This is a genomic window from Nocardia rosealba (assembly GCF_020216065.1).
GTDB lineage: Bacteria > Actinomycetota > Actinomycetes > Mycobacteriales > Mycobacteriaceae > Nocardia > Nocardia rosealba.
The window spans coordinates 341,165-397,215 of record NZ_JAIWNA010000004.1 but is presented as its reverse complement, the minus strand read 5'-3'; the positions used below and the strand labels follow the sequence as shown (position 1 = coordinate 397,215).

The following is a 56,051-nucleotide window of genomic DNA, read 5'->3' as shown; positions in this document are numbered from 1 at the left end:
GCGTCGACGATGTGCTTGCAACCCTCCACGCCCATCGCGCCACCCATGACGGTGGCGTCGGAGCAGTACGCGACGGTGCGAACACCGTCGACCTCGCCGATCGCGGCGAGCACACCGGAGCGGTCGCGGGGATGCAGCGGCAGTATCGTGCCGGGGTCGAAGAAGCGCTGGAGCCGACCGAGCGGGTCACGCGGGTCGGTGACCGAATCCTGAAACGCGGGAGCAATGATGGTCATCGCGTCCACTCCTACCTTCGTTGTCGAAAATCTCTCGGCCTCCGCCGGATCACGGCGGAGGGTCGAACCATTCAGTTGGCCGACCCCCCACCGGGAAATCCGTGCGTCAGGCCCGACCGAAGGCGAGCGCGACGTTGTGCCCACCGAAGCCGAAGGAGTTGTTGATCGCGTACTCGATTTCCTGGCGACGGGCTTCCCCGTGCACCACATCGAGATCGATCTCCGGATCCTGGTTGTCCAGGTTCAGCGTCGGCGGAACGATACCGTCCCGAATCGCGAGCACAGTGAGCACCGACTCGAGGGCGCCGACGGCGCCGATCGAGTGACCGAGTGCCGACTTCGGCGCGTACACCGAAGCGTGGTTACCCACCGCCAAGTTGATCGCGTTCGCCTCGGCGGTGTCGCCGATGGGAGTCGCGGTCGCGTGGGCGTTGATGTGGGTGATGTCGCGCTTGGTCAGACCGGCGGTCTGCATCGCGCGAGTCATCGCCCTGGCCGCACCGGTGCCCTCGGGATCGGGAGCGACCAGGTGGAAACCGTCGGAGGTGATGCCCGCACCCAGCAGACGCGCGTGGATGGTCGCACCGCGAGCCTTCGCGTGCTCCTCGGTCTCGATCGTCATGAGCGCGCCTGCCTCGCCGAAGACGAAACCGTCACGATCCTTGTCGAACGGACGCGAAGCACCCTTGGGGTCGTCGTTGCGCGTGCTCATCGCCCGCATCATGGAGAACGCCGCGATCGGCACCGAGTCGATGAAGCCCTCGACGCCACCGGTGACGACCATGTCGGCGTCACCCATCACGATCATCCGCCACGCGTTGGCGATGGCCTCCGAACCCGACGAGCACGCCGAGACCGGAGTGACCACTCCCGCCCTGGCCTTCAGCTCTAGACCGACGACCGCCGACGGACCGTTCGGCATGACCATCTGAACAGCCAGCGGCGAGATCTTGCGATAGCCGCCGTTCTTCAGCTTGTCGACCGAGTCGATCAACGCGTCGCCGCCACCGAGACCGGTACCGATCGCGACACCCAGGCGGTCGTGGTCGACCTCCGGGCTGCCCGCGTTCTTCCACACCTCGCGACCGAGCACGGTCGCCAGGCGCTCGACATACGCCATACGGCGGATCTCGACCCGGCTCAGGAGGGTGTCGGGGCTGACTTTCAGGTGACCGCCGATACGCACCGGCAGGTCGTATTCCTCGATGAAGGAATCCTCGAGAACGTCGATTCCGCTCTCACCGTTGAGGAGTCCCTTCCACGTCGCATCGACATCACCCGCGATCGACGTGGTCGCCGCCATGCTGGTGACGACGACGTTGGGGAAATTCCCGTTCAAGGTGGAAGGAGTGGTCACTGGTTCAGCCTCTACTCGGCGTCGAACTTGGCCTTGAGCTCCGCGGCGGCGTCGGAGTTCTCCGCCTCGAGCTTCTGGATGTAGGAGACAGCGTCACCCACGGTCTTCAGGCTGGCGAGATCCTCGTCGGGGATCTTGACGCCGTACTTGTCCTCGGTCTGCACAGCGATCTCGACCATGGACAGCGAGTCGATGTCCAGGTCGTCGACGAAGGACTTCTCGATGGTCACCTCGGAGGGTTCGATACCCGTAACCTCTTCGATGATCTTGCCGAGTTCTTCGACGATCTGTTCCTGGGTCAGAGCGGCCACTTTGGTGGCTCCCTTCTTGTTTCTCATTTGTAGGGTCTTGAACAGCCGACGCACTTCGTCGTGCGCGACCGCCGGGGGGAAAGCTAGCCCGCGGAGGTGAGTCCGGCCAACGCGGGGAGGTCTTCGGGAGTCTTGAGGGCGAGGTTGGGGGTGCCCTTCAGTTCCCGCTTGGCGATGCCGACCAGGGTGCCCGCCGGTGGCAGTTCGGCCACCGCCGAGACGCCCGCCGCACGGACGGTCTCGGTGCACAGGTCCCAGCGCACGGGTCGGGTGACCTGCGCGGCGAGCTTGTCGATCGCGTCGGCGCCCGAGGTGACCGGTTGTCCGTCGAAGTTCGACAGCAGGGTCCGGATCGGGTCGCTCGGCGAGATCTGGGCGATGGCATCGGCGACAGCTGCCTGTGCCGGGGCCATGAAAGCGGTGTGGAACGCACCGGCGACGGGCAATGCGCGGACCCGTGCCTTCTCCGGCGGGTTCGCGGCGAGCTCCGCCAGAGCTTCCAGGCGGCCCGCCGCGACGATCTGGCCGACCGCGTTGCGGTTGGCCGGGACGAGATCGAGTTCGGCGAGCCGTGCGAGCACGGTGGCTTCGTCGCCACCGAGCACCGCGGACATGCCGGTCGGTTCCTGCGCACACGCCTTGGCCATCTCCCGGCCGCGGATGGCGGCCAGGCCGACGGCCTCGTCCGGGGTGATGACGCCCGCGACAGCGGCCGCGGCGAATTCGCCGACCGAATGCCCGGCGACGATCGTATCCGCAGGAAGGGTTTCGGGGGCGATTTCGGCGAAGGCCAGCAGTGCGGCCGCGACCACGAGCGGCTGCGTCACCGAGGTGTCGACGATCTCCTCCGCCGTCGCGGTGGTGCCGAGACGGACCAGGTCGAGGCCGGCGGCCTTCGACCACAGCTCGAGGCGATCAGCCGCACCGGGGAGTGCGAGCCAGGGCGTGAGCATGCCGGGTGTCTGGGACCCCTGTCCAGGGGTGAACAACGCGATCACCCCCTAAGAAAACACTGTGACCCCCGCCGCACGAGATGTCGGCGCGAATGAAGGTTTGGAACGCGTTTTGTAGGGGTCCCACAAAATCCGAGGTGGGGCGTCCGGATCGACCGATTCACGAATCCCGTTACAGGGGGTCCTGCGCCATTGGGGTTGACGGGGTTTCCGTGACAGAAGTTGATGATTCGTTATGTGTTCGTGTCAAACGGCCCACTGTGGCCGCGATCCGGAGCACATACGCGTCGCGCGGATTGAGCGGATCACGTCCGGTCACCTCGCCGATTCGCTTGAGGCGATACCGGACAGTATTTGGATGGACGTACAGCTGACGCGCGCACGTTTCTACTGCTCCGCCACAATCCAGGTAGGCGTCCAATGTGTCGGACAACGAAGATCCGGCCGACGCCAACGGGACGACAACATACTCGTTCAGCGCCTCTATCGCAGCTCTATCGCCCAGCAGGGCCCGTTCCGGTAACAACTCCGAGGCGTGAACGGGCCTTGGCGCGCCCCGCCACCCGACAACGGCCTCCATTCCGGCCAGTGCCTCGATGGCGGAGGCGTGCGCGGCGCCGAGGGTGCGCATGGTCGGGCCGATCACCACCGGACCGTCGGAGAACACCTCGGCGAGCAGATCCGACAGGAACGGCGAACCGATCCCCGCGTCGCCCAGGTGTCCGCTGACCACCATCACCAGCCGCGCGCCCTGCACCACCGCGAGCGCGGCACGACCGTGCCTCGTCGCGATGGTGTGCACCGCACCGACCGTCGACACACCCTGGTCCTGCGGCGGGGTGCCGACGAGCACCGTTGCCGGTGCGGTGGCGTCCCAGTTCAACGTGGCGGCCCGGGAGAGCATGTCCGGGCCCGTGTCCCCGCGGACCACCGCGTCGACCACCAGCGCCTCGAGGCGGGTGTCCCAGGCGCCGCGCGATTCGGCCGCGCTGGCGTACACCGAGGCGGCCGCGAAACCGAGCTCACGCCCGTATCGCAGCACCGCCTCGGTGAGCGCGACCAGCTGGCGGTCGTTGCGGGCCAGGGCGGGCAGCCATTGTTCGAAGAAGTCCATGGCCACCCGGACCATGTCCACGGTCTGGCGCAGCGTGAGCCGCCGCGCCAGATCCTGCGGAATCACCTGGAAGGCGTCCAGGCTGAAGCGGATGTCGGATTCGGGATCCTGCAACCACTCCAGGAAGTTCACCACCGCGGTCTGCACCAGCATCTGGACGCCTGCCCGCTGAGCGGCGTCCAGATCGGCGAAGAACGGCAGCCGGTCCTGCATCGCGCCGACCGCCTCGGTCGACAGCCGGCCCGAGAACTGCTTGACCCGTCGCAGCAGCGTGTCGGGCAGCGGGTCACGGGTCTGCCGGTTCGGGGACAGCGCCCCGGTCGGCAGGTAGACCTCGTGCGTGCTTGTGCCCTCGGTGATCCGACGGGGCCGCGGCGGTTTGCGCTCCACAGTCCAATAGTCCGCTACGCCAGTTCCTCCGGTGCGTCCGCACTCGGCTTCGGCGCGGCGGACACATCGTCGATGCGGTATTTCGCGGCCGCTTCCACGGCCTTGGCCTTGTCGAAGGTGCCGTCTTTCACCAGGCCTTCGAGCACCGCGACGACGATCGACTCCGCGTCGACATTGAACACCCGGCGGGCGGCGGGACGGGTGTCGGAGAAGCCGAACCCGTCGGTGCCGAGGGTGATGTAGTCGCCGGGCACCCACTGCCGGATCTGATCGGGAACCGCGCGCATCCAGTCGGTGGCGGCCACCACCGGTCCACGCGCCGAGGCGAGCGCCTCGGTGACGTAGGCGACGCCGGGGTCGGCATCGGGGTGCTTGAGCGCGTGGATCTCCTTCTCGACGGCTTCCTTGCGCAACTCGCCGAACGAGGTCACCGACCACACGTCGGCCGCCACATCCCACTCCTGCGCCAGGATCTGCTGGGCGCGCAGACCGGCGGGCACGGTCACACCGGAGACCAGGATCTGGGCGCGCACCTCACCCTCCTCACCGCGCTGGTACAGATACAGGCCCTTGAGCAAGCCGGCCACATCGAGGTCGTCGGGCTCGGCCGGCTGCTGGTAGGGCTCGTTGTAGAGGGTGATGTAGTAGAAAATGTTCTCTCCGCCGAAGGTCCCGGTCTCCTGCGGATGGGTGCCCGGCAGCGTGCCCGGATCCGGGTTGCCGCCGCCGTACATGCGGCGCAGCCCGTCGCGCACGATGTGGGCGATCTCGAACGAGAACGCCGGATCGTAGGTGACCACGGCCGGGTTGGTCGAGGCGAGCAGCAGCGAATGCCCGTCGTTGTGCTGCAGACCCTCACCGGTGAGCGTGGTGCGCCCGGCCGTCGCCCCGAGGACGAAGCCGCGGGCCAGCTGGTCGGCCGCGGCCCACAGGCCGTCGCCGGTGCGCTGGAAACCGAACATCGAATAGAAGATGTAGAGCGGGATCATCGGCTCGCCGTGCGTGGCGTACGAAGTGCCCGCCGCCGTGAACGACGCCGTCGACCCGGCCTCGTTGATCCCCTCGTGCAGGATCTGGCCGACGTTGCTCTCCTTGTAGGCGAGCATCAGTTCCGCGTCGACGGAGGTGTAGAGCTGGCCGTTGCGGTTGTAGATCTTCAGCGACGGGAACCAGGAGTCCATGCCGAAGGTGCGCGCCTCGTCCGGGATGATCGGCACGATGCGCTTGCCGATCTCCTTGTCGCGCAACAGTTCCTTCATCAACCGGACCAGCGCCATCGTGGTCGCCACGTTCTGCTTGCCCGACCCCTTGCGCACCGAGCGGTAGGCCTCGTCGCCCGGCAGCGTCAACGGCTTTGCCGCACTTCGCCGTTCGGGCAGGTACCCGCCGAGCGCCTTGCGCCTGGCCTGCATGTACTGGATCTCCGGCGCGTCCTGGCCGGGGTGGTAGTACGGGGGCAGGTACGGGTCCTTCTCCAGTTCCGCGTCCGAGATCGGGATGCGCTGCAGATCGCGGAAGTCCTTGAGGTCCTGCAGCGTCAGCTTCTTCATCTGGTGGGTGGCGTTGCGGCCCTCGAAGTGCTTGCCGAGGGTGTAGCCCTTGATGGTCTTGGCCAGGATCACCGTCGGCTGGCCCTTGTGCGTCATCGCCGCCGCGTACGCCGCGTAGACCTTGCGGTAGTCGTGGCCGCCGCGCTTGAGGTTCCAAATCTCGTTGTCGGACATGTTCTGGACCAGCGCCTTGGTGCGCGGGTCGCGGCCGAAGAAGTGATCGCGCACGTAGGCGCCGTCATTGGCCTTGTAGGTCTGGAAATCGCCGTCGGGGGTGGTGTTCATCAGGTTCACCAGGGCACCGTCGCGGTCGGCGCCGAGCAGCGCGTCCCATTCCCGGCCCCAGACCACCTTGATGACGTTCCAGCCCGCGCCGCGGAAGAACGACTCGAGTTCCTGGATGATCTTGCCGTTACCGCGCACCGGTCCGTCGAGACGCTGCAGGTTGCAGTTGATCACGAACGTCAGGTTGTCGAGCGCCTCGTTGGCGGCCACCTGGATCAGGCCGCGCGACTCGGGTTCGTCCATCTCGCCGTCGCCGAGGAACGCCCACACGTGCTGGTCGGAGGTGTCCTTGATGCCGCGATCGTGCAGGTAGTGGTTGAACCTGGCCTGGTAGATCGCGTTCATCGGGCCGAGGCCCATCGAGACCGTCGGGAACTCCCAGAAGTCGGTCATCAGGCGCGGATGCGGGTAGGACGGCAGACCCTTGCCGAGGCCGCCGTGGCTGTATTCCTGCCGGAACCCGTCGAGCCGGTCGGTGCTCAGGCGACCCTCGAGGAACGCGCGCGCGTAGATTCCGGGCGAGGCGTGCCCCTGGATATAGATGTGGTCGCCGCCGCCGGGATGGTCCTTGCCACGGAAGAAGTGGTTGAAACCAACCTCGTAGAGCGCCGCCGACGAGGCATACGTCGAAATATGCCCGCCCACACCGATTCCGGGACGCTGCGCGCGATGCACCATGATCGCGGCGTTCCAGCGGATCCAGGCGCGGTAGCGACGCTCCACCTCCTCGTCGCCGGGAAACCACGGCTCGTTCTCGGTGGGGATCGTGTTGACATAGTCGGTCGAGGTGAGCGCGGGGATCGACACGCGACGCTCACCGGCGCGTTCGAGCAGCCGCAACATGAGATAACGCGCGCGGCCCGGGCCTTCCCGGTCGAGCATCTCGTCGAAGGATTCCAGCCATTCGCTGGTTTCCTCCGGATCGATATCGGGTAGATACGATGCCACGCCTTCGCGGATCACCCGCACGCGTTCCCCGGTGGGTTTGGCACCGGGCGCGGGGTCGTTCGGCGAATCGGAAGAAGCTGCAGAGTGGATCAGGTCGGTCAAATCTGCTCCTCGTACTGGGGGCTGAACTGCTTGTCGGCGTCGCGGTCCCCGGGCTTGCCCGCTTGGTGTGCGGAGCACCCGTCTCGAAAGGTTCGGGCGACCCCCATCCTTGCCGAAAGGGTCGCCCAGGTCATCATCTCAGCAGGAAATCCACTAGATTCGCGATGGACCTACCGGTCGGTGAAGTGAGAGGGAACGGGTTCGACGATGAGGGTGCCGCACGCGCGCAGACTCGGGCTGATCTGTGCATCGGTCGCGGTGATCGCCGGTTCGGTGATCGCCGGGTGCGCCCAGCAGGTCACCGGTAACCCGACCACCGATCCCGCCGAAGTCGCCGCCTACAAGACCGCGGCGGCCGCGTCCTCCTCGGCGGCCGCGTCCTCACGCGCGGCGGCCGCCCGGACCAAGGCCATCGAGGACAACTGCGGGCAGTTCCCCACCACCACCGGTGCGGGCGTCACCGCCTACAACGACTTCGTGAAGGCCCACGACGAGAACGCCCCCGACTACGCCGCCAAACGCGAGGCCGCGGCAGGCGCGCTCGACACCGCCGCGACGGCCGTCGAGTCCGGTGTGGCCGCCGCCGCGGGCGCCCTGCCGACCGAGCTGGCCGACAAGTTCACCGCCTATGTCGTCGCCGCGCGCGAGCTGTCCGCCGAGACACGCAAGATGACATACAGCTCTCCGGTGGGCGGTCTCAACGATGCGAGCCGTAAAATCAATCAGGCGCGTACCGAGGTACAACAGGCCTGCCCACGGCGCTGAATTCACGTCGCCGACACGCGGCGTACGGTACCGATTCATCCGATCGGCTTGCGCTGCGGCCGATAACCATGTTCGCTTGCACGTATCTTACTGTCGGCAGTTTAGGGAGGACACCACCGTGGTCGCCGCGGCGGACGCGCAGAACTACGCTCAGAAGCTTGGCATTTCTCACGGCTTGGTTGTTCAGGAATTGGGCTGGGACGAGGACACCGACGACGCATTGCGCGCCGAGATCGAGGAGATCACGGGCGGCGAGATGGTCGACGAAGACTCCGACGAGGTCGTCGACGCCGTCCTGCTGTGGTGGCGAGAAGGTGACGGCGATCTGGCCGACGAGCTGATGGATGCCATCAGCCCGCTGGCCGACGAAGGGTTCATCTGGGTCCTCACCCCCAAAACCGGTCAACCGGGCCATGTCGATCCGAGCGAGATCGCCGAAGCCGCACCCACGGCCGGCCTGACCCAGACATCAACCATCAGCCTCGGCAGCTGGACGGGCTCGCGCCTGGTTCAGCCGAAGGCACCGTCCAAACAGCGCTGAAACCGCCGTTCGCTAAGGTCTCAGCCGGACGAGAACGCTCGGCTGAGACCCGACACGACGACAGGAACTCCCCTATGCCGCTAGAGGTTGGCACTCTCGCGCCGGATTTCACGCTCAAAGACCAGAACAACCAGCCCGTCACCCTGTCGGACTACCGGGGCAAGAAGAACGTCCTGCTGGTGTTCTATCCGCTCGCCTTCACCGGCATCTGCCAGGGTGAGCTGTGCAAGGTGCGTGACGAGCTGCCCAAATTCCAGAACGACGACGCCGAGATCCTCGCGATCTCCGTCGGCCCACCACCCACCCACAAGATCTGGGCGGCCGAACAGGGCTATCTGTTCCCCCTGCTGTCCGATTTCTGGCCGCACGGCGCGGTCGCCCAGGCCTACGACGTCTTCAACGAGAAATCCGGCTACCCGAACCGCGGCACCTTCGTGATCGACAAGTCCGGATACATCACTTTCGCGGAGATGAACGGCCCCGGAGAGGCCCGTGACCAGGCGGCTTGGGAGAAAGCGCTGGCCGCGCTAGATTCATAACCCGACACCGCCGGTCCCACCGGCGATGCAGGGGCGTATAGCTCAGCGGTAGAGCACTGGTTTTACACACCAGCGGTCGGGGGTTCGATCCCCTCTGCGCCCACATCTTGTCGCACACCACCACGGTCAGGTGGGCAGCCCGATCTCCTCGGGTGTTTTGTCGGTGCGGATCCCGCGGAAGCTCGGATGCCGTAGCAGTCCGTCACCGCTGATCTCACGATATTCGATATCGGCGACGAAAACCGGTTCGACCCACCAGGCCGTCCGGGCGACCGGTGCCGGTGGTGGATCGTCGAGCGGTGTCGTCTCGCGGCGCACCTGGTCCAGGGCGGCGCGGATGCTGCGGCGGGAGGCGGCGGTGAAGCCCGTGCCGACGCCGCCGATGCAGCGCAGACGACCCTCCGGAGTGTGGGCGGCCAGGACAAGACCGCCGAAGGTCGCGGCGTTGGCGCCGTTGCCGGGAACCGCGCCGACGATCACGGCTTCTGTTGTGAGTCGGAGGACGACTTTCGTCCAGGCCGAGGAGCGGCGGCCCGGTTCGTAGATCGAATCGCCGTGCTTGCAGACGATCCCTTCCAACCCGGAGTCCGTCGCCACGCGCAACAGCTCCTCCGCGCTGGTGTCGGTCAGCGACCACATCGGTGGAACCCGCACGCGCACACCGTCGTCGAGTGTCAGGTCGGCCAGTTCGGCGCGGCGGGTGCGGTAGGAGTCCTCGAACAGCACCTCCTCGTCGACACCGAGCACGTCGAAGACGAGATAGTCGACGCGGACCTGCTCGATCAGCGCGGGTGTCGGCCGCTGGACGTGCATGCGCTGTTGCAACCGGGAGAACGAAGGTGCGCCGCGATCGTCCGGCGCGACGAGTTCGCCGTCGAGCAGCAGGGTGCGTCCATCGGTGATCTCGGTGAGCGCGGTGACGACCTCAGGGTAGGAGCCGGTGATGTCGCTCAGGTTCCGGCTCCACAAGCTGATCCCCGCCGGGGTGCAATGGGCGATCGCGCGCACACCGTCCCATTTCATTTCCGCGCACCAGCCGCCTGGCGGCTGCGGTGGCCGTCCGGGTTTGGCCAGCATCGGTGCCGGGACCGTGAACCCCACATGATCAGCCTATTCCCGGCGTAGTGCGGCTCCGCTCACGCGGCAGATCCTCGGCGCGTCCTACCAGGCCGAATCCCGTTATCGACCGGCCGGCAGGGCACGATGGGCGGCACGGAGGAGGAAGGCTGTCGCGATCGTCGCGCCCGCCAGTCCGGCCATGACGATTCTCGCGATCCAAGGCCCATAGTTGATCGCTGCCACACAACCGAGCGTCACTAGGACGCCGACGGCGAACAGCATTACAGCCGCCCCGCCGATCCCCGCGATCTTCCCACGCAATACCTGCTGAAAGGCGAACAGCAGGCCGAGGCCGACCAGCCCGGGAACGGCACCCACCACGCAGATCATCAGCAGATACGGCGAGTCGAGACCGGACACGATCACCCGCAACGAACAAGCCAGCAGCACCGCTGCGAGCACACACCCGGCCGCACCCGCAGCCCACATCGCTCGCCGCACCGCGGAATCGGCGACATTCGAGGTTCGGAGGTCATCGACCTGGCCCATCTGAAACCCCCACAAGCGACGGGGGCGTACCGAAGCCCCACACCCGACCGTACCGGCCTACGGTGAACCCGTGGAGGCACCGAGATGATCGAAATCCCCGAGGCTTTCGCGCACGAGACCATCGGACGCGAAGGTGAGCCGGGCCGCGCCTGGATCGCCGCGCTCCCCCAGCTGCTCGAGGATCTGCTGCAACGCTGGTCCTGCAGACCGGACGGGCCACTGATGCACGGAAATGTCGGGGTCGTGCTGCCCGTCGTCCACGCAGACCACCCGCCTGCGGTCATCAAGGTGTCCTTTCCCCACCCCGGCAACGACTTCGAGGCCGCCGCCTTCGACACCTGGAACGGCGCGGGCGCGGTGCGGCTGTTCGAACGCGACACCGCGCACTATGCGATGTTGCTGGAGCGTGCCCCGGGCGGATCGCTGTCGGAGGTAGCCGACTTCGACGAAGCCGTGACCGCACTGGGTGAATTGTCGTGGCGGCTGGCCGTCGAAGCCCCGCCGGCTCTGCCACGCCTGAGCCGCTTGGTCGCCGAATGGCCCGACGAAATAGCGGCTGCCGCACAAGAAGTAGGCAATCCGCTGCCTGGCCGCGTCATGAGTGCCGCCCTCGCCACTCTGCGAGAGCTCGGCCCGAACCAACCCGAAACGCTCGTCCACGGCGACCTCCACGACGCCAATGTCCTGCGCGGCGACCGCGAGCCCTGGCTGGCGATCGACCCCAAGGGTTACGTCGGTGACCGCGCCTACGACACGATCACCGTGATCCGCAGCTACCGTTTCGCTCCCCTGCTGTTCAGTGCCGACCCGGCGCGTGGCCTCCGTCGCGGCCTCGACATGTATTGCGAGGCAGCCCGGATCGACCGTGATCGGGCACGCCGATGGGCACAGGTGCGAGCGGTGCGAGCCGCGCTGTGGGGACGACAGCACGGTGAGCCGGACTGGGTGGTGCAGGTCACCGACCGGCTCGCCGAGATGCTCGTCTGATCTCGGCGCGGCCTTCGCAGCGTCGGCAGGTACTACACAGCCGTCTTAGCGACCGTCAGCGTGCACTGCCCGTTGTCGCAGGAACGGCGAAGTCGTCCCCGCGAGACGGTTTGAGCGAGGCCGATGGCCCAGCACATCGGGCAGCCACGCAGCGCGATGACGCCGACGGGTAGCAACAGCAGGCTGATCGCACCGATGAGAGGCAGCAGGGCGATCGAGCCGATCAGTGCGCCGAAGCCTAAGACCCCACGCGTCAGGTGGCGGGTCAGTGACGCGCTGGCGAAGTCGGGTTGGTCAGACATTCTTCCCTCCGGGAGGTGGATCAGGCGGGGCCTGGAGTGCTTGGCGCACCGAAGCGCGGGCACGGTGCAGGCGCGATTTCATCGCGGTGGTGCTGAGGCCTAGCGCGTCCGCGACGATGCGACCGCTGAGGCCCTGGATATCGCGCATGATCAGGACCTGGCGCTGGTCGTCGGGCAGGGTGGCGACGGCGGCCGCCACCCTCGCCGCTTCCAGGCGACGCAGCACTTCGTCCTCGGCGGAAGCTGTCACGGTGACTTCCGCCGGTGGATGCTGCGGCCTGATCCGCGCCCGCCGCAGGCATTCGTTGCGCACGATCCGGAACATCCACGACGCCAGCGCCCCCGACGCCCGCAGCATCCCGATCTTGCGATACAGGATGATGAGGGCTTCCTGAGCGGCATCCTCCGCGTCTTCCGGTGTGGCACAGAGGGTTCGGGCGAAGCGCTGGATGTTCGGGTAGGAACCCGACACCAGCGCGGCGATCGAATCCACGTCCCCGTCGCGGGCGGAGACGATCAGTTCCTCGGCCGGCCAGCGCGAGTCAGTCACGCCCGGCCCGTTTGCGGCGCAGGGCGTACACGCACGTGCACATCAACACCAGGCCGACGACGATTCCGGTTCCGACGATCACAACAACCTCCGTTTCGTCCCCGCACGGTGCGCGGACACCTATAAGAGGTGCGAGACGCGAAAAAGGATTCACGGCCGTTTCGCGGTGACAATCCACGCTCGCGAATCGAACAGCACGCCCTGATCGGTCTCGTGCGCGGCGAGCACCTCCCGCAGCCGTGCGCGGGTTCGCTCGCCTTCGGCCTGTTCGAGGCTTTCGAGATGGGCACGGAATCCGGTGAGCAAGTGCAGGTTGCTGTAGGCGGCCGCACCGTCGGCACCCAGGTACACCGGCTCGTGCACCTCACTGAAGCCGATATCGGTGAAACCCGCTGCGGTCAGGACGGATTCGGTGACCGAGGGGTCGGCCAGCGAGAACGGCCCCGGCCCGGGACGGGTCATCGACGCGACGAGATCACGGCGGAAGACCGTCACCCACTCGTTGCGCTCACCGCCCTGCCACACCATCATCACCAGCCGCCCACCAGGCCGCAACGCACGCCCGATATTGCGGAACGCCGCCACCGGATCGGCGAAGAACATCGCCCCGAACCGGCTGATACACAGATCGAAAGCCCCCGCCGCGAAGGGGTGGACCTCAGCATCGGCAACCTCGAACCCGACATTGCCCAGCCCTTCCTCCACGCTGATCCGCCGCGCCCGTTCGACCATCACCGCCGACACGTCGACCCCGAGCGCCTCCCCCTGCACAGCGTCCCGCGCCGCCTCCCGCGTGGTTCCGCCGGCGCCACAACCGATATCGAGCACCCGATCCCGCGCCCGCACCCCCGCCGCCGCCCGCAGATGCACATTGTGCAACCGCAACTCAGCGTCGTAATCGAACAGTTCCATCCCGACCTCCCTCGGCTGCCGAGCCGCGCGTCTTCCGGCCGACCATCCCATCTCACCACCGCCCACGTGCGTACGCTGGCCACCATATGGGCTAAGGCCGAAACGCACAGGGGGCATTCGATGAGCACCGACAACGAACTCGACCCGTCCCAGGTGGAGTTGGGCAGGTTCTATCCACAAGCCCTCGACCAGGTGTGGCGGACGCTCACCGAACCGGCGCTCATCGAGCGGTGACTGATGCCGGGCAGCACATGCAGCGGAACAATCTCGAACGAGGGTGGCGGCAGGTGTTGACGAAGCTGGGTGAGGTCGTCGGGGAATCGATGTGACAGTGGTGGCGGGAGCGGCGAGGATGGGGCGATGTCGACACGGGAGTTGATCGTCCTCGGGACGGCGGGGGCGGTGCCGACTCGTCGCCGCAATCACAACGGGTATCTGTTGCGGTGGGACGGGCGGGGCGTGCTGTTCGACCCGGGTGAGGGGACGCAGCGGCAGATGGCGCATGCGGGGGCTTCGGCTACCGAATTGCACTGGTTGTGTGTGACCCATTTCCATGGGGATCATTCGCTCGGCGTGCCGGGGATCGTGCAGCGGCTGGGGCGCGACGGTGTTCCCCACGATGTACACGCCGTGTTTCCGGCCGAGGGCATCGAGTACTGGGAGCGGCTGAAGTTCGCGACGAGCTATTACGGCTCGCCCACCCTCGTCGAACACCCGGTGAGCGGTGCGGGAGAAACATTGCAGGGCAACGGGTTCAGCCTGACCGCGCTACCTCTGTCGCACAGCATCCCCACCTACGGTTACCGCCTGGCCGAACCGGACGGACGCACATTCCTGCCGGAGAAATTGCGCGAACACGGCATCTCCGGTGCCGCCGTGCGAGAACTGTCGGGGCCGTTGCTCGAGGAGTGTTCGGCGCCGAGGCCGGGCCAGAAGGTCGCCTTCGTGATGGATACCCGCCTGTGCGACAACGTCTTCGAGTTGGCGGCCGATGTGGACATGCTCATCATCGAATCCACCTTCCTGGATTCGGAAACCGAGCAGGCGCACGAACGCGGGCATCTCACCGCCCGTCAGGCGGGCGAGGTCGCCCGTGCGTGTGGGGTGAGAACACTTGTGCTCACCCACTTCTCGGAGCGCTACACCGCGGCCGACGACCGAACGTTCCTGGAGCAGGCCGACTTTCCCGGCGCAGTCCTCGCCCACGACCTCGATCGCATCCCCCTTCCGGCCCGCCGCACTCTATGAACGGCCGATCCGGAAGGCGGCCGTGCCGGAAATCCCGTTGGCAGCGCGGGCACGGATCGGTATCGTCGCCGACGTGTACACAGGCACCGCGATGATGAAGCCCTGGTCGCTCCGCTGACGGCGGCGACCGGCATCCCATCTCCCTTCTGACGCCGCCGTCCCGGGTCATCCGCCGGGCGGTTTCTTCGTGCTGCCCGGCTCCTTTCTCGAGCCGCGGAGTTCTCTGTGCCTACTTCTCCTTCCCTGCCCGCTGGTGCGCATGCCCACATCCGGGCCGCATCCATCCACGTCACACTCGGTTCACGCCCGGTGCTGACCGACGTCTCCGTCACCGTCTCCGCACGTTCGCGCTTGGCGATCGTCGGCGAGAACGGGCGTGGCAAGACCACCTTGCTGCATGTTCTCGCCGGTCTGCTGAACCCTGACAGCGGTTCGGTCAGCCGGGTCGGCACCGTCGGAGTCGCCGAGCAGAACATCACTGTTCGCGCGGGCGAGACGGTCGGCGATCTGGTCGCCGAAACCATCGAACCGGCCCAGCGTGCCCTGCGCGATCTGGACGCCGCCACCCTGCTGCTCACCGAGGACGCGCCGGGCGCCGACGACGCCTACGCCGCGGCCCTGGATGCCGCGACAAGACTCGACGCCTGGGACACCGAACGACGCGTCGACATAGCCCTGGCCGCCTTGAACGCCTGCACCGACCGATCCCGCCCGCTGTCGACATTGTCTGTGGGACAACGCTATCGGGTCCGTCTGGCCTGCCTGCTCGGCGCGACCCACGACATCCTGCTCCTGGACGAACCGACGAACCACCTCGACCGCGCGGGACTCGACTTCCTCACCGACCGCCTGCGCGCCCACCCCGGCGGCCTGGTCGTCGTCAGCCACGACCGCGCCCTGTTGCGCGCGGTCGCCGAGGAGTTCCTCGATCTCGACCCGAGCCCCGACGGTCGCCCTCAGCTTTTCGCCGGTGGCTATGCCGGTTGGCAGGAGGGCAGACGCCGTGCTCGGGACCGCTGGGAACACGACTACGAAGAGCAGCTCGCCGAACGCGCACGACTGCGGGAGGCGGTGGACGGTGCCCGCGACCGGCTCAGCACCGGGTGGCGTCCGGACAAGGGCCACGGCAAGCATCAGCGTCAGTCCCGAGCCCCCGGCCTGGTCCAGATGCTGAAACGCCGTCAGTCGGACCTCGACGCCCACACCATCACCGTGCCGGAACCCCCACTGCGCCTGCGCTTTCCAGAGCTCTCCGTCCGTGGAACACCGGCGCTACGGTGCGAAGGCATCACCGTCCCCGGCCGCCTGAACGCACCGATCGACCTGATCCTCGAAGCAGGCGACCGCCTCCTGATCACCGGCCCCAACGGCGCGGGCAAATCCACCCTGCTCGCGGCGCTGGCCGGAACACTTGCCCCGGTCACAGGTGCTGTCCACCTCCACAGCACGGCGCGCGTCGCGCTTCTCGGACAGGAAGTACCCGAATGGGACCCCACCGCGACAGCCGGCGATATCTACGCCCGCCACACCCCGGACGGCGCCCGCTCCCTGACCAGCTTCGGGCTGCTGGAGAAACAAGCACACCGCACGCCCCTCGGTCGACTCTCACAGGGCCAGCAACGCCGCCTCCACCTCGCCATCGAATTGGCCGCCGACCCCACGGTCCTGCTCTGCGACGAACCGACGAACCACCTCTCGACGGCCTTGGTCGACGACCTGACCACCGCCCTCACGACCACCCCCATCACCGTCGTGGTTGCCACTCACGACCGTCAGATGCTCGCCGACCTGGCGGATTGGCCACGCCTGCGACTACCCGACGCGGCCGACGAGGTGGTGCCTGAGGACCCATCGCGTCGACGCGCGATACGGGTCGAGGCGCGATGACCCCTCACCGCCGCCGGCGACGACATCTCAGCGCGGCAGTTTCGTGGCGATGCCGTCGAGCAAGCACTCCAGCCCGAAACGGAACTGCCACTCGGCGGTGTCCTGGTTGGACCCGCCGACGAGATAGTCGACCAGGTGGGGATGGCGGCCGGTGGCGGTGAGTTCGGCCATGTAGGGGTGGTAGGCGCTGCGGACGTCGTCGTCGCTGGTCCAGCCGCGGCGCCCCATCAACTGATGTTGGGCGACCTCCGCGGCGGCCGCACCGTGAGTGAAAGCGGTGACGCCCGCGAGCATCGCCATTTTCGCGTCGACATCGGCATCGACAGCGTCCATGGAGGCGAGGACCTGCTCGGCGATATCGGCCATGCGCGGGGTGAGCACGCCGGGCAGGCGCGCGAAGATCTGCGCGAGCCAAGGGTGACGCAAAGTGATCTCGCGGACCTGCTCGGCATAGGCCCCCAACGTTTCCCGCCAGTTGCCCGCCGTGGCGGGCAGGGCGATGTCGGCGTGGACTGTGTCCACCATCAGTTCGAAGAGGTCGTCTTTGCCGGAGATGTAGCGGTAGGGCGCCATGGCGGTGACGCCTAGGTGCTCGGCGAGTTTGCGCATGGACAGGGCGTCGAGACCGTGCAGGTCGGCCATTTCGATGGCGGCGGACGCGAGGCGGTCATGGCTCAGCGGAGCGCGTTGCTCGGCGGGCGAGCGACCGAGTCGCTCCCAGATGGTCCCATCCGCTTTCGCCAAGGCTCACTCCTTCGTGGTCACGGTCCGGCTCACCCTAACAGCCTTGTGTACACCGCAATCTTGAGTCTACGTTGTACACACAGTCTACGACGTACACAGGAGTTGGGCATGTCGATCGAACCCGCCACCGCCCTGGAGAAGGGTCCGCCCGCCCGGATATTCGCCGCGATGAGCGGGCTTGTCATCGCCTTCCTCGTCGCCAATCTCGACTTCACCATCGTCGGCACCGCGCTGCCCGCCATCGCGGGTGAGCTCGGCGGGCTCGCGGATCTGTCGCTGGTGGTCACCTCGTTCGCGCTCACCACGGCGGTGACCACGCCGATCTGGGGCAAACTCGGCGACCTCTACGACCGTAAGAACGTCTTCATCGCCGCGTTCACGATCTTCCTGATCGGGTCGGCGTTGTGCGGGGCGGCCCGGAACATGCCGCAGCTCATCGGGTTTCGCGCGCTCCAGGGGCTGGGTGCGGGTGGGTTGCTCGTCGGCGGGATAGCGATCGTCGGCGTGCTGTTCCCGCCGCGACAGCGGGCGAAGGTGCAGGGGCTGATGGCGATCATCATGCCGCTCGCCATCGTGAGCGGACCGCTGATCGGTGGGTGGTGCGCCGACAGCATCGGGTGGCGGTGGGCGTTCTACCTGAACCTGCCGCTCGGCGCGGTGGCCTTGATCCTGCTGGTGACGCAGCTGCGGTTGCCGCCGAGCACCCGGGATTCCGTGCGCGTGGACGTGGTCGGGATGGTGGCGCTCAGCGTGTGCATCGTCGGCATCACCGTGCTCGCCTCGGCAGCCGGTCGCACGTGGGCGTTGGCCTCACTTCCGGTGCTGCTGCTGTCGCTGGCAACGGCTGTCGGTGCGGTGTTCTTTCTGCGCTGGGAGCGGCGGGCGAGCGATCCTGTGGTTCCGCCGCAGCTGTTCGGCGAACGTAATTTCACGATCGCCGTGGTGCTCGGATTCCTCAGCGGCCTGGTCATGTTCGGCGCGGTGACATTCCTGCCGCTCTATCAGCAGATCGCGCAGGGCCGTTCGGCCACCGGATCCGGGCTGCTGATGCTGCCACTGCTCGGCGGGATGCTGGTCGTGGCGCCCGTGGTAGGTGCGGCGGTATCGAAGAGCGGGCGGTTCCGCGTGTATCCGGTCGTCGGCGCGGCGGCGATGACCCTCGGCATGGCTGTCCTGGCGTCACTGGACGTCGACAGCGGATGGTTGCCGGTGGTCGCCGGAATGCTGGCGACGGGTGCGGGCATGGGGTGTTTCATGCAGCTCACCGTTGTCATCGCGCAGAACAGTGTCGGCCTCGACGACATCGGCGCGGCCGGTGCCACCGCCATGCTGGCCCGCAATCTCGGTAATTCCCTCGGCATTTCCCTGCTCGGCGCACTCTACGCACGACATCTGACCGGGCTGCCCGAGCTCGAGCACACCGATCTCACGACTCTGCCCGAACCGGTCCGGCACGCTCTGCGCGCCCCGGTCACCGCGAGCGTCATCGATGCCTTCCTGGCAGCGGGTCTGTGCGCTGCCCTCGCCTTCGTCCTCGCCTGCTTCCTCCGCGACGACCTCACCGATATGGAGCAACGATGAACCTCTCCCACCCCGATCTCGCCGGTATCGTCCTCACCCGCCACCAGGTCGACGACCTCGAACACCAGCAATCCGTGGCGGCACGACTCGCCGAACGCGACCTGCCACCCGGACTTGATGCCGTCACCGTTCTCCTCGACCTGCGCGGCACCGCCGTAATCACCCAGGAACTCTGGACGATCCCACCCGCCGCCACCACCGCGTTCCGCCCCCGCCACAGCCTGATCTTCGCCCCCGACGGCGCCACCGCCTGCACGGTCGTCACCACCTTCACCTTCCCGACCGAGCATGATGCCACCACCTGGACCGATCTCCTCGCCGAAGCACTCCGATCCCACCCCGTCGAAGGCCTCCTCTCCCAGCACCTCTCGACGCACGGCGATTCGGTCCTCAACTACTCCGACTGGACCGCCCCGGAAGCGCATCAGGCCTTCATCGAGAGCGCCCCGGACACAGCCGCTTGGCACCGAGTGAACAACTATCCCGGCCTCACCCACGGTCCCGGCGCACGCTGCCGCGTCTACTGTCCGACCGAGTTCTGATGGAAGACGCTGTGGGGCAAGGAGCTCGGAGGTCTCGGCACAGGCGCCGAAATTCCGAAAAGAAGTGGTGCTCAGCCGACGTGGCGGCGCAGCCAGGTGACTTCGGCGCCGGTGCAGTCGGTGCCCTGGCGGAAGGCTTCGAGGTCCTCGTCCCAGGCGGTGCCGAGGGCACGGTCGATTTCGGCGCCGAGGTCGAAGGTGCTCAGTTCGGTGGCGGCTTGGAGGAGGGCGCGTAATCGCATTTCGCCGAGCATCACGTCGCCGTTGGCGCCGGTGGAGCCGTGCCAGAGGCCGAGGGCGGGGACGAAACTGTAGCGTTCGCCGTCCACGCCTTCGCTGGGGTCCTCGGTGACTTCGAACCGCAGAACCGGCCAGGCACGCAATGATTGGGCTATCCGGGCGGCGGTTCCGACGGGGCCGATCCAGTCACCGCTGGCGCGCAGCTGTCCGTCGGCGGGCTGCGCCGTCCAGCGCAGTTTCGCCGGCGTGGAAAGCGCGGTGGACAGTGCCCATTCGATGTGCGGACACAACGCGGCGGGCGAGGAGTGGATGTAGACCACACCTGCCGTCGCGTCAGCGAACTGACTCGATGCGCGCACTACCAACACCTCCAGCCTCGACAAGGAGCGTCTTCCCCAACGGTCCGTCGGACTGGTGTGGTGCGAGTGTAGGCGAAGTGAGCGATGTTGCGGGTGTTACCTCACTGCGTGTTATGTGTCTCTGCGATCACGGAATCACTAAATTTCGGCCACGCGGTTCTTGCCCAGTCGCCGAAATTCTCGTCGCTCAAACCGATCGTGGCTACCCCTATTTCGGGGTCGACCCACAGGAACGTCCCGGACTGACCGAAGTGCCCGTAGGTGCGCGGCGAATTGGAATGACCGGTCCAGTGCGGGGTTTTCCCGTCACGTATTTCGAAGCCGAGACCCCAGTCGTTGGGCCGCTGGGAGCCGTATCCGGGCAGCACTCCGTCGCGGTCGGGGAATTGCACGGAGGTGGCCTCGTCGAGTGTTTGCCGAGATATCAATTCGGGTGTCAGCAACTCGGTGGCGAATAGTGTCAGGTCACGAAGGCTCGCGCGTCCCGCATGCCCCGCCGACCCTTCCAGAACAGCGTCGCGCATGCCGAGTGGTTCGAATACCGCCTCGTGCAGATAGTCCGGAAAGTGGATGCCCGTGCTTTCGGTGAGGAAATCGGCGAGCAGTTCGAATCCGGCACTCGAGTAGATGCGGCGGGCACCCGGTTTCGCGATCACCTCCGGTGTGGCGAAGGCCACACCGGAGGTATGAGCCAGCAGATGACGCACGGTCGATCCGGGCGGGCCCGCGGGCTGATCCAGTTCGATCGCGCCCTCCTCGACGGCGACCAGGGCCGCGTAGGCGACGAGGGGCTTGGTGACCGAAGCCAGCCGGAACACCCGGTCGAGTTCACCCGTGGTGTGGACCCCGTCGACGGTGACCACGGCAGCCGCGGCGTGCGCCACCGGCCACTGCTGAACCTGCTCCAACGAACGCATATCCGGCAGCGTAGCTACGATCGACGACACCATGAGTCCCGCACCATCAGTTCACGGCGACGTGGCGGCCGGTTTCGGCCCTGTCGCCGACGCTTTCCGCCGCAATTTCACCTCGCACGGCGAGATCGGCGCCGCCGTCGCCGTCTACGCGGGCAGCGAACCGCTGGTCGACCTGTGGGCGGGCCATCGCGACCGCGCCCGTGCGGTTCCCTGGGAGCGCGACACGATCGTCCCGGTGTTCTCGTCGTCGAAGGGCATGTCGGCGTTCACCATCGCCACCGCCGTCTCGCGCGGGCTGCTCGACTACGAAGCCCCGGTCGCGAAGTACTGGCCGGAGTTCGCCGCGCACGGCAAGGACCGGATCACCGTGCGCCAGCTGATCGACCATCAGGCCGGTCTGTCGGGCCTGGACCGGATCGTGAAGCTGAGCGAACTCGGTGACCGCGAGAGCCTGGCCGACCTGCTCGCCGCGCAGAAGCCGACGTGGGAACCGGGCACCCGGCACGGCTATCACGCGCTCACCCTCGGCCTGTACCAGAGCGAATTGCTGCGCCGCGTGGATCCGGCGGGCCGCAGTCTCGGTCGCTTCTTCGCCGAGGAGATCGCGGCACCGGTGGGCGCCGACCTGTTCATCGGGCTGCCCGAAGACGAGTCCCTCGACCGCGTCGCCCAGCTGTCGGCGACCAAGGGCCTCGACATCCTGCGCTACGAACTCGCCGACATCCCGCTGCGTATCGGCGCTGAGGTGTACGCCAAACGCGGGCATTCCTATGCGGCGCTGACCAATCCGCGCCCCGGCGCGCCCGCCCGTGCCACTCGTCGCGAGTTCCTCGGCATCGAATGGCCCGGTATGAACGGCGTCGGCAACGCCCGCGCGCTGGCCCGCGTCTACGGCGCGGCGGCCGGGCGCACCGGCGCACTCCCCCTCAGCGACGACGTCCTCGACCTGCTCGCCGCCCCGGCCGTCGACTCGGTCCCCGCCGCCGACCTCGTCCTGCACACCAAGAGCCGCTACCACCTGGGTTTCCGCAAATCACGCGGAAGTTTCCGCTTCGGCTCGGACAAACGCGCCTACGGCACAACCGGTCTCGGTGGCTCGTTCGGATTCGCCGACTCCACAACAGGTCTCGGCTTCGGCTACACCATGAATCGTCTCGGCATGGCCATCCTCGACGACGTCCGCAGCCGCAACCTCCGCACCGCTGTCCTCGACTGCGCCACACGCTGAACCTGGACAGACGATCACCACGCTCTGGTGGCGGCATCGGTCGAAAGCCGAACGCCGACAGAGCGTGGTGATCTCGAGCGCGGGCAGCCTCTAGTGGGCGGAGACCCCGTTGATCTCGTTGGGCGCGGCGGGGAGGGTGGCCGACTGGGTGATCTTGCCCTCGGCGAGGTCGACGCGGTGGACCTGCTTGGTTGCCGGTTCGGTGACGTAGGCGATGCCGTCACGGACGTAGAGCGTCGGGCGCGCGTCCTGCCATTCGAGCGGTTCCTGCCAGGCACCGGTCACCGGGATCGTGCGGGTGACCGCGCCCGCGACCGGGTCGATGACGTAGAGCTTGCCGTCGGTTCCGAGCACGAGCGCCTCACCCTGCGGGCCGCGGCCGAGCGAACGGAAGGAGTAGCTGGTGCCGATGTCGACCAGGCGCAGGCTGCCGTCGGCGGTGTTCACCAGCGAGATCTTGGTCGGCCGTTCGAGCTCGGCCTCCTTGTCCTGCTTGTAGTCACCGAGCACGATCGGGGAGACGTCACTGCCCGACATATTGCCGATGCGGCCGTAGGGAGTCGGGCTGGTCACCTTGGTGATCTTGCCGTCGCGGTAGACCACGGCACCGGTCTGGCAGCCGACCACCACGGTCTCGTTCTGGGCGGTGGCCTCACCGTGGACACCGGGGCAGTCCTCGTTGCGGGCGATCTCCTTGCGGTCCTTGTCGAGGGCGACCAGGCCCACCCGCGCATCCTCGGTCCCGAGGGTGACCAGCAGGTTCCCGTTGCTCAGTTCGACGGCGACACCGTGGTGGGCGGCGGCCGCCTTGTACACCTCGGTGGGCTTGCCGCTGTCGATCTTGTCGGTGTCGACGACGGTCACCTCACCGGTTCCGTCGGCGAACAGCACGGTCTTGCCCGCGTGCCGCACGACGTGGCCGGGCTTGCTCGCGGCGTACTCGGTGCCGGTGAATTCCGCCTTGTGGGCGTCGAACACCCGGAAGCTGTCCTTGACGGTCACCATCAGGTGGTCGTCGTCGCCCGCGGGGTTGAGCCGGTTGAAGCCGTCGAGCTTCACCTCGCCTTCCTGGGCGAGCGTCAGGCCGTCGAGGACGTAGATGCCGCCGTCGTAGGTGAGGGCGATCGGTTCGGCGCCCGGGGCGTGGTCGTGGGTTTCGACGTCGTCGCTGCCGCAACCGCTGAGCGCTACCACCGAGGCGAGCGCCCCGGACATGGCCACCATCGTGGTGGCCCGTGACCGACTGTGCATGTCGTGCTCCATCTCTTGTTGAATTACGTTGTCGGCCCGGATAAGCCGCGGGCGATGGCCTCGGTGTTGGCGCGCGCCATCTCGAGATAGGTCGCGGCGCCGCCGCCGGGTTCGGTGAGCGATTCGGTGTGCAGAGCGGCTACCTGCACCTGCAGGCCCGCATGCTCGGCCAGGACACGCGAAAGGCGGTCGGGCGCGGCCGAATCGGCGAAGATCGTGTGCACCCCGGCGGTGCGGATGGCAGTGGCGAGGTCGTCGAGGTCCGAGGCACTCGGGGACGCGAGGGTGGTGCCGCTGGGGATGACGGCGCCGATCACGGTGAACCCGAATCGCTGTGCGAGATAGCCGAAGACGTGGTGGTCGGTGACCAACTGCCTGCGTTCGGGCGGGATCGCCGCGAACCGGTCGGTCATCCATCGGTCCAGCTGGTCGAGTTCGCCGACGTAGCGGGCGGTGTTGGCGCGCACGGCCTCGGCGTCGATGCCGTCGACCCGCGCGATGACTTCGGCGCTGATCGCCTCGACGGCTTTGCGCACCCGCGCCGGGTCGGTCCAGAAATGCGGGTCGGGCTGACCGGCGGATTCGTCGGAGGTGTAGGTGATCGGGTCGGCCCGCTCGGCGACCGCCAGCGTCGGCACACCTGCCGACGCGGCCGCCTGCACGTGCCGGGCCACGCCTTCCTCGAGCCCGAGGCCGTTGTGCACGACCAGTGCGGATCGTTCGATATCGGCGGCCTGACGTGCGGAGATGCCGAACGAATGCGGATCGGTCCCCGCTTGCATCAGCACCGTCACCTCGGCGGTGTCGCCGACGACGGCCTTGGTCAGGTCACCGAGGATGTTGGTGGTCACCATGATTCCGCTGCGGTCGCCGCCCGTGCCGCACGCGGTGATCGACGCGAGCAACGCGATGACGACGAGTGCCAGTCCTGCGATGCGTGGAGCGCCCCGGAATCCAGCCCCCGGCGACACCCGTGACCGCGGAGATGCGCCGCGGCGACCGAGCACCGAACGGGATTCGCGTGCAGCGACCCTTCGGGCACCACTGCCCGACGTGGCGTGCGACCGAGTGGGCATGGGTTCGGCCCCGGCGAGCACGGTCTCCGAAAGGTGAGATCCGGCGGCACCGTCCGGCACAGCGTGGACGCGAACCCTTGCTTCGTAACTCACAGACCTGTCTCCACCAGCAGTGCGGGCGCGATGTCCACCGGGAAGGTGCGCGCGATACGGAGGTTGTCGTTGTAGGCGACCTCGTGGACGGTTCGGCCACGAATGTCGTTGACATAGGCGCGGTTCGGATCCACCTGGAGCACCGGCTCGCCCTCGACCGGGCCGGTCAGTGCGACACGTGCGGTCTCCGAACCGGTTTCGGGGTCGAGGCCGTGCAGCACACCGTCCCGGGTGAGGACGAGCACCGCGGACCCCTCACCGGCCGTGTTCACCGCGACCGCGTCGGCGATCGGGGTGTGCTTCCAGGTCTTCTTGCGGACGTCGAGGGTCCACACACCGGTGCGTCCGGCGAGCGCGGTCAACGTCGTGCTGCCGGGTCGATGGGTGAACGCGGTCGCCCGATCGGCGCCAGGTTCTGGATAGCCGACCTTCTCGGCGACGAACGCACCGTCGCGCTGGGCGACGATCAAAGCTCCGTCGGCACAACCGAATACGACTCCACGCCGGGTGACGGCCTGACCACGCGGCTGCGGGCACGAGCCGGGCAGTGGCTCACCAGCCGCACCGTCGCGCCCGCGCACATCCACTCGTCCCGCCCCGTCGGCGACGACCAGCTTCTCGCCGTACGGCAGCGCGATGCCGTCGATCCGGTGCGGCTCACGGACTTGCCCGTCACCGAGCGCCACCCGATCGAACACCAGCGTGGCACCGGAATCGAGCACCACCGTCGACACCGCCGGATCGCCGTATGCGGCGACAACTGCACCCGGCGCCGCGATGCTGCCGACTTCACGCACCGGGGCGCTGTAGTAGTGGCGGTGATCGGCGTGGTCGACGGTCCACCCTCCGCTGTCGACCACACGCACCGACCCACCGGCACTCAGGAATCCGAACCGACCGTCGCCGACCAGGGCCGAGCCCTCTGGTGCAGCGGTATTCTCGCGTCCGGCGAGTGTGGTGACCTGCTCGGTCAGCAGATCGATCACCCGGATGTCACCGGTGGCCGGATCGCTCACGACCAGCCGGGTCTGCGCCTCGCTCATCTCCTCTGCGCCGGCGACATACCCGTGCGGCGGCTCCTCGACGATCACCGGTTCGGTCGCGGCACACCCGGCCACCGACACCGCGGCCAACGCGGCGACACCGACCTTCCCGAACCGCTCCCGCAGCGCCGAGACGACCGCCGACACGAAGAACGACCCGACCGCGACGGCGGCGATCGTCGCCCCGGCCGCCGTACCCGCGTGCCACGAGACGACAAGCCCGGCAGCGGTCGAGAACCCGCCGATCAGCGCGGCGAGCACCATCACCACCGGAATCCGGTCCGACCAGTACACGGCGGCGGCGGGCGGCGCGATGAGCAGCCCGAACACCAGCAGCGTGCCGACCACGTGAAAGGAGGCGACGATGGCCAGGGTCACCAGACCGACGAGCGCGACGTGCGCAGCCTTCGGATGCAGCCCGAGCGTGTGCGCCTTGCGCGGATCGAAGGTCAGCGCGACGAAAGCCCGATGCCCGACCACCGCGACAACCAGCGCGAGCCCGACGGCGGCCACGAGGTACCACAGGTCGACAGTGCGCACCGCGAGCACATCACCGAACAGGAACCCCGTGAGGTCCACGGCGAACGACTGCGAACGCGACACGATGATCACACCGGCCGCGAGCATCCCGACGAACAACAGCCCGATCGCGGTATCGGCCGCGAACCGCTTACTCCGCGAGAGCACCGAGACGCCGAAAGCCATCGCAGTGCAACTGATCGCGGCACCCACGATCAGATTGCCGCCGAGCAGCGCCGCCACCGCGACACCGGGCAGCATGCCGTGCGCCATCGCGTCACCGAGAAAAGCCATGCCGCGCACCACCACCCACGTTCCGGCCAGGGCGCACACGCAGGACACCAGCAGCCCGCCCCACAGCGCCCGCTGCACGAATGCCACCTCGAACGGGGCGATCAGCCACTCCATGGCAACGGACGATATACTGAAAACGATTATCGTTTCAAACGAGGTGAGATGCAACACACAGCAGACCCGGCGATCCGCATCGAGGACGTCACCGCCGGCTACGGCCGCATGCCCGTGCTGTCACAGGTGACGGCGTCGATCCCGCGCGGACAGGTGACCGCGATCGTCGGACCCAACGGTTCGGGGAAATCGACGCTGCTCGGCGTCCTGGCGGGAACGGTGCCCGTCCGGTCGGGCACGGTGCACCGCGAGACGACCCGGCGACCCGCGTTCGTGGTGCAGCACACCGCGATTCCTGCGGCGCTGCCGATGACGGTGCGCGAGGCGGTGGCGATGGGACGCTGGGCGCATCGGGGATTGTGGCGGCGGCTCACGCGGGCCGACCGCGAGATCGTGCAGGCCTGCCTGGAGCGGATGGACCTCACGGCCCTGGCGACACGGCGCCTGGACACGCTCTCGGGCGGTCAGCGTCAGCGCACACTCCTGGCCCAGGCGTTGGCGCAAGAGTCCGATCTGGTCCTGCTCGACGAGCCGGCGACCGGACTGGACGACGCCGCGCGCGCCGAGATCTCGGGTGCGCTCACCGAGATCGCGGCCGGTGGGGTCACCGTGGTGCAGGCGACCCACGACCCGGCCGAAGCCGCACGCGCCGATCATTGCCTGCAGTTGCGCGACGGCAGGATCCTCGCCGGGGGTCCGCCCGGCGAGGTACTGGGAACCTTCGGCTACCAGTCGGCTTCGGTGTAGCGGATGATGCCGCGAATGTTCTTGCCGTCCAGCATGTCCCGGTAGCCCTGGTTGATCTCCTCGAGGGAGTAGCTGCGGGTGACCATGTCGTCGAGATTGAGCTGACCGGCCTTGTACAGCGACAGCAGCCGCGGCGCATCCTGGCGGGCGTTGCCGCCGCCGAAGATGCAGCCCTTCACCGTCTTCTGCAGCATCGAGAGCAGGAAGCTGTTCATCTTCACCTCGCCCGCGTCCATGCGGCCCATGGAGGTGACGACGAGCGTGCCCGCCTTGCCGGTGAGGATCAGACCTTCCTCGATGTAGTCGCCGTGCATCTCACCCATGGTGAGGATGACCTTCTCGGCCATCCGGCCCTCGGTGGCATCCATCAGCGGCATGATCGCGGCGGCCATGCTCTCGTAGGTGTGGGTGGCGCCGAACTTCTGCGCCTGCTCGCGCTTCCACGGATTCGGGTCGATGGCAACGACTTTCGACGCACCACTGAGCACCGCGCCCTGCAGCGCGCTCATCCCCACGCCGCCGATGCCCGCGATCACCACGGTCTCGCCCGGCTGGACCTGGGCCACATGGGTGGACGAGCCGAAGCCGGTGGGCACGCCGCACCCGACCAGGCAGGCCACCTCGAACGGAATGGTCGGGTCGATCTTGACCACCGAGGTGTGGTGCACCGTCATGTAGGGGGCGAAGGTGCCGAGCAGGCACATCGGGATGACGTTCTCGCCGCGCGCCTGGATGCGGTACGTGCCGTCCGAAATCGCCTGTCCCATCAGCAATCCCGCACCCAGGTCACACAGCGCCATATTCCCGGACACACATGACGGACAGCGTCCGCAGGCCGGGATGAACGAAAGGATGACGTGGTCGCCCACGGCCAGATCGCTCGGGCAGTTCGGCCCGAGCTTGGTGATCACACCCGCGCCCTCGTGGCCACCCATCACCGGGTAGCCGGGCATCGGCGTGGCACCGGTGACGATGTGGTGATCGGAGTGGCACATGCCCGCTGTTTCCATGCGGATCTGCACCTCCCCCGACACGGGGTCGCCGACCTCGATCTCCTCGACCGACCATTCCTGGTCGACGCCCCACAGGATCGCGCCCTTCGTCTTCATTACGATCGACCTCTCGCCAAGCAGTGCCTCGTTGTGACTGCTCCCACCCTACGAACTTTCGGCCGATTCTGGAACACGTTCTAGAAATCTGGTGAAGATTTCTCTATCCGCGCACGTCGTGGACGTGGTGCTCGAGGTCGTGCAGGAAGTATCGGCCCAGCGAGGCCACGGTGAACAGCGATCCGTCGCTGCGGGCACCGCGCCAGTCGAGCCGATCCGCGGGCACGGCAGCGAAGGCCGCGGCCACCTGCTCGGCATCGGCGGACAGCTCTTGCGCGACCGCCGCCGGGTCCTGCTCGTTGTAGCGGTCGGTGACGGCGGTGGCGTCCTGATCCCAGTTCTCGAATCGCGGGGCCGTCGCGCCGTCCCCGTCCAGCATCAGCGCGAGCCGGGTGTCGAAGATGCGGCAGACATCGCGCACGTGGGCGGCATATTCCAGGACCGACCAGGTCTGCGCGTCGGGCCGCACACGCACGTCGTCGCGGTCCAGCGCCGAGGCGATGTGGGCGGCAGCGGCCCGCGTCCGGTCGGGCACCTGCTCGAACGCGATCGACGCGGCGTCGTAACCGCACTCCGCGCAGGGCTTTTCGAGGACCCAGGTCCAGTCCTTGGTATCAGGCACGATCATGTCGCCAAGGCTATGGCGTCGCAATCTTGACGTCCATTGATATTCGGCCAATGATCGTCGAGATCCGGGCATCAGTCGATCAGCTTGCGCGCCTTCTCGAAGAGTTCCAGGGTCACCGCGTGCAAAAAGTCGCCCACTTGTTTGGGCGCCTTGCCCGCGAAGGCCCTGGCGTGGGTGCCTTCGAGCACGATGCCGAGCTTGAAGCAGGCCAGCACCTCGTACCAGGTGACGGCGCGCAGGTCGCGATCGGAGAATTCGGCGTAGTGCCGGATCATCTCCTCGGGCGTCGGCAGGCCGCCGACGGTGCCGAGGGTGCCCATCAGCCCGGCGCCGACGGTGCCGGGTTCGGGGCGGGTCGCCAGTTGCCAGCCGAGGTCGAGCAGGGGGTCGCCGATGGTCGACATCTCCCAGTCGACCATGGCCGCCACCTCGGGTCCGTCGTAGTCGAACATCATGTTGGCCAGGTGGCAGTCGCCGTGCATGATGCCCGGTGACGGGTCGGCGGGACGGTTGCGGTCGAGCCAGTCGCCGACCCGCTCCACGTCGGGGATCTGCGGGCCCGGGTAGCCCTCGTTGGCGGCGTAGGTGTCGAGTTCGCGCAGCCAGCGCGGCACCTGACGTTCGAGGAAGCCTTCGGGCCGGCCGTAGTCGGCCAGGCCGAGCGCCAGGTAGTCGACGGTGCCGAGGCGCGCGATGGCCTCGATCGCCGACAGCCCCATCCGCCTGCGGATCTCCGGGTCGTTCGCGTGCAGCTCGGGTAGTTCGGTCTGCGGATTGAAGCCGCGGATGGGTTCCATCAGGTAGAAGACCGCCCCGAGCACCGAGGGGTCGGTGCAGGCGGCGATCACCCGTGGGGCGCGGATCTCGGTGCCGTCCAGCGCGGTGAGCAGACGGGATTCGCGGGCGATCACCTCGTTGCTCTTGGCCCGCAGATGTTCGGGTCCACGACGCAGGACGTATTCGCGGCCGCCCCGGGTGAAGCGGATCATGATGTTCTGGGTGCCGCCGCCGATCGGGCTGACCTCCCCGATCGTGTCGCCGGGTAAGCCCTGCTCGTCCATCCAACGTCCGAGCGCCGCGAGATCCGGTTGCGAAACAGCCATGGCGCACATTCTGCCCCGAACCGCGTCCGGCGTAGGGTTTTGGCCACGATGCGCACGCTGTTGATCGATAACTACGACTCGTTCACCTACAACCTCTACCAGCTCATCAGTGAGGTCAACGGGAGCGAGCCCGTCGTCGTGCGCAACGACGAGGTGGGCAGCGTAGGCGAACTGGGCCTCGACCGATTCGACAATGTCGTGATCTCGCCGGGCCCGGGCCGTCCCGATCGGCCCAGGGACATGGGGATTTCGACGGCGGTGCTCGAGCAGGCCGAGTTGCCACTGCTCGGGGTGTGCCTCGGGCATCAGGGCATCGTGATCGGGGCGGGTGGACAGGTCGGTCGGGCCCCCGAGGCGCGCCACGGTTACCTCGATCGGGTCGCTCATGACGACCGGGACCTGTTCGCCGGGTTGCCGCAGGACTTCACGGTGGTGCGATACCACTCGCTGGCCGCGCTGCGCCCGCTGCCCGACGTGCTGGAGGTGACGGCGACGACGGGCGACGGTGTGGTGATGGGTGTGCGGCACCGCGAGCGGTCGCAGTGGGGTGTGCAGTTCCATCCGGAGTCGGTGTCCAGCGAGTTCGGGGCCGCGCTGTTGCGCAATTTCGCCGATCTCACCAAGGCTCGGACCCCGGCGGCCGCGCCGGTCGTCGTGCGTGGGCCCGAGGTACCGTCGGATCCGCCGACGAGACGGTTCGTGTTGCGGCACAGGGTGATCGAACGGGCGATCGATACCGAGGCGATCTTCCTGCGTTGCTACGGCGACTCGGCGACCGCGTTCTGGCTCGACAGCGAGCACGTCGAACCGGGCCTGGACCGGTTCTCCTTCCTCGGGGACGCGGCAGGACCGCACGCCGAGATCGTCGGATACCGGGTAGGCGACGGCGCCGTCACGGTGACGGATGGCGCGGGCACCCGAACCGTCGCGGGCACCGTACTCGACTACCTGGACCGCGAACTGCGCGCCAGGCACTGCGAAACACCGTTGCTGCCTTTCGATTTCGCGGGCGGTTATGTCGGTTATCTCGGCTACGAGGTGAAGGCCGATTGCGGGGCGCGGGCCGTGCACCGCTCCCCTACCCCGGACGCACAGTGGATTTTCGCCGACCGGTTGGTCGTGGTCGACCACGTGGCGGGCCGCACCCATCTACTCGCTCTCACCGATCCGGGTAGCGAAGCGGCGGGTGCGGATTGGCTCGGTACCACCGAGTCCGCCCTCGCCGACCTGCCGACCTGGAAGAATCCCGTCGACCTGCGTGTGCGCGCCGATCCCGACGCGGTCCAGGCGCATCTCGTGCGCGGCCGCGACCGCTATCTGGCCGATATCGCCGTGTGCCAGGAGCGGCTGCACGCGGGTGAGTCGTACGAGATCTGCCTGACCGACGCGGTGGCGGTCGCGGCGGGCGAGGACGACGGCCTGGCCTTCTACCGCCGCCTGCGCCGCTGCAATCCCGCTCCCTACGCCGCCTACCTGCGGTTCGACGGGCTCGAGGTGGCGTGCTCGTCGCCGGAACGGTTCCTCAAGGTCGACCGGGACCGGGTGGTGGAGAGCAAGCCGATCAAGGGCACCGCACCGCGTGGCCGGACACCCGCCGAGGACGCCCGGTTGCGTGACGCGCTGGCCGCCGACCCGAAGACGCGCGCCGAGAACCTGATGATCGTCGACCTGTTGCGCAACGATCTCGGGCGCGTGTGCGAGGTCGGTTCGGTGCACGTGCCCGCGCTCATGGTCACCGAAACCTATTCCACCCTGCACCAATTGGTATCGACCGTCCGCGGCACCCTGCGTCCCGGTGCGGGTGTGGTCGACTGCGTGCGCGCCTGTTTCCCGGGTGGGTCGATGACCGGGGCGCCGAAACTGCGCACCATGGAAATCCTCGACGAGCTGGAAACCCGGGCGCGCGGGATCTATTCGGGCACCATCGGCTTCCTCGGGCTCGGCGGAACCGCCGACCTCAATATCGTCATCCGCACCGCGGTGCGCCACGACGACGAGTGGACCATCGGCGCCGGCGGGGCGATCGTGCTCGATTCCGACGCCGAGGACGAGTACGCCGAGATGGTCCTCAAGGCCGCGGCGACCTTCCGCGCACTCTAGCGACGTCGGCGCTTCTCCGGTTCCGGTGGTGGTTCCTCGCCGCCGCGCCCGGTGAAGCGGCCGATCAGACCCACACCCGGCAGTTTCGCGAGGGCGCCGAACAGGTCCTCACCCAGCGAGATCATCGCCTCGAGGCGGGGCAGCAACCGGTCGTAGGTGGCGAACACGGGGTCGGCGAGGGCGAGCGTGCGGTCGAGACGGTCGATGGTGCTGTTGAGCCGGTCCACCGCGATCGACAGGTTCTCCACCAGATCCGGCAGCTGCGCGGCGAGTTGCGCCGAGGCCGGTGGCAGCCGTACCGCCGCGTCGAAGGCGTAACCCGCCGTCTGCTGCGCCGCGTCGATGGCCTGCCCCGCCGCCGACTGTGCCGCGCCGACCGCCGCCTGCGCCGCCGACAGCAGATCGGCGCCCGGCACCCTGCGCGCCTGCGGCGGCACCGGTGGTGGTTGCGGCGTGCGCCCCCGCTTCTTCGGGTTCGTCATGTCTCCACTGTGCCCCACGGTGGCCTCGTGCGCAGGGAGGAGCCGCCGTGTCCGTCAGTTCTGTCCGGCCAGCACGACCGGTCGGCCGAATCGCGGTTGCACCGGGCGGTTGGTGTGCGGGAACAGCGCGCGATAGTGCTCCACATCGGCGATCGCGACCGGCGCGGGTTCGCGCAGCACGATCCAGCGCACCCCTTCGGTACAGGGCGGCGTGGTGAGCGAACCCTCGTAGCGGAACTGGGCGAACCCGGTCGGCAGATACGCGCGCGGATCGATGCTCGTCACCGTCCTGGTGGCACCCATCCGATCCGGTGCCGCCGCGAGTACCGTCCCCAGCGGCGCCGAGTCCGGCTGCGCGCGCAACAGCACCGCGAGTACCGCGAGCCTGCCTGCCCGGTCCGCGTGCACGAAGTGCAGCTCCATCGCCGCTTCCGCCCCGTCGACGGTGTGCTCGCTCGGCAGGTGGAAATGGAACTGGGTCAACTCGAACGCGCTCCCGTCGACGACGATGCGGTTACCCGAGCCGGACGCCACGTTCGCCTGAATCGTGTGCCCGTTGTTCACCACCTGCACCGAGGACATCGGCCGGTACTCGATGTCGATGTGCTCGTCGGGATGCAGTTCCGTATGGGCGGGCAGATCGATCGGCGACTGCGCGTGCCCGCTGCGGCAGGTCACGAACCGGCTGTCCAGATCGGCCCAGTGGTCGGGCCCTTCCGCGTCGTAATCCCAGTGCACGTCAGTGTGCGCTGCCTGCCCCGACCCACCGCACCCCGCCACCGCGAGCAGCGCGAGCGCGGCAAGCGCTCCTCGTCGGGTGAGTAAGTGACCATTCGACATACCGACCAGCTCCTCGTCAGCTCGGCCGTCGGCACCGAACGCGGCGGCCGCCAAAATGTCCGCTTTGCACCGAATATCCCTATATCACAACGGATTTCGTTATCGAGCGGACCCCAACGCTAAACCTCTGAGGATGGGTGAAACCAGGCCCGGTCCTGCGAGATGGCTCACACTCACCGAGGTGGCCGGGGCGGCGCTCCGGCAAACCGTGTCGGACCTCCGTGGCATCATGCGAGGACCATGGAACTACGCAAGGGCGCGAATTCGCCGGTACCGACATCGCTTCTCGCCGTGGTTGTTTCATGGCGGGGAGCGCAGGCTGTCGACGCCCACGCACTCCTGGTCACCGAATCCGGCCTGGTCCGCACCGACCGCGATTTCGTCTTCTTCAACGCCCCTCGCCACGCCTCGCAGGCGGTCACGCTCGACCAGGAACCCGAACCGGGTACGGCTCGGCTGAGCGTCTCCCTGCCCCGCACCGAAGCCGATATCGCCCGCATCGTCGTCACGGCATCAGTGGACGACACCACCTTCGATCGCCTCGACGACCTCACTCTCACCGTGCACGCCGCCGACGGTCCGGTCGCCCGCTTCGCCGTCGACAGCATCGAGGACGTCCAGGCGATGATGTTCGGGGAGTTCTACCGGCGCGACGGTGGCTGGCGGTTCCGTGCGATCGGCCAGGGCTGGGCAGGCGGGCTGCGGGGGCTGGCCGTCGAATTCGGCGTCACGGTCGACGAACCGGCCTCCGTGGGCAGAGCCGACGAAGGCCGCACCGGCCGGACCGGTGCCGAACTGTCCGGCGCGCCCGCCCTGACCCGCCGCGTCATCGATACCCCGCCACCGCCACCGGCAGACCCCGACCTGGCCGACTGGCATCCCGACCCGGACGCACCCGACCGCCTGCGCTGGTGGGACGGCGACGAATGGACATCGAGCGTGCGCCCATATCTCCCGCCGACCCGGGGCCACTGCGCACGCTGCGGTAATACCTTGCGCCGCAAGCTGTTCGGCGGTCACGCTCCGTGCAAGACGTGTGCCGCCGAGATCGACGAGTTCCTCACCCACTGGCGCAACCGAGCCGTGCGGGTCCTCACCGGCCCCGGCACCCGATCACCGGAGTGGACACAGGTGTGGGCGTCGCTGCGGTTCCAGCGCATCGATGAGGAACAGGGCAGAGCGTTTCTGCGCGAGGACGGCCTCACCCAGGTGGAGCGGATGGTCGCTTTCGCGTTCGCCGACGGTGAGGTGTTCGCCGATGAACTGGACGCGTTCGAGCACGTCGTCGGTGAGCTCGACCTGGGCGGCCCCATCGTCGACGATCTGCGCAGGCGAATGCACCGGGGCCGCACCTTGTCACGGCTGCGCGCAGGCGAGCTGCCTGCCGTCGACACACCGGGCCTGCACCTGGACCCGGACGAACGCGTCCACCTGGACCTGCCCGCCGTGCACATCCGGATGCTCGCGCGCGGTCCACGCCACTCCGAGGGCAGGCTGATCGGCAGCTCCAAGAAGCTGCGCTTCGTCGGCGACGGCACCGGCGTCGAACTGCCCTGGTCCCGGGTGGTTTCGGTGCACCCCGAACACGGCACCGTCGTGGTGGCCGCGACCTCCGCGCGCGGCGGCGCGACCTTCGGCGTGGCCGACCCGGACTATGTGGCGGCCGCGCTCGAAGGCGCGCTGCGCGTGGCCAAACGCCTGGTCCTCACGCCCGGCCAGCGCGACAGCCGCAGCATTCCCCAGGACGTGAAGGCCCTGGTCTGGCAGCGCGACGGTGGCGCCTGCGTGGAATGCGGCGACCGGCACTACCTGGAGTTCGACCACATCATCCCGCTCAGCCGGGGCGGCGCGACGAGCGCGTCGAACCTGCAGATCCTGTGCCGGGCCTGCAACCGAGCCAAGGGCGCCCGGATCTAGCTACCGAGAACCGCGTTCATGATGGTGCCGCCGCTGGTGGCGACCACACCGCCGATCATGGCGCCGGCGATCATCTTGGGCGACTCCATGGAGCTGCCGTTCCACTTCTCCCAGGCAAACTTTCCGCCCGCGACGGTGATGGCCAGAATGCCCGACAGAATCATGAACCAGGTGAGGTACTGGACCATCTGCATGATCTTGTCCGAGAGCGGCGGCGCCTCCGGCGTAGGGTTGCCGACCTGCGCAAACGTCGTGACGGTGTCGGCCATCGACGTCAGAATGATGCTCATAGCCTGCTCCCCTTTTCCGCGTATAGCGAACTACGTTCCAGCGCTGCCGTATTCGGACGAGTTCCAGGATACGGCCGCGAACCCCCCAGCGCACCAACAAAACCGATCGGTTCTGTCGAGGGGGTGGCTGCGACGCCGCGCCGGACGGGATACCATCGGCCACAGCAGTTCATCGCCGTTCCCCCGAGTTACCGAGTGAGCAAACATGATTCTGGCCGCTGTCGCCGATACCTTGGTCTTCACCGATACCTTGGCCCAGATCGGCAATCCGACACCCGAGGCGCCGCCGCTGTCGGAGAAGCTCTTGCAGATGGTGCGTTACTTCACCTGGTTCGTGCTGCTTTCGGGCATCATCGCCATCACCTACGCGGGTGGCAAGTTCGCCTGGGAGAAGTGGACCGGCGGTGCGATGCAGTCGCCGCGGATGGTCGCGGGCGCGATGATCGGCGGCGTGGTCGCCACCAGCGGCGGCACCATCATGAACGCCATGATCTGATTCCCGTCCGCTCGGGCCGGTCCGGATGAACCGGGCCGCCTCGACCGGCAAGGACTCCCGACCCGGGTTCTGTTGTGGTTCAACAGAACCCGGGTCGCTTCAGCTGGGCTCTACTGTGTCGGCACATGGCAGCAACCTCCTTTCTGTCAGCCGGGCGGGTTCGCTAGGTGTAGAGCTTGTCGACGAACGCGTAGAGGTTCTCCACCACGCGCTCGGCCTTCTGCTCCACGGTCAGATCCTCGCGGTATCGGCTGCCCATCGAGGGCTTCTTCTTGTTGCGGGCGTACAGCGAGCACGCGAGATCGGTGCACATGTAGCTGCCGATCGTGTTCCCGCGCCGCCCCGATTCCCCGGCCTTGTTCGCCGTCATCAGCGAGACCCCGCCGCCGGTGTGGCTGGTGAGGCACAGCGCACACATCTGTGTCTTGCCCGAACCGCCCGTCTCGTGGCGCAGCGCGATGCTCACCAGCTTGCCGTCACGCGGCACGGCGATGTAGCAGCGCCCCGCGTAGGAGGGGTCGGTCCAGCCGAGGAAGTCGAGATCTTCCCACGGACGTTCGGCCAGGTCACGGGGGACATTGAGACGTTTGGCGTCGCCTTTCGAACAGTTGACGAACGACGCTCTGATCTCGCGTTCGGTGATGGGTTCCATCGCATTCCTCTCGGTAGTCGAACACAAAACGTAGCCACGCTAACGAGTTGCCGACCTGCTGACAACCGAGTTTCTCCAGCTCACACGGCCTCCGTGCCCCGGCGGCGATCCGGCCGCCGGGGCATCCGCCCGGTCACGCCACGGATTCGAGGACCGGGTAATCGGTGTAGCCGGTCGCATCGCCACCGTAGAAGTAGTCCTCACGGAACTGGTTGATCGGCGCGCCGTCGCGCAACCTGGCGACGAGGTCGGGGTTGGCCAGGAATGACCGGCCGAGCGAGACCAGGTCGGCGCCCGCGGCGAGCAGTTCCTCGGCCGCGGACCTGCCGCCGTCGGCGGGCAACGGCGAACCCCAGCCGAGCACCGGGTTGGCGATCAGCACACCGTCCCAGCCCGTCCGGATCCGCTCGAACACCGGTGTCCGTGGGTCGGCGAACACCACGTGCAAGTAGGCCAGACCGCGACCGCCGAGTGCGGCGACCAACGCGGTGTACAGCTCCTCGGTGTCGGATTCGACGATGTCGTTGGCGCCGACACCGGGCGCGACGCGCACCCCCACCCGCTCCGGTCCGATCGCCGCGGCCACGGCCTCGACCACCTCCACGGTGAACCGGATGCGGTTGTCGACGGTGCCGCCGTATTCGTCGGTGCGCTGGTTGGTGTTGTCGGACAGGAACTGATGCAGCAGCATGCCGTTGGCGCTGTGCACCTCCACGCCGTCGAACCCGGCCGCGATCGCGTTGCGGGCCGCCTGTGCGAAATCCTGAACGGTGCCGTGGATGTCGTCGATGCTCAGCTCCCGGGGAATCACCGCGTCCTTCGAGCCTGCCGCGGTGCGGATCGGCGTCGACAGCCGAACCGGCGAGGGGGCGACCGGGGTGGCACCGCTGTTGTCCGGATGCCCGACGCGCCCACCGTGCTGCACTTGCAAAAAGGTCCGCCCACCCGCCGCGTGGATCGCCTCGGTGATCCCGCGCCAGCCGGCGATGTGGGCATCGGTGTAGATGCCGGGGATGCCCGCGAACGTGATGCCCACCTGGTTGGGGCTGGCCGCCTCGGCGATGATCAGACCGGCGTCGGCGCGCTGGGCGTAGTAGGTCGCCATCAGTTCGGTCGGGCTACCGTCCTCGGCCGCCCGGTTGCGCGTCATCGGCGCCATCACGAGCCGGTTGGGGAGTTCGAGAGCACCGAGAACGGCCGCATCGAAAAGGCTGGGTACTGCATTCTTCGTCATGCGGATACGGTAAAACTTGACATTGGTGTGAAGTTCAAGTCGATGCGTGAAAGGCCTGGTGGCGCATGCGAATCGGGGAGCTCGCGGCGCGGACCGGCGTCAGCGAACGGTCACTTCGCTACTACGAGGAGCAGGGTTTGCTTGCCGCTGACCGAACCCCGGGCGGCCACCGTGACTATCCCGATCTCGCCGTGGACCGGGTGATCCACATCCAGGAGCTCTACGCGGCCGGGCTGACCAGCAAGAAGATCGGTCAGATCCTGTGCTGCATCCGCGACGCCGACGGCCGCGCCAACGAGAACGCCACGCCCGAACTCATCGATGAACTCTGCACCGAACGAGCCCGGATCGACCGCACGATCGCCGACCTGATCCGCTCCAGGGATGTCCTCGACGACGTCATCGCCCGAGCCTCGGAAGACATTCCCGTCGCGGCGGAATAGTCACCATTACCGGACGATTCCGGCCGCTCGGGCGGCACGCAGCCAGTCGGGGAACTCGCTGAGCAGGTGTCGGTAGAGCTCAGCGTCGTCGAGCTGGTCGATGTCGGGGACGGCGAAGAAGCCCGCGTTGTCGACCACCCGGCCGTCGAGTTCGTCCAGGGTGCGCAGCACACCGAAGTTGGCGGGGCCGAGTCCGATGAACTGCCAGAACGCGGGCAGGTGGGCGGCCTCGCGCATGAGCGCGGCGATCTCGCGTTTCTTGGCGAAGCCGCCGTCGGTGAAGAACAGGACGAGTGTGGGCCGGGTGCTGCCGTGCAGGGTGTCGATCACCGCGCGCATGATCGGCAGTTCGTCGTTGCGTCCGCCGAGGCTGCCGTAGTCGATACCGTCGTGGGTGCCGTTCAGGTGCAGATAGGTCTGCGTCCAGCGCTCGGCATCGGCCACGGTGATGTCCGGGAGTTTCGCGTAGGACAGGGCGTAGAGGTAGGCCTCGAGGGTGCCGTCGTCGTCGAGCTGGGTGGCGACCGGGATCATCCGCTCCACCACCCGGTGCACGGTTCCGGCGCGATACATCTTCTGCATGCTGCCGGTCTTGTCGATTACCAGCACCACCCGCGCCCGCGTTCCGAACGCGCTCTTGTCGATGAGGATCTTGGCGACTTCCTCCTTGCGCAGGTCCAGTTTCTGCCGTTTCTCGAACGACAGCGCGTGCTCGCCGGGCACCGTCCTCGGCGCCGCGACGACTTCCGGTTCGTCATCGACACTCACCCCGTGATCGGTGACCAGATCGGCGAATCCGCCGGCATACCCTTGCCCGACCGCCCGCACCTTCCACTGCTCACCCCGGCGATACAGCTCGAGCGCGATCACCACCGTTTCTCGATCCAGGCCCTCGATCACGTACTCGCACAAAGTATTTCCAGCGCAATCGGCGACAACCGCGACCGGTGCCGATCCGCTCCCGAAGGTCTGCCCGTCGGCCGTGATCACCGCCCGGATCTGCGCGATGTCACCCGGCACCTGGGCCGGCGTGACGTGGAGTGTCGCACCGTCCAGACGGACCCCCTGGGCCTGGGGTTGATTGAAGAACACGAAGTCGGCATCCGTTCGAACCTTGCCCACCTCGGTGACCAGCAGCGCCGACAGATCCGCCGCCACACCACCACGCACCGACAGCCTCACCTCCCCCGCCGCCAGCCCCAGATTCTGCCCCTTCACCAGCACAGCAGCCATCGCACGCCCCTCATCTCGCACCCGATGCCCCACACCCTAGGCCAAACCCGGCAGCCACGGACGAGGTCCGCCGACGCACGTAGGATGAGTACTCGACCTCGAGATCGGGAGGCGCAGGGTGGATTTCACCATCGCGTACCTGCAGTACGCCGGTCCGGATCGCGGCGGATCAGTACACCGAACTGCTGATGGTGCGGTGGCGGGAGCTGCTGGCGACGGCGCGGGCTGAATCATGACACCGAATGAGCGCTTCCTCCGGCTGGGAGCCGATCAACGGCGGCAGGTTCATCTGTCGCTGTGTGCCGATGTCCTTCCGGCGTGGACCGATTATGTTCGGGGCAAGCCTTCCGCGCTTCGCTACCGCGACTCGGTGGTCGGGATGCGCCACCACGTAGACGTCGAGCTTCCGATCGATGCCCTTGGGGCTGCTCGGGCCGGCGTGGACCTCGCGAATATCAGCAGCCGCTATCTCGAGCCCATAACCGCACTGCAAGACGACGATCTGACCTTTCCCGATCCGGTCGAGTTCGCCTACTACGCCATCTACAACTGCTTCCGCAAATACGTCTCGGGTGAGGACATCGCGGACTGGCTGATCGTCAACCAGGCGTTGGCGGTGCACGATCCCGGCGAGGCGGCGCAACGTCTGACGCGCGCTGTCGACGGCGTCGATCCCGTCACGAGCGAGGGTGCGTCATCCGGCGGGTGACGCAGACGGCTCGTCTGTTGCCACCTGTCGGTGCTCGTACCAGATCGACGGGACGAGCGATCCGTTCGGCAACCGTTGTGCTCGCCGGTCCTTTTCCGTCGCGCCGATCTTGTCGCAGATTCGCCGCACCGCGAGATTCGACTCGGAGGTACCGATCTCGACGGTGGCGAAACCGGCGTCATGGATCGCTTCGACCAGCGCGGCCACCGCTTCGCTCGCGTAGCCCGCGCGCCGGTGCCGTGGCCCGATCCACCAACCGAGGGTTCGCGACGACGGGTCGTTGTCACTCGGGTGGACGGTCGCGCCACCGACCAGGGCCCGATCCGACCGCGACTCGAAGACGAACAGCCCCGCGACCGGATGCCCCGACCGGACTGACTTCACCATTGTCCGAGCCTCGCGTTCGGTCCACCCGTTGCCGGCGATCATCTCCGCATCGATCGTGGCGGCGAGCGCAACCGCGTCCTGCGGTACCGGTCGGCGCACCAGCAGCCGCTCGGACTCGACCTCCTGCAGCCCGTGGTAGCGCGCCCTGACTTCCTTGTCGACGAGCCCACTGACCCGCCACGCCCACAGCCCGCCCGCGACAAGCAGGACACCCACCACGAGCACCGCCCAAATGGCGATAACGAATCCCCCTGCGGCGGCATCGGATTCGATCGTCAACACGATGCCGACGAACACCGCCGGCGCCCCGACCGTGACGATCCAACTCGCCAGCCCGAGAGCGACGGAATGCCAGGGCGCTTGCTGAACGGCCGCTCTGACATACGCGACTCGCCACAGGGGAAACATGCGCGAACGATATTCGACGAGGTCGGACCTTGCAGATCCCAACCGAGAACTCATCCGGCACGGTCCGCGCAAACAGGTGTCCCAGGCGGCATAACCGCTGGTGAAGGACCAAATGTGGGGCGGGTGGGGCTCGAACCCACGACCAGCGGATTATGAGTCCGCGGCTCTAACCGACTGAGCTACCGCCCCTGACCGCGGTCTCCGCGGGCGAGTCGCATGGTACCCGGTGGGTTGCGAGATTGACCACTCGTGCGGGGGGTGGCGGACCGGACCGGTCAGGACCGGTTCGCCTTCTCCCGTTCGCTGCGTGCGCGGTCCGAACGGTCGCGCTGCTTGACACTTCCCCCTGGACTGCTGGCGAGTTTGATGACTCCGATTACCAACAACAAGACCGCGACTGTCACCCCGGCGACAATTATTCCCTGCACATATTGAACTTAACGTGTATTCCGTTGTGCCGCAGGGTAAGTTACACTGTCGCGCCGATCGTCAATACGGTACGTCCGAGGGCGGAACGGTCCTCGATGACGGCGTGCGCCCGGCGGACCTCCTCGAGTGGAAATGCCTGGCCAACCACCACTTCCAGCTCACCGGCGGCCACTGCCGACTGTGCGCGGCGGGCGATGGACTGCCAGTCGATTTCGCCGCCGACGATGTCGAACAGGCCACGAATCGTGACGTGACGCACACTCGCCGCCGCTGTGTCGCCGTTGGCGAAGTCGCCTGCGGCCGAGCCGTATCCGAGGAACAAGCCGCCGTCGGCGGTCGCGGTCAGCGCGTGACCACCGATGTCACCGCCGGCACCGTCGAAGACCACCGCCGCTCCCCCGCCGGTGATCTCGCGAACCCGCTCCGCCCAGCCGTCGGAGGAATAGTCGACAACAGCGGTGGCACCCAGTCGCTGTGCGAGAGCCAGCTTTTCGGTTCCACGGGCGGCCGCGACGACCTTCGCACCGGCCGCGACGGACAACTGGGTGAGCAGTGTGCCGAGGCCCCCGGCCGCCGCGGTGATGAGCACCCACGAATCCGGTTGCACCCCTGCATGATCGAAGACTGCCAGCGAGGTACGGCCGTCGTGGGCCAGCGCGACCGCCTGCACGGTGCTGAGCCCGTCGACGATCTCCACCAGCGTGGCCGCCCGTGCGAGCGCCTGCTCGGCGTACCCGCCGATGGGCAGGCCGCCGCCGATGCCGCTGGCCGCCGTCTGCGTGACGACGCGCTTGCCGACCCACGCGGGATCGACCTCCGCGCCGACCGCACGCACCACACCGCCGATCGCGCCGCCGGGAATGTACGGCAGGCTCAACGGGAAGAAGTCCAGTCCCCAGCCCGCCCGCAGCCGGGTATCGAGGAACATCACGTCGGCCACGTCTACATCAATGAGCACCTCACCCGGACCGGGCCGCGGCGCGGCCAACTCGCGCACCTCGAGCACATCGACTCCGCCGAATTCCTTGACCTGCACTGCACGCATCGCGACTCCTTGTGGTGTTCACCGGGACACCACAAGCTTCAAACCTGAAGCAGAGTTCAGGTCAAGGTGCTGAGACCGCCGTCACATAACGCACTGTCGACCCACACCGGACGACAGCTGGCGCTCGACCCCGCGGAGTCCTGCGCACCGCCCGACACTAACTTCCGCCGCCACAACTACTGCTGCTCCCACCGCCACAACTGCTACTACTACCGCCACTGCAGCTGCTACTGCTTCCGCCACTGCAGCTACTGCTACTTCCCCCACTGCATCCACTACTACTGCCACCACCGCAACCCCCGCCCCCGGAACCCGGATCCCCGGGCCAGCCGGCCGAACACCCCGACCCACTGTTCGTCCACGGCTGACCAGGCGTCCCGTCAAAGAACCCCGTCGCACCGGCCGCACCGGCGACCCAGCGCGGGTCGTGAGGGTCGATCCGGGGCGCACTCAGCTTCCGCACGAGCACGACCACCGTCGTCACCACCAGCCCGATGCCGGCGGCGAGGAAGAACAGGACGATCAGGACGGTCATACGTGCAGGCTAACCCGCCGGAATGTTCCCGGCAGCCCGACGCCCAGGGGCCTTACAGTGAAGCATGGCCATCACGATCCCCGGACTTCGTCGGCGACCGGTCGATCTGGCGACGGTCGATCGCACCGTCGCCGACCTCGATTTCCCCGACGCGATCTTCAAGACCTGCCCTTGGCAGCCGCGCGATCTGGTGGAAACCGGTCTGCGCCAATGGTTGCGGTGCTGTGGTGCCGCGCTGCGCGACGATCAGGTGATCGGTATGCCCTCGCACGCGGTCGACGAGGCCTGGCACGGTTTCATCCTGTGCACCCAGCTCTACGCCCGGTTCTGCGATCGGGCCTACGGCCGGTTCCTGCACCACTTCCCCGACGGCGTCGCCGCGGACACACCGACCGACGCGGGACCGATGCTCGAACAGCTCGGGCGAACGGTGGTCGCGTGGTCGATGGTCGCGGCGCCCGGTGAGCCATGCGTGCTGTGGGATCTGGACCGCCAGGTCGGTGTGGAGAACCCGTGGGGTGTGGACGCCCGGCACGTCGCCGCAGTGGAGCGGCAACTGCACCGGGCGTGAGCCCCTACTTGACCAGTTTCATCCGGCGCGCCGCGAAACGCACCGCGCCGGGGGCGATCCGGTTCACCCGGTACTGCAACCACGACTCCGGCGTCACCGGCACGATGTCGCGGCGTTCGCGCACGGCACGCACGATCTGATCGGCCACCTTGTCCGGGGTGTAGCCGCGCCGTTCGTAGAGCTTGTCGAACTTGCGCTGAGTCGCGGCCTCCACGTCGGCCGAGACACCCGAGATGCGAGTGGTGGCAACGATATTGGTGTGCACGATGCCGGGGCAGACAGTGGACACGGAGATCCCGCGATCGGCCAGTTCCGCACGCAGGCAGTCGGAGAACATGAACACCGCCGACTTGCTCGTCGCGTAGGCGCTCATATCGCGTTGCGGGCTGTAGGCGGCCATGCTCGACAGGTTCACGATGTGCCCGCCGAGTCCACGTTCGGCCATGGCCGATCCGAAGGCGCGGCAGCCGTTCACCACGCCGCCGAGGTTGATCCGCAGCACCCGGTCGAACTCCTCGGTGGGGGTGTCGAGGAACCCGCCCGCCTGTCCGACACCGGCGTTGTTGACGAGAATGTCGGGCACACCGTGCGCCGCGATCACCGTCTCGGCATGCTCCCGCACGGCGTCTTCATCGGACACGTCAAGCGGATAAGCATGGGCGACACCACCTTCGGCAGCGACCAGTTCGGCGGTCCGTTTGGCGCCGAGCTCGTCGATGTCGGAGAGCACCAGCTCGGCACCGAGCCGGGCGAAGGCGAGCGCGGTCTCGCGGCCGATGCCACTGCCCGCACCGGTGACGACCACGAGGTGATCGTCGAATTCCCTCCGCGTGCGGCCGACTTCGGCGCGCGCCAGCCCACGCGAGATACCGGCACCGGAGAGAGCATCGATGAGTTCGGTGGTGGCGGTGGCCAGCAATTCGGGATGGGAGAACGGCACCCAGTGCCCGGCGGGTACATCGCGCCGCCACAGCCGGTCGGTCCACTTGTGCGAGTCGTCGTAACCGGCCGGGCGCAGGGCGACATCGCGGCCTGCGACGATGAGCTGGACCGGCACGGTGGTGCGACGCTCGCGCGGGGCGAGCAGGCGCTGCACGATATTGGCGCGGTAGATGAGCAGCCCGTCGACCATGTCGCGACGGAAGGTCGGACCGAGCTTCACATTCGCGGCGGGCGTGTCGTTCATGAGGGAAACCGCACGCTGCCATAACTTTTCGGTGCCGATGGCGTTGAACGTCGCGCGCGGCAGGCCCGGCGTCATGAAGAAGAACGTGTAAGCCGAGGACGCCAGCTGAGTCAGCGGCTGCCACACATTGCGCGGGGTGGGCCGCGAGAGCCGGTTGCGTATCCATGCCGCGATGTGGTCGAGGTTGGGGCCCGACACCGAGGTGAACGAGGCGACCCGCTCGGCGGCCTGCGGTTCGCACACCGCCTCCCAGAGCTGGATCGAACCCCAGTCGTGCGCGAGCACATGCACGGGACGGTCGGGGCTCACCGCGTCGATCACCGCGTAGAAGTCACCGGCGAGTTCGTCGAGCCGGAAATCGGCGGTGCGCTGTGTGCGCGTGGAGGCGCCGTGGCCTCGCGTGTCGTAGGCGACCACGTGGAAGCGGTCGGCGAGCAGCGGGATCACCCGCTCCCACAGGTGATGGGTGTCGGGCCAGCCGTGCACGAGCACCACCGTCTCGCCGGCGGGATCACCGTATTCGAACACCGCGATATCGAAGGCACCATTGCGCACGATGCGCTCGTTGGCCGGGTCGATCGTCATACTTTCGGACTCCTCGTGTGGGTAGGTCGCGCAACCGGGCTCACAGGTCGAGCACCAAACGCTCACCGCGGGAACGGGATACGCAAGCGAGCATGTCGCCCGCGGCGTGGTCGGTCTCGGAGAGCACGCTCTCTCGATGGTCGGGTTCGCCGCCACGCACGCGGACCACGCAGGTGCGGCAGAAGCCCTGCCTGCACGAGTACGGCTGGTCGGGGCGGACGGTCAGGATGGTGTCGAGCACCGTGCGATCGGCGGGGACGGTGAGGACTTCACCGGTGGAGGCGAGTTCGATCTCGAACGGTTCGCCGTCGACGATCGGCGGCGGCGAGAACCGTTCGTAGTGCAGTTCCACCTCCGGCATCTCGCGCACCGCGCCGACGACGGCCGAGGTCATCGGGGTGGGACCGCACGCATAGATCGCAGTGCCCGGTCCGACGCCGGGCAGCAGATCGGTGGCGCCCGGCAGGCCGTGTTCGTCGTCGGTACGCACGATCACGTGCGGGCCGAACGCCTCGAGCTCGTCGAGGAACGGGATCGTCGCCCGGCTGCGCCCGCTGTAGACCATGGTCCACTCCACGCCGAGACGGTGGGCGAGCCGGGCCATCGGCAGGATCGGGGTGATGCCGATACCGCCGGCCACGAAATGCAGACGCCGTGCGGGCGAACCGTGCCCGGGCACCACGAACGGGAAAGCGTTGCGTGGGCCACGCACCATCAGCGTGCTGCCCACCGGCAGTTCGTCGTGCACCTCCACCGAGCCGCCTCCGCCGTCGGGGATCCGGCGCACCGCGATCCGGTAGGCGTGCGCGTCGGCGGGGTCACCGCACAGCGAGTACTGCCGCAGGCGGCCAGAGGGCAGCTCGAGATCCAGATGTGCGCCGGGACGCCAGCGCGGCAGCACCCGCCCCTCGGGCGACTCGAGGCGCAGACTCACCACGTCCTGGTCGTGCGCCTCGATCCGGCGTTCGGTGACGACCACCGGCAGCCGGTGGTCGGCGACGCGCGAGCGCGGATCGCGGCGGTTCACCAGCGCGCTCCACCGCAGCCGGAAGGTCGCGATCGTGTCGATCACCCGCATTCCCGGGTCGTGCCGATGCTTGCCGTACAGATCACCGGGAAGGTCGCGGACGGTCATGACGCGGCCGCGCGGGCGCCGGGCGAGGCGGCGAGGTAGGCCAGCGCCTGGGCGGTCGACCCGACATTTTCCGGGTTGTACCCCGGCTGGAAGGTCGACAGCGCGCTCACCAGCAGCGACGGCACACCGGGGATCGCGCCACGCCACATCGCGCCGAACACACCGGCGAGCAGCTTCGGATACCCGTGGTCGGGCAGCTGCGGATCCTGATGCACGAGGAAACGCGTGCCGCGTAGGAGCAGCGCGAGGAAGATGGGGAACACCAGCGTCATCGTCGCGCCGCGGCGCAGGTAGCCGACACCGAAGTACTCGGCGACATCATGGGCGACGCTGCGGTGCTCGACCTCCTCGGCGCCGTGCCAGCGGAACAGATCGGCCATGCGTGGGTCGGCGCCGAACTTCTCCAGGTCGGCATTGAGCACCCAGTTGCCGAGCCAGGCGAAGAAGTGCTCGAGACAGGCGATGAACGCCAGCCGTTCCACCAGCATCTGCTTGCCCGCGCGACCCTCGCCGCGCTTGCCGAGCGTCACCCGGAACAGGTATTCCATCTGCCGCTCGTACGGCGCGGTGTCGACTCCGTTGGCGGCGAGCATGTCGACGAGCACCTTGGCGTGGGTTTCCGCGTGCATGGACTCCTGGCCGATGAAGCCGAGCATGTCCTCACGCAGCTTCTCGTCCTCGACGTAGGCCAGCGCCTCGCGGTAGGTCGCGATGAACATGCGCTCACCCTCGGGCAGCAGCATGTTCAAAGCGCAGATCAGATGTCCCGCAACGGGTTCGGCGGGCATCCATTGCAAGGGGACGCCGGACCAGTCGAAGGTGACATTGCGCGCGTGCAGCGCGACCGCTCCCGGATCGACGTCCGGTCGGGTGGCACTCCAGCGAAGTAACTTCATCGGTACTCCTCGATCACCGCACGATCGTTGTGCGCCCGGGGCGCGACGGTGCGCCTCGCGGGTTGGTTCTGATCGTACAACTATCTCGTACTCCGCGTAACACCAAAATCCTTCATTCGTGTATCGATACGAGATTAAAATCGATCGCTGAGTTATTGCTAACAGCTATCTGGGTATCCTCGATATATGCGGTTAGAAGCCCATCTACCAGGGGATTGTGGTGGACGAGCTGCACAAACACCGTGACCGCCTGCCGGTTAGCTATCCGGATGCGGAGGGAAGGAGGTGAGTCTCATGCTGTGGGAATTCTTCAAAGATTTCTTCGATGCGATCGTGGCCCTATTCGTCTGATCGCAGGCCCAGACGGGTGACGGCGCCTTCGCGGCGCCGTCACCCGTCTTTGTCTACCCGGAGTGTTTCTCTCGCCACCCACCGGGTAGGCCGCAACCAGAACGCCCACCACCCAGGAGGTGCAGACTCATGCCGCAGCAAGCGTGGAGCGACAAACGCGAACGTCAGTACAAGGACATCAAGAAATCCGAGCGTGAGCGGGGCCGCAGCGAGGACCGCGCGGAGGAGATCGCCGCCCGCACCGTGAACAAGACCCGCGCCCAGCACGGCGAGACCAAGTCGGGTGGGTCGTCTTCCGGCGGGAAATCCGGCGGCAAGTCCAGTGGCACCTCCCGTCGCGGCGGCCAGCAGGCCAAGGGCAGCGGCAAGACGCGCGACGAACTGTACGAAGAGGCCCGCCGCCGCAATATCGACGGCCGCTCCAAGATGAACAAGCAGGAACTGGCCAACGCCCTCGGACGCCACTGACCCCGGAGGTTCGCCATGCAGATCGGATTCAAGTTGGCGGCCGAGGCCTTCGACCCGAACGAGCTGGTCCGCCAGGCCGTTCGGGCCGAGTCCGTCGGCTTCGATTTCGTCGAGATCAGCGACCATTTCCATCCGTGGCTGGACAATCAGGGCCATTCACCGTTCGCCTGGTCGGTGCTCGGTGCGATTGCCGCGCGCACCGACCGCCTCGAGCTCGCGACCGGCGTGACCTGCCCGATCATCCGCTACCACCCCGCGATCATCGCCCAGGCCGCCGCCACCACGGCGCTGATCTCCGATGGACGCTTCACCCTCGGGATCGGTTCCGGTGAGCGGCTCAACGAGCACGTGGTCGGCCAGGAATTCCCGCCGGTGCTCGTTCGGCAGCGGATGTTGCGCGAGGCGCTCGAGATCATCCGCCTGCTGTGGCGCGGCGGATACCGCAATTACGACGGTCGATACCTGTCGCTGTCGGACGCGCGGGTCTTCGATCTGCCGGACACACCGCCGAAGATCGCTGTCGCGGCGGGTGGCCCACGTGCGGCCGAGATCGCCGCCGAACTCGGCGACGGCCTGTTCGCCACCGAACCCGACCCCGACCTGGTGCGCACCTACCGGGACTCCGGCGGCATGGGGCCACGCTATGTAGAGGTCGGTGTCGCTTTCGATCCCGACGAGCGCAGGGCCGCGGAGGCCGCGCTGTCGACGAATCGGTGGATGACCGGCGGCTGGAAAGTGATGAGCGAGTTGCCGAATCCGGTGAACTTCGCCGCCGCGTCGACCACCGTGCGAGTGGACGACATGCTCGAGGCGATGGTCTGCGGCAACGACCCCAAGCGCTATGTCGAGGCTGTCCGCAAGGCCACCGACGCCGGCTTCGACCGGGTGGTGCTGATGAACGCGGGCCCCGATGTCGACGCGTTCCTCGATTTCTACAGCAGCGAACTCCAACCGCTGTTGCGCGCGGAGGGCTGAATCGGCGATGCCCCTGCGGATAGGTACCTCCGGCTGGCAATACCGTGATTGGCGCGGTGTGCTGTATCCGGAGGGGCTGCCGATACGAAGCTGGCTCGAGCACTTCGCGCAGGCCTTCGCGACGGTGGAATCCAACAACGCCTTCTACCGGCTACCGAGCCAGGAAACCTTCGCCGCCTGGCGCGAGCGCACGCCTGCGGATTTCGTTGTCGCGGTGAAGGCCAGCCGGTTCCTCACCCACATCAAACGACTGCGCGAGCCGGAAGAACCGGTGCAGCGCCTGCTCGATCGGGCCGAAGGCCTCGGCGACCGGCTCGGCCCGATCCTGTTGCAACTGCCACCCACCCTGCGGGCCGACGCGGGCCTGCTCGACGACTGTCTGCGCTGTTTTCCGTCCTCGGTGCGGGTGGCCGTGGAACCGAGGCACGAGTCGTGGTGGACCGACGAGATCCGCGATGTCCTGTGTGAACGCGGAGCCGCGCTGTCCTGGGCGGATCGTGATTCCCGGCCGGTGACCCCACTGTGGCGGACCACCGACTGGGCGTATCTCCGCCTGCACGCCGGGCGCGCGAACCCACCGCCGCACTACGGCAGGCAGGCGTTGAACGGCTGGGTGCACCGTCTGCTCGACATCTTCCCGGCCGACGCCGACTGCTACGTCTACTTCAACAACGACCCCGGCGGGGCGGCCGTGCGCGACGCCGTCACCTTCGCCCACCTGGCCGAGGGTGCGGGCGCCGAGGTGACCCGCGTGCCGGACCTGTCCACCCTGCGGGCCGCCTCATGACCACGACCAAATACCCCGGTGCGGCCGAGTACGTGCCGAGCACCGACGACCTGGCCACCCTCGCGGCCGCCGCCGACGCCTGTCACGGCTGCGATCTCTATCGCGATGCCACCCAGACGGTGTTCGGCGAGGGCGCACCGCACGCGAGCACCGTCCTGATCGGTGAACAACCCGGGAACGAGGAAGACCTCGACGGGCACCCGTTCGTCGGACCGGCCGGACGACTGCTGGACCGCGCGCTCGACGATATCGGCGTCGACCGGAAAACGCTCTACCTCACGAACGCGGTGAAGCACTTCCGCTTCGAGCAACGCGGCAAACGTCGCATCCATCAGCAACCCCGGCGCACCGAGATCGTCGCCTGCGCACCCTGGCTCACCCGCGAATTGGACCTCATCGCACCGGAACTCGTGATCTGCCTGGGTGCCATCGCCACGCAATCGGTGCTCGGCCCGAAGGCGAAGGTCACCGAATTGCGTGGCCGCACGGTCGAACTCGAACATTTCCGGGTCGGCGCGACGGTGCATCCGTCCTCGGTGCTGCGGGCGACCGACCGCACCCAGGCCTACGCCGAGTTCGTCGACGACCTGACCCACCTGTTCGAGCGGGCCTGATCACCAGCCGGGATCGACATCCATCGGCACATTGATCCAGCTCGGCCGCGACGGGTCGAGCTCGAGGTGCTGGGTCCGCAGGCCGCTCTCGTTCAGCAGCGGCCGCAGCGGGATCGCGCTGGGGAAGTTGCCCGCGAACACGTCGACACGCAGGCGGTGCCCCGGCAGCAGCACACCGTCGGTGGCGCGGATGCCGATCTCGATGGTCGTCGGCTCACCCGGCACCGTCGGCTGGCGGGTGTCCAGCGTGAGGATGGGGTACGGATCGGTGTAGTCGCCGTTGGGCGAACGGGTGGACTTGGCCTCGTCGATCGCCCGCAGCGACGCCATCAGCTGACCCTGCGACCAGACCGTCGAACGTCCGTCCGGCGCCACATCGTTGACGGTGACGGTCCAGTACCCGTCGGTGGTGTCGAGCACCGTGTTCAGGTGCGCGGCGATCGCCCCGGAGATCCGTGTCGGCTTGTCGACCGGCGCGGTGGTGAAGGTGAGCGCGGCACCCTCGCTGATCCGGGCATCCTTGACACACACATCGGGCAGCGGAACGAGTCCGGCGGTGCCCTGTGCGGCATCACGCGAACAGATCGTCGACAAACTCGGATCCACCGAAAGACGCTGTGCCCCACCGGGAGCGGTGACAAGACTGCCGTCGTGACGCGCACCGGGCGCGGTCCCCGACGACGCGGCGGCCAGATACATCCGGCGGTACTCCATGCCGGGACGCGGGAACGACACATCGGTGGTCCACTGCTCGCTGCCCTGCTGCCACAGCGTCACCGGGTCGTACCGATCGATGCCGTTGTCGATGCCCTTGAGCCACTTGTCGAACCACGCGCGCTGCAATGCCTCGAGCGGCGCGGGCGCACCCGGCTGACCGAGTCCCGAGCTCACGGTCACGTGGTACACGTTGCCCATGACGAGCTTCTTCTGCTCGGCCGGCACATCGAGCGCGTTGTAGATGCGCGGGGTCGAGTAGGTGAAGATGTCGTGCCAGCCGCCGTAGAGGAACGCGGGCACCTGAACCTTCTCCGGCTGCCCGACCCATGCGGTGCGCAGGGCTGAATCGTCGTCGAGGATCGCCGACATCTCCGGCGGGATCTGCTCGACGGTCGGGGTGGTCAGGGCGGCGATGAGCACATTGAAGAAGGTGAACGGGTCGCGCACCCGGTCGGCCAGCCATACCCAGTCGAACTTGCCCGCCAGGATCGAAACCATGTCGGGCAGTAGTTTGGCGCCGTCGACCGCGAGCAGCCAGGCCGGGATGAAGCCGACGCCGAGTGCGCCACCGGGCGCGGCGACATCGCGGATCAGGTCGCTACCGGGCACCACCGGGAAGATCGCCTTCAACGCCTCGGGCTGACGCTGAGCGGTGTGCAGCTGGTTGATCCCCGAATAGGAGATGCCGCTCATCCCGATCTTGCCGTCCGACCAGCGCTGTTTCGCCGCCCAGTCCACCACCTCGACGCCGTCGAGCTGCTCGCGTTCACCGAACACCTGCCAGGTGCCCTGCGAGAACCCGGTGCCACGCACGTCGACGACCACCTGGGTGTATCCACCGCGGATCAGATTGCGGTCGACACCGAAGGTGCGCGCCGCGCCGCCGGGCAGCGCCTTCATCATGTCGCTGAGGCTGCTGAAGCCGAACGGCGAGAAGTCGAGGTTCTGCAAGACCGGCATCAGCAGATCCGACAGGCCGGGCACCGCGAGCGCCGAGTCCGCGATGTTGGACACCAGCTTGGTGTAGGGCGTCATATTGACGATCGTCGGCGTGGGTTCGGCGATGGGCTGACCGTCGGCACCGGCCGGGTGATAGACGTTGGCTTTCAATACCGTGCCGTCGCTCATCGTGATGGGGACGTCCCACTCGATGAAGACGTTGGGATACTGCTGGGGTCCGGTATGGGTTGCCACGAATTGCGCGTCGAGCCCTTCGGCGGCCGGTGCGGCCGAGCCCATCGGCGCGGATGCCACCGCACCTGCCAATACGACGACCGACGCCATCAGCGCCGCCAGTCGCCCACGATATTTGCCCATACGTCGACGTCAGCCCTCCCGCTATCGGGAACCGTGTCGTTCCCGTACCGGAAAGTAACGTAGCCTGTGTCACACGCGATCGCAACGATGTGCTCTCCGCCGCCCGCCGACCGGCGTCATCACCTCCACCTGACACAATCACCCCTGTGACTGCGCCCGGATTCGACGCCGACGGTCGCCGATACCGGGGCGCCGCCCCCGGACAACGCCAGCAGGAACGCCGTGCCCGGCTCATCGAAGCCGCCACCGAAGCATTCGGCACCGAGGGATACCGCAACACCACGGTGACCACGATCTGCGCGGCCGCCGGCGTCGGGAAGCGGTACTTCTACGAATCCTTCAGCGACAGTGAGGATTTGCTGCTCGAGGTGTACCGCGAGATCGCAGCGCGGATGATCGAGTCGATCCACGCGGGCATCAGCACGGCCGACACCGATGTGACGACTCAGGTCCGGGTGGCGCTGGCCGCTTACTTCCAGCTCATCCACGACGACCCGCGCGTGCCGCGCATCGCCTTCTTCGAGATCCTCGGCGTGAGTCCCGCCGTCGACCGGGCTTATCGCGACGTGCTCGACGCACTGGTCGACATCTGCCTCGCCCTGCTCACCCCGCACGTCGACCACGACGCCCACCCGGCGGTGAGCGTGCGCACGGTGCTGCTCGGGCTGGTCGGGGCGATCGTCATCATCGCCCAGCAGTGGGTGCTGTCGGACTACCGCCAGCCGATCGGTGACGTGGTCGACAGCGCGTGCCTGGTGGTCGGCGCGGTGCTGGAACGACTGAGCCCCTAGCCTGTTGACCCGGCCCGTTCGGGGTACTCCACGGGCATGACTACTCACGAGCAGCAGCAACTCGACGAGGTCATCGAACGGTTGACCATCCGGTACCCGAACATCCCACACGAAGAGATCACCGACATCGTGCGCGAGACCTACCAGCATTTCGGATCGGCGCAGGTGCGCGACTTCGTTCCCCTGCTGGTCGAGCACCACGTGAAGGACGAGCTCGGCACGCCGACCGGGGACATTCCGCCGATCCCGGATTGAATCCGGCGCGGGCCCGGCTAGCGTGGAGGCCACCACGCAAACCATTAGGAGGTCCGCATGCCTGAATCAGTGCGCGGTGTCGTCGCTCTCACGAAGAACGCGCCCGTGGAAACCGTCGACATCGTGATTCCCGACCCGGGACCGCACGATGTGGTGGTCCGGGTGCAGGCGTGCGGGGTGTGCCACACCGATCTGCACTACCGCGAGGGCGGGATCAACGACGAGTTCCCGTTCCTGCTCGGGCACGAGGCGGCCGGTGTCGTCGAATCGGTCGGCGAGGCGGTAACCCACGTGGCCGAGGGCGATTTCGTCGTCCTGAACTGGCGCGCGGTCTGCGGTGAGTGCCGTGCGTGTCGGCGTGGCCGCCCGTGGTACTGCTTCGACACCCACAACGCGAGCGTCCCGATGACGCTTGCCGACGGCACCCCGCTCACCCCCGCGCTGGGTATCGGCGCCTTCGCCGACAAGACGCTGGTGCACGAAAAGCAGTGCACGCGAGTCGATCCCGGCACCGATCCGGCTGTCGCGGGCCTGCTCGGCTGCGGTGTGATGGCCGGTATCGGCGCCGCGATGAACACCGGTTCGGTCTCGCGCGGTGACAGCGTCGCCGTGATCGGCTGCGGCGGTGTGGGTGACGCCGCGATCGCCGGTGCGAATCTCGCGGGCGCGGGCACCATCATCGCGATCGACCGTGACGCGCGGAAGCTGGAGTGGGCCAAGGACTTCGGCGCCACCCACACGATCGATGCCACCAGCGGCGACGTGGTGGAACAGATCAAAGACCTGACCGACGGTTTCGGTGCCGACGTGGTGATCGACGCGGTCGGCAGGCCGGAGACCTGGAAGCAGGCGTTCTACGGCCGCGACCTCGCGGGCACCGTGGTGCTCGTCGGCGTCCCGACCCCGGACATGAGCCTCGACATGCCCCTGATCGACCTGTTCTCGCACGGTGGTTCGCTGAAATCGTCGTGGTACGGCGACTGCCTGCCCGAGCGCGACTTCCCCATGCTCATCGACCTGTACCGGCAGGGCCGACTGCCACTGGACCGGTTCGTCACCGAACGCATCGGCATCGACGACGTCGAGGCTTCCTTCACCGCCATGGGCGAGGGTCGCGTGCTGCGCTCGGTGGTGGTCTGGTGAGCGCCCGCATCGAAAAGGTCGTCACCTCCGGCACTTTCAGCCTCGACGGCGGCACCTGGGACGTCGACAACAATGTGTGGCTGATCGGTGACGATGACGAGGTGCTGGTGATCGACGCCGCCCACGCCGCCGACGCCATCGCCGCCGCCGTCGGCAATCGGAACGTCACCGCGATCCTGTGCACGCACGGTCACAACGACCACGTCACCGTCGCCCCCGACCTGGCCACCCGCCTGGACGCCCCCATCCTCCTCCACCCCGGCGACGAACCGCTGTGGCGGATGACCCACCCGTCCGTCGGCTACCGCTCCCTCGACGGCACCGACCGAATCACGGTGGCGGGCACCGACATCGACATCCTGCACACCCCGGGCCACTCCCCCGGTTCGGTCTCCCTGTACGCCCCCGACCTCGCGGCCCTCTTCACCGGCGACACCCTGTTCTCCGGTGGGCCGGGAGCGACCGGGCGATCCTTCTCCGATTTCGACACGATCATCGATTCGATACGGGACCGGTTGCTCACCCTCCCGGAGGACACGACGGTCAACACCGGTCACGGTGACAGCACGACGATCGGGGCGGAGAAACCGTCGCTCGCGGAGTGGATCGCGCGAGGTCACTGAGCCCCCGGTGAGCACGGCCCGTCGCGTCAGCCGACACGACGGGCGCGGGCGAGCGAAAGCCCGCCGACGACCACGCTCGCCAGCCCGAAGGCAATCGCCACGACGCCCCCGCCGAGACCGTTCCCGGTGCCGAGTCCTCCTTCGGCCGTGGTGACCACCCAGGCGCCACCGACGATGGCGATCAGTCCCGCGACCAGAGCGAATACCGCTCTGGTCGCCGGGGGGCGGGCCCGCCCCCCCCCACCCCCCCCCCCACCGAGCCCG

The 56,051-nt window shown here is 67.6% G+C and carries 57 protein-coding genes and 2 tRNA genes (1 of these 59 cut by a window edge); 25 read left to right on the top strand and 34 right to left on the bottom strand.

Annotated elements, in window-relative coordinates; translation table 11 throughout:
- The 6 genes from LDL21_RS18740 to aceE form a co-directional block, all read right to left on the bottom strand.
- Positions 1-236: the start of an acyl-CoA carboxylase subunit beta gene (locus tag LDL21_RS18740; RefSeq protein WP_067487425.1), read on the bottom strand. 1,210 nt of this gene lie to the left of the window's left edge; 236 of the gene's 1,446 nt are visible here — the first part of the coding sequence; its start codon is at positions 234-236; the stop codon falls past the left edge of the window.
- A 106-nt stretch (positions 237-342) separates the two neighbouring features.
- On the bottom strand, positions 343-1,593 hold the full coding sequence (locus LDL21_RS18735) for a KasA/KasB family beta-ketoacyl-ACP synthase (RefSeq protein ID WP_067487248.1): 1,251 nt from the start codon (positions 1,591-1,593) through the stop codon (positions 343-345).
- A gap of 11 nt (positions 1,594-1,604) precedes the next feature.
- Positions 1,605-1,931, bottom strand: a complete 327-nt coding sequence (acpM, locus tag LDL21_RS18730) for a meromycolate extension acyl carrier protein AcpM (protein ID WP_067487247.1) — start codon at positions 1,929-1,931, stop codon at positions 1,605-1,607.
- A 56-nt stretch (positions 1,932-1,987) separates the two neighbouring features.
- Positions 1,988-2,902 carry an ACP S-malonyltransferase gene (locus LDL21_RS18725; RefSeq protein WP_067487246.1) on the bottom strand — a complete coding sequence of 305 codons (915 nt, stop codon included), beginning with the start codon at positions 2,900-2,902 and terminating at the stop codon, positions 1,988-1,990.
- Between the two features lie 127 nt (positions 2,903-3,029).
- Positions 3,030-4,331 carry a PucR family transcriptional regulator gene (locus LDL21_RS18720; protein ID WP_181698045.1) on the bottom strand — a complete coding sequence of 434 codons (1,302 nt, stop codon included), beginning with the start codon at positions 4,329-4,331 and terminating at the stop codon, positions 3,030-3,032.
- Between the two features lie 44 nt (positions 4,332-4,375).
- Entirely contained in the window at positions 4,376-7,165 is a 2,790-nt protein-coding gene (gene aceE / locus LDL21_RS18715; protein WP_225281194.1) for a pyruvate dehydrogenase (acetyl-transferring), homodimeric type, read from the bottom strand.
- A gap of 288 nt (positions 7,166-7,453) precedes the next feature.
- Between aceE and LDL21_RS18710 the strand changes: the two genes are divergently transcribed.
- The 4 genes from LDL21_RS18710 to LDL21_RS18695 all read left to right on the top strand — a co-directional run bounded on the left by LDL21_RS18710 (position 7,454) and on the right by LDL21_RS18695 (position 9,194).
- Positions 7,454-8,011, top strand: a complete 558-nt coding sequence (locus LDL21_RS18710) for an Rv2240c family protein (RefSeq protein ID WP_181697985.1) — start codon at positions 7,454-7,456, stop codon at positions 8,009-8,011.
- Positions 8,012-8,129: 118 nt separating this feature from the next.
- Positions 8,130-8,552 (top strand): DUF3052 domain-containing protein, encoded by a 423-nt coding sequence (locus LDL21_RS18705; RefSeq protein ID WP_067487242.1) that lies wholly within the window; start codon positions 8,130-8,132, stop codon positions 8,550-8,552.
- 74 nt (positions 8,553-8,626) lie between these two features.
- Entirely contained in the window at positions 8,627-9,091 is a 465-nt protein-coding gene (locus tag LDL21_RS18700) for a peroxiredoxin (protein WP_067487241.1), read from the top strand.
- A gap of 31 nt (positions 9,092-9,122) precedes the next feature.
- Positions 9,123-9,194: transfer RNA gene (locus tag LDL21_RS18695), tRNA-Val, on the top strand.
- A gap of 23 nt (positions 9,195-9,217) precedes the next feature.
- Here the strand turns inward: LDL21_RS18695 and ligD are convergent.
- Positions 9,218-10,192 carry a non-homologous end-joining DNA ligase gene (gene ligD / locus LDL21_RS18690; protein WP_225281130.1) on the bottom strand — a complete coding sequence of 325 codons (975 nt, stop codon included), beginning with the start codon at positions 10,190-10,192 and terminating at the stop codon, positions 9,218-9,220.
- A 78-nt stretch (positions 10,193-10,270) separates the two neighbouring features.
- A complete protein-coding gene (locus LDL21_RS18685; RefSeq protein ID WP_225281129.1) occupies positions 10,271-10,699 on the bottom strand; it encodes a hypothetical protein in 429 nt (142 codons plus the stop codon).
- An 84-nt stretch (positions 10,700-10,783) separates the two neighbouring features.
- On the opposite strand from LDL21_RS18685, the gene LDL21_RS18680 reads away from it, so the two are divergent.
- Complete coding sequence (locus LDL21_RS18680; RefSeq protein ID WP_225281128.1) at positions 10,784-11,686, top strand: aminoglycoside phosphotransferase family protein; 903 nt, start codon at positions 10,784-10,786, stop codon at positions 11,684-11,686.
- 32 nt (positions 11,687-11,718) lie between these two features.
- On the opposite strand, the gene LDL21_RS18675 is transcribed toward LDL21_RS18680, so the two are convergent.
- The 3 genes from LDL21_RS18675 to LDL21_RS18665 form a co-directional block, all read right to left on the bottom strand.
- The gene (locus LDL21_RS18675; RefSeq protein WP_225281127.1) at positions 11,719-11,988 is read right to left on the bottom strand and encodes a hypothetical protein; all 270 of its coding nucleotides are present in this window, start codon (positions 11,986-11,988) and stop codon (positions 11,719-11,721) included.
- A complete protein-coding gene (locus LDL21_RS18670; RefSeq protein WP_181697990.1) occupies positions 11,981-12,538 on the bottom strand; it encodes an RNA polymerase sigma factor in 558 nt (185 codons plus the stop codon). The genes LDL21_RS18675 and LDL21_RS18670 overlap by 8 nt, the downstream gene beginning before the upstream one ends.
- 150 nt (positions 12,539-12,688) lie before the next feature.
- On the bottom strand, positions 12,689-13,450 hold the full coding sequence (locus LDL21_RS18665; protein WP_225281126.1) for a class I SAM-dependent methyltransferase: 762 nt from the start codon (positions 13,448-13,450) through the stop codon (positions 12,689-12,691).
- A 360-nt stretch (positions 13,451-13,810) separates the two neighbouring features.
- Between LDL21_RS18665 and LDL21_RS18660 the strand changes: the two genes are divergently transcribed.
- Complete coding sequence (locus tag LDL21_RS18660; protein ID WP_225281125.1) at positions 13,811-14,698, top strand: ribonuclease Z; 888 nt, start codon at positions 13,811-13,813, stop codon at positions 14,696-14,698.
- Positions 14,699-14,923: 225 nt separating this feature from the next.
- Positions 14,924-16,585, top strand: a complete 1,662-nt coding sequence (locus LDL21_RS18655) for an ATP-binding cassette domain-containing protein (RefSeq protein WP_225281124.1) — start codon at positions 14,924-14,926, stop codon at positions 16,583-16,585.
- 27 nt (positions 16,586-16,612) lie between these two features.
- Here LDL21_RS18655 and LDL21_RS18650 read toward each other — a convergent pair whose 3' ends face one another.
- Positions 16,613-17,329: a TetR/AcrR family transcriptional regulator gene (locus LDL21_RS18650; protein ID WP_225281123.1), complete on the bottom strand. Its 717-nt coding sequence runs from the start codon at positions 17,327-17,329 to the stop codon at positions 16,613-16,615.
- Positions 17,330-17,437: 108 nt separating this feature from the next.
- Here LDL21_RS18650 and LDL21_RS18645 point away from each other — a divergent pair, with 108 nt between their 5' ends.
- Positions 17,438-18,910: a DHA2 family efflux MFS transporter permease subunit gene (locus tag LDL21_RS18645; RefSeq protein WP_225281122.1), complete on the top strand. Its 1,473-nt coding sequence runs from the start codon at positions 17,438-17,440 to the stop codon at positions 18,908-18,910.
- Entirely contained in the window at positions 18,907-19,452 is a 546-nt protein-coding gene (locus LDL21_RS18640; protein WP_225281121.1) for an antibiotic biosynthesis monooxygenase, read from the top strand. The genes LDL21_RS18645 and LDL21_RS18640 overlap by 4 nt, the downstream gene beginning before the upstream one ends.
- Before the next feature lie 71 nt (positions 19,453-19,523).
- Here LDL21_RS18640 and LDL21_RS18635 read toward each other — a convergent pair whose 3' ends face one another.
- Positions 19,524-20,051 carry a DUF3145 domain-containing protein gene (locus tag LDL21_RS18635; RefSeq protein ID WP_067487208.1) on the bottom strand — a complete coding sequence of 176 codons (528 nt, stop codon included), beginning with the start codon at positions 20,049-20,051 and terminating at the stop codon, positions 19,524-19,526.
- Between the two features lie 101 nt (positions 20,052-20,152).
- Positions 20,153-20,968, bottom strand: a complete 816-nt coding sequence (locus tag LDL21_RS18630; RefSeq protein WP_225281120.1) for a serine hydrolase domain-containing protein — start codon at positions 20,966-20,968, stop codon at positions 20,153-20,155.
- A gap of 31 nt (positions 20,969-20,999) precedes the next feature.
- Here LDL21_RS18630 and LDL21_RS18625 point away from each other — a divergent pair, with 31 nt between their 5' ends.
- A complete protein-coding gene (locus tag LDL21_RS18625; RefSeq protein WP_225281119.1) occupies positions 21,000-22,196 on the top strand; it encodes a serine hydrolase domain-containing protein in 1,197 nt (398 codons plus the stop codon).
- A 90-nt stretch (positions 22,197-22,286) separates the two neighbouring features.
- On the opposite strand, the gene aztD is transcribed toward LDL21_RS18625, so the two are convergent.
- From aztD to aztB, 3 genes are all read right to left on the bottom strand, one after another.
- The gene (aztD, locus tag LDL21_RS18620) at positions 22,287-23,447 is read right to left on the bottom strand and encodes a zinc metallochaperone AztD (RefSeq protein WP_225281118.1); all 1,161 of its coding nucleotides are present in this window, start codon (positions 23,445-23,447) and stop codon (positions 22,287-22,289) included.
- Between the two features lie 23 nt (positions 23,448-23,470).
- Positions 23,471-24,418 (bottom strand): zinc ABC transporter substrate-binding protein AztC, encoded by a 948-nt coding sequence (gene aztC, locus LDL21_RS18615; RefSeq protein ID WP_225281117.1) that lies wholly within the window; start codon positions 24,416-24,418, stop codon positions 23,471-23,473.
- A 194-nt stretch (positions 24,419-24,612) separates the two neighbouring features.
- Positions 24,613-26,586 carry a zinc ABC transporter permease AztB gene (gene aztB / locus LDL21_RS18610; RefSeq protein ID WP_225281116.1) on the bottom strand — a complete coding sequence of 658 codons (1,974 nt, stop codon included), beginning with the start codon at positions 26,584-26,586 and terminating at the stop codon, positions 24,613-24,615.
- Positions 26,587-26,634: 48 nt separating this feature from the next.
- Here aztB and aztA point away from each other — a divergent pair, with 48 nt between their 5' ends.
- Positions 26,635-27,333 carry a zinc ABC transporter ATP-binding protein AztA gene (aztA, locus tag LDL21_RS18605; protein WP_225281115.1) on the top strand — a complete coding sequence of 233 codons (699 nt, stop codon included), beginning with the start codon at positions 26,635-26,637 and terminating at the stop codon, positions 27,331-27,333.
- On the opposite strand, the gene LDL21_RS18600 is transcribed toward aztA, so the two are convergent.
- From LDL21_RS18600 to LDL21_RS18590, 3 genes are all read right to left on the bottom strand, one after another.
- Complete coding sequence (locus tag LDL21_RS18600) at positions 27,312-28,442, bottom strand: NDMA-dependent alcohol dehydrogenase (protein WP_067487192.1); 1,131 nt, start codon at positions 28,440-28,442, stop codon at positions 27,312-27,314. The two genes, aztA and LDL21_RS18600, sit on opposite strands and share 22 nt — an antisense overlap.
- 103 nt (positions 28,443-28,545) lie before the next feature.
- Complete coding sequence (locus tag LDL21_RS18595; RefSeq protein WP_225281114.1) at positions 28,546-29,070, bottom strand: DinB family protein; 525 nt, start codon at positions 29,068-29,070, stop codon at positions 28,546-28,548.
- A 71-nt stretch (positions 29,071-29,141) separates the two neighbouring features.
- Positions 29,142-30,182 carry a phosphotransferase family protein gene (locus LDL21_RS18590; RefSeq protein ID WP_225281113.1) on the bottom strand — a complete coding sequence of 347 codons (1,041 nt, stop codon included), beginning with the start codon at positions 30,180-30,182 and terminating at the stop codon, positions 29,142-29,144.
- A gap of 39 nt (positions 30,183-30,221) precedes the next feature.
- Here LDL21_RS18590 and pabB point away from each other — a divergent pair, with 39 nt between their 5' ends.
- Positions 30,222-32,273, top strand: a complete 2,052-nt coding sequence (gene pabB / locus LDL21_RS18585) for an aminodeoxychorismate synthase component I (RefSeq protein WP_225281112.1) — start codon at positions 30,222-30,224, stop codon at positions 32,271-32,273.
- On the opposite strand, the gene LDL21_RS18580 is transcribed toward pabB, so the two are convergent.
- The gene (locus LDL21_RS18580) at positions 32,270-32,755 is read right to left on the bottom strand and encodes a hypothetical protein (protein ID WP_181698009.1); all 486 of its coding nucleotides are present in this window, start codon (positions 32,753-32,755) and stop codon (positions 32,270-32,272) included. The two genes, pabB and LDL21_RS18580, sit on opposite strands and share 4 nt — an antisense overlap.
- Positions 32,756-32,809: 54 nt before the next feature.
- Positions 32,810-33,595, bottom strand: a complete 786-nt coding sequence (locus tag LDL21_RS18575; RefSeq protein ID WP_225281111.1) for a carbonic anhydrase — start codon at positions 33,593-33,595, stop codon at positions 32,810-32,812.
- Positions 33,596-33,835: 240 nt separating this feature from the next.
- Between LDL21_RS18575 and LDL21_RS18570 the strand changes: the two genes are divergently transcribed.
- Positions 33,836-35,512, top strand: a complete 1,677-nt coding sequence (locus LDL21_RS18570; protein WP_225281110.1) for a TerD family protein — start codon at positions 33,836-33,838, stop codon at positions 35,510-35,512.
- Here the strand turns inward: LDL21_RS18570 and LDL21_RS18565 are convergent.
- Positions 35,509-35,802: a hypothetical protein gene (locus LDL21_RS18565; protein ID WP_067487178.1), complete on the bottom strand. Its 294-nt coding sequence runs from the start codon at positions 35,800-35,802 to the stop codon at positions 35,509-35,511. The genes LDL21_RS18570 and LDL21_RS18565 overlap by 4 nt on opposite strands.
- A 205-nt stretch (positions 35,803-36,007) precedes the next feature.
- Here LDL21_RS18565 and LDL21_RS18560 point away from each other — a divergent pair, with 205 nt between their 5' ends.
- Positions 36,008-36,298: a hypothetical protein gene (locus LDL21_RS18560; protein ID WP_067487175.1), complete on the top strand. Its 291-nt coding sequence runs from the start codon at positions 36,008-36,010 to the stop codon at positions 36,296-36,298.
- A gap of 163 nt (positions 36,299-36,461) precedes the next feature.
- On the opposite strand, the gene LDL21_RS18555 is transcribed toward LDL21_RS18560, so the two are convergent.
- Complete coding sequence (locus tag LDL21_RS18555; RefSeq protein ID WP_067487172.1) at positions 36,462-36,950, bottom strand: FBP domain-containing protein; 489 nt, start codon at positions 36,948-36,950, stop codon at positions 36,462-36,464.
- A 133-nt stretch (positions 36,951-37,083) separates the two neighbouring features.
- A complete protein-coding gene (locus LDL21_RS18550; protein WP_225281109.1) occupies positions 37,084-38,184 on the bottom strand; it encodes an alkene reductase in 1,101 nt (366 codons plus the stop codon).
- A 65-nt stretch (positions 38,185-38,249) separates the two neighbouring features.
- Here LDL21_RS18550 and LDL21_RS18545 point away from each other — a divergent pair, with 65 nt between their 5' ends.
- Entirely contained in the window at positions 38,250-38,627 is a 378-nt protein-coding gene (locus LDL21_RS18545) for a MerR family transcriptional regulator (RefSeq protein ID WP_225281108.1), read from the top strand.
- A 6-nt stretch (positions 38,628-38,633) separates the two neighbouring features.
- Here LDL21_RS18545 and LDL21_RS18540 read toward each other — a convergent pair whose 3' ends face one another.
- Positions 38,634-39,860 (bottom strand): vWA domain-containing protein, encoded by a 1,227-nt coding sequence (locus tag LDL21_RS18540; protein ID WP_225281107.1) that lies wholly within the window; start codon positions 39,858-39,860, stop codon positions 38,634-38,636.
- 232 nt (positions 39,861-40,092) lie between these two features.
- Here LDL21_RS18540 and LDL21_RS18535 point away from each other — a divergent pair, with 232 nt between their 5' ends.
- On the top strand, positions 40,093-40,569 hold the full coding sequence (locus LDL21_RS18535; RefSeq protein WP_225281106.1) for a hypothetical protein: 477 nt from the start codon (positions 40,093-40,095) through the stop codon (positions 40,567-40,569).
- Here the strand turns inward: LDL21_RS18535 and LDL21_RS18530 are convergent.
- From LDL21_RS18530 to LDL21_RS18520, 3 genes are all read right to left on the bottom strand, one after another.
- Positions 40,555-41,364 (bottom strand): GNAT family N-acetyltransferase, encoded by an 810-nt coding sequence (locus LDL21_RS18530; RefSeq protein ID WP_225281105.1) that lies wholly within the window; start codon positions 41,362-41,364, stop codon positions 40,555-40,557. The two genes, LDL21_RS18535 and LDL21_RS18530, sit on opposite strands and share 15 nt — an antisense overlap.
- Before the next feature lie 115 nt (positions 41,365-41,479).
- Positions 41,480-41,553: transfer RNA gene (locus tag LDL21_RS18525), tRNA-Ile, on the bottom strand.
- Between the two features lie 280 nt (positions 41,554-41,833).
- Positions 41,834-42,838 (bottom strand): zinc-binding dehydrogenase, encoded by a 1,005-nt coding sequence (locus LDL21_RS18520; protein WP_225281104.1) that lies wholly within the window; start codon positions 42,836-42,838, stop codon positions 41,834-41,836.
- A 599-nt stretch (positions 42,839-43,437) separates the two neighbouring features.
- Here LDL21_RS18520 and LDL21_RS18515 point away from each other — a divergent pair.
- Positions 43,438-43,944 (top strand): UCP032817 domain-containing protein, encoded by a 507-nt coding sequence (locus LDL21_RS18515; protein ID WP_067487148.1) that lies wholly within the window; start codon positions 43,438-43,440, stop codon positions 43,942-43,944.
- A 4-nt stretch (positions 43,945-43,948) separates the two neighbouring features.
- Here LDL21_RS18515 and LDL21_RS18510 read toward each other — a convergent pair whose 3' ends face one another.
- The 3 genes from LDL21_RS18510 to LDL21_RS18500 are packed head-to-tail and all read right to left on the bottom strand — an operon-like array spanning position 43,949 to position 47,746.
- Positions 43,949-45,715, bottom strand: coding sequence for an SDR family oxidoreductase (locus LDL21_RS18510; RefSeq protein ID WP_225281103.1), 1,767 nt, complete (start codon positions 45,713-45,715; stop codon positions 43,949-43,951).
- A gap of 40 nt (positions 45,716-45,755) precedes the next feature.
- Complete coding sequence (locus tag LDL21_RS18505) at positions 45,756-46,850, bottom strand: PDR/VanB family oxidoreductase (RefSeq protein ID WP_225281102.1); 1,095 nt, start codon at positions 46,848-46,850, stop codon at positions 45,756-45,758.
- Entirely contained in the window at positions 46,847-47,746 is a 900-nt protein-coding gene (locus tag LDL21_RS18500; RefSeq protein ID WP_225281101.1) for a metal-dependent hydrolase, read from the bottom strand. Before LDL21_RS18500 ends, LDL21_RS18505 begins: the two co-directional genes overlap by 4 nt.
- 480 nt (positions 47,747-48,226) lie before the next feature.
- Between LDL21_RS18500 and LDL21_RS18495 the strand changes: the two genes are divergently transcribed.
- Genes LDL21_RS18495 through LDL21_RS18480 form a run of 4 tightly spaced genes read left to right on the top strand, consistent with a single transcriptional unit; the run spans position 48,227 to position 50,941 of the window.
- Complete coding sequence (locus LDL21_RS18495; RefSeq protein ID WP_067642258.1) at positions 48,227-48,565, top strand: plasmid stabilization protein; 339 nt, start codon at positions 48,227-48,229, stop codon at positions 48,563-48,565.
- Between the two features lie 15 nt (positions 48,566-48,580).
- A complete protein-coding gene (locus tag LDL21_RS18490) occupies positions 48,581-49,540 on the top strand; it encodes a TIGR03557 family F420-dependent LLM class oxidoreductase (RefSeq protein WP_225281100.1) in 960 nt (319 codons plus the stop codon).
- A 7-nt stretch (positions 49,541-49,547) separates the two neighbouring features.
- Positions 49,548-50,327: a DUF72 domain-containing protein gene (locus LDL21_RS18485; protein WP_225281099.1), complete on the top strand. Its 780-nt coding sequence runs from the start codon at positions 49,548-49,550 to the stop codon at positions 50,325-50,327.
- Positions 50,324-50,941 carry a UdgX family uracil-DNA binding protein gene (locus tag LDL21_RS18480; protein WP_225281098.1) on the top strand — a complete coding sequence of 206 codons (618 nt, stop codon included), beginning with the start codon at positions 50,324-50,326 and terminating at the stop codon, positions 50,939-50,941. The genes LDL21_RS18485 and LDL21_RS18480 overlap by 4 nt, the downstream gene beginning before the upstream one ends.
- Here the strand turns inward: LDL21_RS18480 and LDL21_RS18475 are convergent, their stop codons facing one another.
- Positions 50,942-52,975 (bottom strand): CocE/NonD family hydrolase, encoded by a 2,034-nt coding sequence (locus tag LDL21_RS18475; protein WP_225281097.1) that lies wholly within the window; start codon positions 52,973-52,975, stop codon positions 50,942-50,944. It lies immediately after the preceding gene.
- 146 nt (positions 52,976-53,121) lie between these two features.
- Here LDL21_RS18475 and LDL21_RS18470 point away from each other — a divergent pair, with 146 nt between their 5' ends.
- The 4 genes from LDL21_RS18470 to LDL21_RS18455 are packed head-to-tail and all read left to right on the top strand — an operon-like array spanning position 53,122 to position 55,787.
- Positions 53,122-53,766, top strand: a complete 645-nt coding sequence (locus tag LDL21_RS18470) for a TetR/AcrR family transcriptional regulator (protein ID WP_067486909.1) — start codon at positions 53,122-53,124, stop codon at positions 53,764-53,766.
- 36 nt (positions 53,767-53,802) lie between these two features.
- The gene (locus LDL21_RS18465) at positions 53,803-54,021 is read left to right on the top strand and encodes a three-helix bundle dimerization domain-containing protein (RefSeq protein ID WP_225281096.1); all 219 of its coding nucleotides are present in this window, start codon (positions 53,803-53,805) and stop codon (positions 54,019-54,021) included.
- A gap of 57 nt (positions 54,022-54,078) precedes the next feature.
- Positions 54,079-55,164, top strand: coding sequence for an S-(hydroxymethyl)mycothiol dehydrogenase (locus LDL21_RS18460; protein WP_225281095.1), 1,086 nt, complete (start codon positions 54,079-54,081; stop codon positions 55,162-55,164).
- A complete protein-coding gene (locus LDL21_RS18455) occupies positions 55,161-55,787 on the top strand; it encodes an MBL fold metallo-hydrolase (protein WP_225281094.1) in 627 nt (208 codons plus the stop codon). The genes LDL21_RS18460 and LDL21_RS18455 overlap by 4 nt, the downstream gene beginning before the upstream one ends.
- A gap of 26 nt (positions 55,788-55,813) precedes the next feature.
- On the opposite strand, the gene LDL21_RS18450 is transcribed toward LDL21_RS18455, so the two are convergent.
- On the bottom strand, positions 55,814-56,051 hold a 238-nt coding region (locus tag LDL21_RS18450), incomplete at its 5' end, for a DUF6223 family protein (protein ID WP_225281093.1).

Coding starts and splice junctions, on each gene's coding strand:
- acpM (WP_067487247.1), bottom strand. CDS start 1,931: ATGAGAAACAAGAAGGGAGCCACCAAAGTGGCCGCTCTGACCCAGGAA.
- LDL21_RS18710 (WP_181697985.1), top strand. CDS start 7,454: ATGAGGGTGCCGCACGCGCGCAGACTCGGGCTGATCTGTGCATCGGTC.
- LDL21_RS18700 (WP_067487241.1), top strand. CDS start 8,627: ATGCCGCTAGAGGTTGGCACTCTCGCGCCGGATTTCACGCTCAAAGAC.
- LDL21_RS18685 (WP_225281129.1), bottom strand. CDS start 10,699: ATGGGCCAGGTCGATGACCTCCGAACCTCGAATGTCGCCGATTCCGCG.
- LDL21_RS18680 (WP_225281128.1), top strand. CDS start 10,784: ATGATCGAAATCCCCGAGGCTTTCGCGCACGAGACCATCGGACGCGAA.
- LDL21_RS18675 (WP_225281127.1), bottom strand. CDS start 11,988: ATGTCTGACCAACCCGACTTCGCCAGCGCGTCACTGACCCGCCACCTG.
- LDL21_RS18665 (WP_225281126.1), bottom strand. CDS start 13,450: ATGGAACTGTTCGATTACGACGCTGAGTTGCGGTTGCACAATGTGCAT.
- LDL21_RS18660 (WP_225281125.1), top strand. CDS start 13,811: ATGTCGACACGGGAGTTGATCGTCCTCGGGACGGCGGGGGCGGTGCCG.
- LDL21_RS18645 (WP_225281122.1), top strand. CDS start 17,438: ATGTCGATCGAACCCGCCACCGCCCTGGAGAAGGGTCCGCCCGCCCGG.
- LDL21_RS18640 (WP_225281121.1), top strand. CDS start 18,907: ATGAACCTCTCCCACCCCGATCTCGCCGGTATCGTCCTCACCCGCCAC.
- LDL21_RS18630 (WP_225281120.1), bottom strand. CDS start 20,968: ATGCGTTCGTTGGAGCAGGTTCAGCAGTGGCCGGTGGCGCACGCCGCG.
- LDL21_RS18625 (WP_225281119.1), top strand. CDS start 21,000: ATGAGTCCCGCACCATCAGTTCACGGCGACGTGGCGGCCGGTTTCGGC.
- aztD (WP_225281118.1), bottom strand. CDS start 23,447: ATGCACAGTCGGTCACGGGCCACCACGATGGTGGCCATGTCCGGGGCG.
- aztB (WP_225281116.1), bottom strand. CDS start 26,586: ATGGAGTGGCTGATCGCCCCGTTCGAGGTGGCATTCGTGCAGCGGGCG.
- aztA (WP_225281115.1), top strand. CDS start 26,635: ATGCAACACACAGCAGACCCGGCGATCCGCATCGAGGACGTCACCGCC.
- LDL21_RS18600 (WP_067487192.1), bottom strand. CDS start 28,442: ATGAAGACGAAGGGCGCGATCCTGTGGGGCGTCGACCAGGAATGGTCG.
- LDL21_RS18595 (WP_225281114.1), bottom strand. CDS start 29,070: ATGATCGTGCCTGATACCAAGGACTGGACCTGGGTCCTCGAAAAGCCC.
- LDL21_RS18590 (WP_225281113.1), bottom strand. CDS start 30,182: ATGTGCGCCATGGCTGTTTCGCAACCGGATCTCGCGGCGCTCGGACGT.
- pabB (WP_225281112.1), top strand. CDS start 30,222: ATGCGCACGCTGTTGATCGATAACTACGACTCGTTCACCTACAACCTC.
- LDL21_RS18580 (WP_181698009.1), bottom strand. CDS start 32,755: ATGACGAACCCGAAGAAGCGGGGGCGCACGCCGCAACCACCACCGGTG.
- LDL21_RS18575 (WP_225281111.1), bottom strand. CDS start 33,595: ATGTCGAATGGTCACTTACTCACCCGACGAGGAGCGCTTGCCGCGCTC.
- LDL21_RS18570 (WP_225281110.1), top strand. CDS start 33,836: ATGGAACTACGCAAGGGCGCGAATTCGCCGGTACCGACATCGCTTCTC.
- LDL21_RS18565 (WP_067487178.1), bottom strand. CDS start 35,802: ATGAGCATCATTCTGACGTCGATGGCCGACACCGTCACGACGTTTGCG.
- LDL21_RS18560 (WP_067487175.1), top strand. CDS start 36,008: ATGATTCTGGCCGCTGTCGCCGATACCTTGGTCTTCACCGATACCTTG.
- LDL21_RS18555 (WP_067487172.1), bottom strand. CDS start 36,950: ATGGAACCCATCACCGAACGCGAGATCAGAGCGTCGTTCGTCAACTGT.
- LDL21_RS18550 (WP_225281109.1), bottom strand. CDS start 38,184: ATGACGAAGAATGCAGTACCCAGCCTTTTCGATGCGGCCGTTCTCGGT.
- LDL21_RS18545 (WP_225281108.1), top strand. CDS start 38,250: ATGCGAATCGGGGAGCTCGCGGCGCGGACCGGCGTCAGCGAACGGTCA.
- LDL21_RS18540 (WP_225281107.1), bottom strand. CDS start 39,860: ATGGCTGCTGTGCTGGTGAAGGGGCAGAATCTGGGGCTGGCGGCGGGG.
- LDL21_RS18535 (WP_225281106.1), top strand. CDS start 40,093: ATGACACCGAATGAGCGCTTCCTCCGGCTGGGAGCCGATCAACGGCGG.
- LDL21_RS18530 (WP_225281105.1), bottom strand. CDS start 41,364: ATGTTTCCCCTGTGGCGAGTCGCGTATGTCAGAGCGGCCGTTCAGCAA.
- LDL21_RS18520 (WP_225281104.1), bottom strand. CDS start 42,838: ATGCGTGCAGTGCAGGTCAAGGAATTCGGCGGAGTCGATGTGCTCGAG.
- LDL21_RS18515 (WP_067487148.1), top strand. CDS start 43,438: ATGGCCATCACGATCCCCGGACTTCGTCGGCGACCGGTCGATCTGGCG.
- LDL21_RS18510 (WP_225281103.1), bottom strand. CDS start 45,715: ATGACGATCGACCCGGCCAACGAGCGCATCGTGCGCAATGGTGCCTTC.
- LDL21_RS18505 (WP_225281102.1), bottom strand. CDS start 46,850: ATGACCGTCCGCGACCTTCCCGGTGATCTGTACGGCAAGCATCGGCAC.
- LDL21_RS18500 (WP_225281101.1), bottom strand. CDS start 47,746: ATGAAGTTACTTCGCTGGAGTGCCACCCGACCGGACGTCGATCCGGGA.
- LDL21_RS18495 (WP_067642258.1), top strand. CDS start 48,227: ATGCCGCAGCAAGCGTGGAGCGACAAACGCGAACGTCAGTACAAGGAC.
- LDL21_RS18490 (WP_225281100.1), top strand. CDS start 48,581: ATGCAGATCGGATTCAAGTTGGCGGCCGAGGCCTTCGACCCGAACGAG.
- LDL21_RS18485 (WP_225281099.1), top strand. CDS start 49,548: ATGCCCCTGCGGATAGGTACCTCCGGCTGGCAATACCGTGATTGGCGC.
- LDL21_RS18480 (WP_225281098.1), top strand. CDS start 50,324: ATGACCACGACCAAATACCCCGGTGCGGCCGAGTACGTGCCGAGCACC.
- LDL21_RS18475 (WP_225281097.1), bottom strand. CDS start 52,975: ATGGGCAAATATCGTGGGCGACTGGCGGCGCTGATGGCGTCGGTCGTC.
- LDL21_RS18465 (WP_225281096.1), top strand. CDS start 53,803: ATGACTACTCACGAGCAGCAGCAACTCGACGAGGTCATCGAACGGTTG.
- LDL21_RS18460 (WP_225281095.1), top strand. CDS start 54,079: ATGCCTGAATCAGTGCGCGGTGTCGTCGCTCTCACGAAGAACGCGCCC.